Consider the following 56,678-nt stretch of genomic DNA (forward strand, 5'->3'; position numbering starts at 1 on the left):
AAGCGTTGGTTGCCAATACCTATCATGACTGGATCGGAACCCTCAGCCCAGGAACGGAAATCAAGCATACGAGTTCGATTGCCGACGCTGCTTCCTATGTCAGCGAAATCGCTGTCGGGCGCTGGCTCGGGCGGCCTTTTCTTGTGACCGAGTACGAGCATCTGTTCTGGAACCGCTATCGATATGAAGCGGGTTTGGTGTTTCCGGCCTATGCCGCATTGCAGGGCTGGGACGGTATCTGTCGCCATGGGCAGGGGCCGCTAACGCTTGCATTTGATGAGGCAGCACCATTCCGCCAACGTATCGTTCCCTACACTTTTGCCGTCGATCCTGTCGCGCGTGCGGGCGAAACGCTGGCGTCACTCCTGTTTCGTCGAGGCGACATCGAAACTGCAGATTTCAATCTACCGTTCATGATGCAGGGTGAGGCGAGCCTTGGTGAATCGCTTGAGTTTCGAGAATCGGCGCGACTGAAACCGCTGGCACTTGTTGGCGGGATCGGTCTTGCCACGAAAGAACTGACTTGGCCGCAAGGCCTACAAAAAAAAGTCGCAGTCGATTATCGAAATGTATCACTCGATAACGTGTTGCAGCGTCTGAAAATGGCGGGTCTCCTTGCAGATGACAACGCGACCAGTCCCTCGCAAGGCCTGTTTGAAAGCGCCACTGGTCAAATCCGGCTCGACCGTAACAAGCTGCGGATGCAGGTCGTTACGCCTAAGACCGAGGCCATTGCCTTTGCTGAACTGAAAGACCGCCTGACTTTGCGTGAGCTATCCCTCGGCAATGCCGAGGAGAGGGGCTTGTTTGCTGTTTCGGCTATTGATGAGAAGCCATTGAAGGACAGTGAAAAGCTGCTGATAATTTTCGCCAGTGATGCCCGCAATACGGACATGCGCTTCCGCGACAAGGCGGAGAAAATCATAGAGGATTGGGGACGGTTGCCAGTCACTCTGCTGCGTAACCGGGTGGATGTGACACTGGCAGGAAATACTGTTTCATGGACACTCTCGCCAGTCGGTCTTGATGGGAAGATTCATGACAAAATAGCTGTCGGGTCTGGCCCCATTGCCTTCCAGCTGGATAATGGAGCTGGCAAAGCAGGGCCGACGACGTTCTTCTTGCTGGAACGGAAGCTTGCAGCTCAATAGAAATCCGTCGACAGCCTGCTCCAGCTTTCGCCAGCGAGCCCGCCAATAAAGATATCATTACGCTGAACGGCGTTCAGCATATCCGCGTTTGCTGTGGCTACACAAACGTTGGCTTTCAGACGAAAGAACATGATCGACTGTTGTGAGAGCGCATTGAGATAACGCGGATCGACCCGGCCTTGCGCTGCGACATGCCCTTCATCCTGCAGATGGAGCAGCATCGCATCGACGGCATGTTTTTCCATTCCGGCCTTGGCGAGGATGTTCAGAACTTCTGCAATGCCATTGGAGCGGACGTAGTAACAAAAAAAGCCGCTCGGACTGCCGGTGCGGTCGTTGATCGCACAAAAACGCAAGGTACCGGCAGCCTGATTATCGGACGCCATCAGGAACAGCCAGTTGATGTCGCTTTCTGTCCAGGCTGGATGTGCCAAATAGCTTTGCAGGTAACCTGGAACAAGAGATATGGCTTCGTCTTGCGCAATTTCCTTCACATTCGCCCGGGGCTTGGCAGCTCTCGTGATCGCAGGAATCGGAAAAAGCGGGTTGAGCATTCTGCCTACTGAGCTTGTTGCCCATCCGCCGAGGATCGGACGCCGTTCTGCAACGTAACTGGCCACATAGCTGGCAGCCTGGAATATGCGTGTCCATCCGAGCCCATGTGTGCCGAGTGTAATCCCCCCAATTGCTTCGGAATGTTTGAGGCTTACTGGCGCAGCACTGTCGGTGAAGTTGAGTATCTTTTCACTTGGACGCAAAGTGAGTGTCAATTCGGCGGCGCCGCGTGGCGACATTTCCGGTTTCATCATGAAGGCGCAAAGCAATCGCCCCATGATCGATTGACCATTGACCCTATAGGGGATGGGCAGAACCGAGATCGCGCTATCGATCTCACCGTGCTCGTCCTCATGGACCACGCTGCCAATTGCAGGGTCGTAGTAGGGGCTTTCAAAAAAGAACTTCTGAAAATACTGATCGAAAGTCTTGTTGCATGACTTTGAGTGTGGACGAAAAACTCGCTGGAACAGCGTGCGGACGGCAGGAATATCATCAATATGCATCGCGCGAACACGTCGCGACTTGATGTCATTTGCTGGTGTGGAGATGCGCGTCATCTAAGCCCCCGCCTGCTTGAAACCGCCTTTTTTCTCTTCTGCGTCACGACTCCGGCGAACGAGGTAGATAACGCAGCCCCACGATGCCAACACAATACTGATTTCGATTACGTAAATAGCTGCGAAAGTTCCTGTGATTGGCGCATACCAGGTGGCCAGTGCCAGAAGCGGTGCACCAAGAATGTTGCCTGTGTTCAGGACCGCCGTGCGATAGCTGTGCTGGCTGGCTGCACCCAGAAGATCCACCGCTATCGACCATAGAGCAACAAACACCGTGATCCAGCAAAGCGTGCGGCAGAAGGAAACCAGCGTGTCGTATTCGCTGCCGAAGAGATAGGGCAGATAGGGCGCAATGATAAAGACGGCCAGTGATGTGAGTATGCCGATTGCAATCGCGGCGCCGAGCAGGCGCATTGTAATCGGTAGCGCATGATGGATGCCGTTTGCGCTGGCGCGGGCCAGATGCGGGTAGACGAGACGGTTCATCGCCTCAACGGTCAATGTGCTGCTGTCGATGATGCGACGAGTGACGCCGTAGCTGCCAACAATGCTGGGAGTTACCAATGTTCCGAGAAGCAGAAGGTCGGCATTCTGGCGGACCGCCTTGAAGATGAACTGTGATGCGAACATCACTCCGAGCCGCAGTTCATCGCGCACGATTGTGTATTGCGGACGACCTAGTCTGCGCAGGAACAAGGCATAAACCACGGCGACCAGCACATGAACCCCGAACTGCCAATAAGCCCATCCGACAACAGTGGATACGCCAAACACAAGGCAGGCGATTGTCGCGCCAATGGTGCGGGCAATGGCAAATCCGACGACGGAGAGATTGGCCGATACGAAGTCAGTATGCGCAATGTAAATTTGCTCGACCAGCAGGATAAGGCGCACCAACACAATATTGGTGACAAGTAGCAGAAAAAGCCCAAACAGGTTGTTTGTAAATTCTGGAGAGCCACTCAGCCAGAACGGCAATATCACCATTCCGGCAGCGACGAGGACAACGCCTGTTACTGCGATCAAAATGAGATTGTGGCCAAGCATTGCCGGATAGATCGCTCGGTCTTGCGCCACGCGACGTACGAGGCATTCCGCTCCGCCCAGGCCGCAAATGAAGGTGGCGATGCTGGTAACGGCCATCACCGTCACGAACAAACCGAACTCGTGAGAACCAAGATAGCGTGCCAGAATAGCGAATGTAAAAAGCTGTGCGATGTTTGCCGCAAAAAGGCTGCCGCTAGAAGCTGCGTAGGACAGTAATGTCGACCAATGGCGTTTCAAATTTTCATACCGAGTTTTCGGGCCGCTATGGCTCAGCGTGCTTCTGGAGGATCAAAGGCACGCTTGGAACTTCAAGATAAGGTTATGACAGCGAAGAGGCTTCTTTTTCGTAAAGCTTCTGATGATGAGGCATATGCACTGTTTTCTCTTAGTCCCGAAGAACATGAGGTGCCAAGCATGTCGACCGAAATTTATCACAAACTGCAGGACTAAATGACCGTCATTTGCATTTTGGTGACACTCGTGCAGATGATTGCCTTTCATTAACCGAATTTTTTAATCTTTAAGTCTAAGGAAAATAGTAGCGCCATGTTTGCGCTATTGAGTGAACCTTAGGGACGACTAATGTACACCTTGCGCGACCTCGCTTCGAAAGCACGGGTAACAGAGACTGCCAGTGAAAATCTGGCATCCGTCGATGACCGGCTGCGTGCAGTCAGACGCGAGACGTATGTTGTCCGTGAAGAAGAAAAGGTTACTGAAACCATTGCGCCTGCAAACAAGGGACTGATGCTGCCGGAACTCGACCTGTTCGAGGCGCTCGCCTGGATGCGTGCCCGGTGGATTTTGATCGCAGCGCTCGCAATAATAGGTGGTTTGGCGGGTCTCGCCTACGGCATGACGGCAAAGCCTCGTTATACAGCCTATACGGATTTGCTGGTTCCGCCGTCTGGACTCCAGTTGTTGCCCAACGATGTTTATGCCCAGAGCCTGCAGGCTGACAGCCAGATTCTCGACATCGAAAGCAAAATGCGCATCTTGACTTCCGGCAACGTACTCCGACGGGTCGTGACGGACTTGAAGCTGAATGAGGATGAGGAGTTTGTGCCTCCTCCGCCAGCGTTCGATGTTAGGGCTATGCTTGGCCTCAGCAAACCGACGGGTCCGAAAGATGATACACTGACTGCTGTGCGTGCACTGTCGCAGCGGATCAACGTTACGCGTCCTGAACGATCCTATCTGGTTACGATTGCGGTCTGGACGGAAAATCCCGAAAAATCGGTAAAGGTCGCAGATTCTCTGGCGAACGCCTTCCAGGAGGAAGTTGCACAAGCAGATGCCGATGGCGCAGGACGTGCTGCCGCTGCCCTATCCGAACGTCTGTCCTCTCTGCAGAAGGCGGCAACTGAAGCGGAAGAAAAAGTCTCGGCGTTCCGCCGGGCGCACGGCCTGCAAACATCAGGTGGCGAACTCGTCAGCACCCAGTCGATGACGCAGATCAATTCTAAATTGGTCGATGCCCAAGCGCGCGTTGCCGATGCAAGCACCCGCTATCAGGAGCTGACAAAGGATACCGGCAGCGCCGTTAGTCCGGCAAGCACCTTGCAATCGCCCACGATGACGAACCTGCGTGGACAATATGCGTCGCTGAAACAGCGCTACGATGCTCTCGCCATGACCTATGGTCCGCGATATCCGGAACTGATGAATACGGAACGCCAGCTTGCCGGTCTGGAGCAGCAGCTGGCGCAGGAACGGGCGCGTATCCTGCAATCGGCCAAGGTTGACCTCGATCAGGCAAATGCCGTTGTAGCGGCTCTCAACGCACAGGCCGCTTCCGCACGTTCGGCTGTTGCGCTCGACAATGACGCGCAAGTCCAGCTTTCGGACCTCGAACGCGACATGGCCGCCAAGGTCTCTATCTACAATACGTTCCTGACCCGCTCATCGGAGACGAGCCAGCGCAAGCAACTCGATGCGACCAATATCCGGATCATTTCGACTGCCATTCCTCCGATTGGTCGCAGCTGGCCACCCAAGACCGTCGTGCTTGGTGCTGGGGGTGGCATTGCCGGGATGGGCCTTGGTGCGGTTCTCGCGCTCAGTTTGGGCTATCTTGGTGCATGGCGTCGAAACCGTGAGGGTCTGGTCTGACTTGGCTGAACTATCGGTTCATTACCGTGAGGAGATACAACCGCGAGTCTCGTCAGCTATCGGGGCCGCTCTCTTTCTCTGCATGTTCTTATTCATCTGGATAGGTACCAATCCCTATCCGGATCTTGGTGCCGTGACCGGCGTCACAGCCAAAGCTGCAGATTCCAGCTCGCTCAACCAGCTGGTCACCTTGTTTCTGACGGGCAGCTTTCTGGTTTGCGCACTGAGCAGCTCCATGCGCAGTGCCATTCTGCAACCGCGCGTTCTGATTGGCCTGGTTTTCTTTTGGCTCTTTATGACGGCCCTTTTGTCGGCTCACCCGATGATCGCCAGCAAGAAAGTGGTCTTGTCCATCCTGACCGCGTTGAATGCGAGCATCTTTCTCATGTTGCCGCAATCCGAACGCCAGATGGCACGGTTGCTGGCAGTTGGTTCATTGATAACCCTGGCGTTTGCCTATTTCGGCGTAATCTTTATGCCGCAACGGGCTATTCATCAGGGTACTGAAGTTATTGAACCTATGCTGGCCGGTGCATGGCGCGGCCACTATCCACACAAGAATGCCGCCGCCGCCTCTCTGGTGCTGATGAGCTTTTTCGGCCTCTATATCTGGAAAACCGGCTTGCCGAAGACGGGTATGCTTATCGTCGCCCTTTGCGTGTTCTTTGTTCTTAACACGGGCGGCAAGACATCGACGGCCATGTTGCCGTTTATCGTCGTGATGTCGCTGGTGTTTGTGCGACTGAAATGGACACGTGTTTTCATTGCTATCGGCGGGATCGCTGCTTTCAATATTATTGCTGTCGGAGCGGCCGTTTTCGATCCCTTGCGCGAGCTTGTCCAAAGCCTGGGCGTTGACGCCAGCTTTACAAATCGATCTGACATCTGGAAACTCGCATTCGCCGCAATCTCGGCAAAGCCGATTTTCGGCTACGGTCTGGACTCGTTCTGGAAAACGCCGGAAATGGTCTATGCAGGTGGCGGTGGCGCAAGCTGGGCGGTTGCAGCCTTCAATGCACATAATTCTTTTCTGGATATGATGATCAATGCTGGGATTATTGGTTTAATTCTGACGCTTATCTGGATAATGGTCTTACCGCTTCGGTATATTAAGGAAGCGGAAAGCACAGATAACGACCCTATATTAACGCTCCTCTATATTCGCCTTTGGCTTTACGGATTATATATGTCTTGTATGGAGAGCACGTTCTTTCAGAACGGTGGGGCGGTGTGGTTCTGCATTATGGTTGCTGTCTTCGGATTGCGCTTGCAGGCAAAGGCAAAGCTCGTCTGAAACAGCTTTTGGGGGCTGGGGCAATGATGGAAATGGATAGTCTCGACAAGGCGCGCAGCCGCCTGGAATGGTATGCTATACGGCTGAACGACAGCATCAGCCGTCGGTTTCCATTGCGCCCATTCTGCCTGCCGAAGAATGAACGGATCATCACTTTCACATTTGACGATGTGCCTGATACGGCCGAAAGCGCCGGGGCTGCCATTCTCGACAAGCATGGGGTTCATGGCACTTTCTATATTGCAGGCAACCTGGTTGGTACGAAAGAAGCCAAAAGGAACCTGATCACACAGGAAGGCTGCCGGAAACTGGTCGAGCGCGGACATGAATTGGGTTGCCATACCTATGATCATCTCAAGGTTCCTTATGTCGGGGCGCAGAACATAGTGGCCGATTTAGATCGCAACACCGCCTATCTCGATGTGTTCGAGCCTGATCGTGTCGAGGCGCGCAATTTCGCTTATCCCTACTGCGCATCTTCCATGATGTCGCGGCGGCTCTTTGCTGATCGTTTCTCTACATGCCGCGGAGGTGGCAACCGCATCAATCGCGGCATGATCGACCTTGCCTTTCTGCAGGCGGTGGAGATCAGGCAGCCTGACGATGACGCTGCGCGCCAGACTCGCTGGATCGATGATCTGAATGCAAATCCCGGCTGGCTTGTCTTCTATACGCATGATGTCAGCGATACGCCGACCGAGTTCGGGTGCAAGCCTGAAACCTTTGAGCGCCTCGTATCTCATGCGGTGAAAAGTGGGGCGGCTGTTCTTTCTGTCCGCGAAGCATTGGCGCGCCTTGGTGCTCAACGAGGTGCTGCTTGACGCATTTAAATGATAAAGAACATCGCCTGTTGGCGATCAACAATTACTTTTATCGGCGCGGTGGCGCCGAAACTGTTTTTCTCGACCACATCAAACTATTTTCTGAAATCGGCTGGCAAACGGCACCTTTTGCCATGCAGCATCCGGATAATTTCCCATCCGACTGGTCTTCCTATTTCGTCTCGGAAATTGAGTATGGCCGGGAAAGCAGCCCGCTCACAAAGTTCGTGCAAGCGGGCAAGATCATCTATTCATGGGAAGCGCGCGACCGGATCAAGGCGCTGATCGAACGTTTTCGTCCGAATGTCGCGCATGCACATAATATCTATCATCATTTGTCACCGTCGATTTTCCCGGTTCTGAAGGACGCGGGTATCCCGACGGTCATGACAGCCCACGACCTGAAGCTGGCCTGTCCGGCCTATAAAATGCTGTCACACAACCAGATTTGCGAGCGCTGCAAGGGCGGGCGCATTTATAATGTGGCGCTTCATAAATGCATCAAGGATTCCACGGCGCTGAGCGGGCTGGTTTTCGTTGAAACAGCCATTCATCGCATGCTTGGTCTTTACCGCAATACGCTTGACCGCATCGTTGTGCCGAGCCGCTTCTATATTGCCAAGCTTGCCGAATGGGGCTGGCCTGAAGAAAAGCTGGTCTATATTCCCAACTTCGCCCATACGGACGATCTGAAACCTTACGCAGATGAGAGCGATTACTTCGCCTATGTCGGAAGACTGGCGCCGGAAAAGGGGATCGGTACCCTCATTCGTGCAGCGGCGATTGCGAGGCAGAAACTTGTTATTGCAGGCACCGGGCCTGAAGAACAATCACTGAAAGCGATTGCCACTGAGGCGGGCGGCGATGTCACATTCGCAGGCTATGTCTCGGGTGAACGACTGCATAGGCTGATCGGAGAAGCAAAGGCGCTCGTTCTTCCGTCTGAATGGTATGAAAATGCCCCGATCAGTATTCTGGAAGCCTATGCGCTTGGGGTGCCGGTGATTGGCGCAGACATTGGTGGAATTCCCGAAATGATCATCGAAGGTGAGACCGGAATGGTTTCCCGTGCAGGCGATATAGATGATCTCGCCCGGGTTCTTGGCGAGTTTGCGGGATTATCTCCGCAGGCGCGGCGCAAGATGGGGAATGTAGGCCGGGTCTGGGCCGGTAATGAATTCTCGCCACAGGCATACAGAAACCGCACGCTGGAACTTTATGCCGAGTTAGGGGCGCTTTGATGGTCCGAAACGACAAACGACCTCGCGTCATGATGCTGGGTCTACGCGGTGTTCCAAACGTACAAGGCGGAGTGGAAAAACATGTCGAGGAGCTCGCCCGGCTCTATGTGACAAGGGGCTGGGATGTCGATGTCATCGGACGTCGCCCATATCTTGAAAAGAAACAGCCTTATGTATGGGAGGGTGTGCGGGTAACGCCGATCTGGGCGCCGACTTCCATGAAATTCGAGGCGATTGTCCATACGGTTCTGGGCGTGCTGCGGGCAGGGTTCAAACGTCCGGATGTTCTGCACATTCACGCAATCGGTCCGGCTCTGGCTGTTCCGCTGGCGCGTCTGCTGGGGTTACGCACGGTCGTGACGCACCACGGATTTGACTATAATCGTCAGAAGTGGGGGCGTCTTGCGCGCACGATGCTGAAGCTTGGCGAATGGTGCGGGATGCGTTTTGCAAATGCACGTATCGCTGTGTCCAACGACATCGCGCAAACCATGCAACAGCATTTCCATGTGCCGAACACATTTATCCCGAACGGCGTCACGCTGCGTCCTGCCTGCCGAGACAAGACGTGGTTGGAGAAGCACGGCCTGTTACCGGAGCGGTATATCGCTCTTGTGGCACGGATTGTTCCAGAGAAACGTCAACTCGATCTCATCGAGGCTTTTGCAAAACTTTCCGATTCTTCTTTGAAACTGGCTCTGATCGGTTCGGCGGAATATACCGCTGAATATGCCGGAGCCGTCCGCGCAAGGGCTGATGCTGTGCCAGGTGTCGTGCTGACGGGCGCACTTCAGGGAGAAGAGCTGTCAGCCTTGTTCAGTCAGGCGGCATTGTTCGTTCTGCCATCCAGCCACGAGGGCATGCCGATCGCTCTGCTGGAGGCGATGGGGTATGGCTTGAACGTACTCGCAAGCGATATTACTGCCAATGTCGAAGTGGGGCTTTCAGAGGAGAGTTACTTTCCGCTTGGCAATGTCGATGCATTGAAGGATGCGCTGCGGCAGAAGATCGATAGCCCGTTGACCAGCAAGCAGTCGCAAGAAATGATCGACTGGATCGCGCGGGATTACAGCTGGAGCGGGATCGCTGACCGCACGCTGGAAGTTTACAAGTCCACTTTGAAATAGAACGCGCCCCGAAAATTGTGGGGTGGCTTTCGGGACAAGGCGTGTGTGGACCAAAATAAAGGCCCCGGAAGCTTTCGCTTCGGGGCCCGATAATCTCATTCTCGTATTCGTCTTAACGAGCCCGACGGCGTTCCGCAGTCGGCTGGAAAGCCAGACGCGAATGATAGCTGCAATATGGGCTCGATTCACCGGATTCATGGCCGCAGAAATGAAAGTCTTCGTTCAGCGGGTCGCCAATCGGCCACTTGCAGGTACGTTCGCTCAGCTGCAGCAGTGAGAGACGGCGCGAAATAGGCACCACTACATCTGAAGCCGGCTTGACCACTCTTTCCGCAACGACGTCTACGGCGTAGTCCATCTGAAGTGCAGTAGCACCAACCGTCTTGGTGACCGTAGCCGTGCGCATCGTCGTCGTATGCACGCCGGTTGAATGTTGTGCTGCAGGACGTGGCGCTGCGGCAACCGTGTTGACCTTCTTGCTGCGTGGAGCAGCGGTCGTGGTTTTGCCACGGCCCGAAAGCTTCAAACGGTGCACTTTGCCGATCACTGCATTACGGCTCACGCCGCCAAGCTGTGCTGCGATCTGGCTTGCGCTCAAGCCTTCGCTCCACAGTTTCTTCAGTAGTTCGACGCGTTCGTCTGTCCAGTTCATCGCCCTGGGCTCCAATCATTTTCGTTATCCGGAATCCGCCAGTGTTCTCGGATTGCTCCAAGCGCAAACACCATATCTATCCGGGTGACTAGGTCCGCCGCACGAAATGTAGCTTTAATCTCTAAAAAGAAACTACAATATCCAACGACTCCATGACAAGGGATAGCCCTGTCAGGCAGATTCCATTTTTATGGTTTTCCCCAACTTGGGTGCCAAAGACGGTTTTTCTTTGATCCAGCGCCGAAATTTTGCACGCAATTGGTTCTGAACTGAAAACCCGGATTGTTTCAGGATGGAACATCGCGAACTTGCGAAGCGGATATGCCGTCTGGCAGCCTCAGCCGAGGAGAGGCCTTTCTCTATAGAGTGTGGATGCTCGCGTAAAGTCACCTTCGACCGGCGAATGTTACAAGAACGAGAAAATGCATGAACTCATGCCGAAAGATGGCCTGCAAACCTTGCTTGCTTTGATTGACATTTTTTTTGTGAACGCCAATATACGCGCGAGATAAATATGCCGCCCTGAGGGCGGTTTTTTATTTCTGCCGGAAGCTCAGGCGAGGAGCATGAGCTATCTGGGCCATTCCCTCATGTCTCATTATATTTTCGCGGCAGCTGGGATGGAATATTGGGCGCTTTTCGAAAGGTGGGAACCGTTTCGAGTGCCTGAGGACTGTTTATGGGAAACACAGCTTTGCCGGTGCGACCGTGCAAGCTGCAAAAAAGGCTTTGGAGGCCTGACGCTATGACCGACGCTACGACCGTGCAACCGCTTTACGACACCTATAATCGTGCGGCGCTGCGCTTCGAGCGAGGTGAGGGCATCTGGCTGATTACCGAAAGCGGCGAACGTTACCTCGACTTTGCTGCCGGCATTGCTGTGAACTCGCTTGGCCATTCGCATCCACATCTGGTGGAAACGCTGAAGACCCAGGCGGAAAAGCTGTGGCATCTGTCGAATGTCTACGAAATTCCGGCGCAGGAGAAGCTAGGACGGCGTCTTGTCGAGAGCACTTTCGCCGACAAGGTCTTCTTCACCAACTCCGGCGCTGAAGCCCTTGAATGCGCGATCAAGACCGCGCGCCGCTATCAATATGTAAGCGGTCACCCGGAACGCTACCGCATTGTGACCTTTGAAGGCGCCTTCCATGGCCGCACACTGGCCACGATTGCCGCTGGCGGTCAGGCCAAATATCTCGAAGGCTTTGGCCCGAAGGTCGACGGTTTTGATCAGGTTCCGTTCGGTGATGAAGCGGCATTGCGTGCCGCTATCACCGATGAGACTGCAGGGATCCTGCTTGAACCCGTGCAGGGCGAAGGCGGTTTGCGCGGTTTCCCTGAAGAATTCATGCGCATGCTGCGCCAGATCTGTGATGAAAAGGGTCTTCTGCTGATCCTCGACGAAGTGCAGACCGGCGTTGGCCGCACGGGCAAGCTGTTTGCGCATGAGTGGGCTGGTATCAAGCCGGACATCATGGCTGTGGCCAAGGGCATCGGCGGCGGTTTCCCGATGGGTGCTTGTCTCGCGACCGCAGAAGCGGCCAAGGGCATGACGGCTGGTGTTCACGGCACGACCTATGGCGGCAACCCGCTTGCCATGGCCGTCGGCAATGCCGTGCTCGATGTTGTTCTGGCTGACGGTTTCCTCGAAAATGTTCAGGCAACCGCTCTGGTCATGAAACAGGGGCTTGCTTCCATCGTTGACCGCTACCCAAGTGTTGTTTCCGAAATCCGTGGTCGCGGCCTGCTGATCGGTATCAAATGTGTGTTGCCGAATACCAGTCTCATTCAAGCCCTTCGTGACGAGCATTTCCTGAGCGTCGGCGCTGGCGACAATGTCGTTCGTCTGTTGCCACCGCTGGTTACGACGCCGGAAGAAGCACGTGAAGCGCTGAAGCGCATTGAAACGGCGGTCGAACGGCTCGCAACTGCAAATCCGATCAGCAAGACGGCGTGATATCATGGCTAACGATAACGGGATCAAACACTTTATCGACCTCTCTGCTGTTCCGGCATCGGAACTTCGCGCTATCATGGAAGACGCCAAGGCGCGCAAGGCGCGCCTGAAGGCGGGAGAAATCGAACGACCGTTCGCCGGCAAGGTGCTTGCGATGATCTTCGAAAAGCCTTCCACGCGCACGCGTGTGTCGTTCGATGTCGGTATGCGCCAGCTTGGCGGCGAGACGATCATGCTGACCGGTTCGGAAATGCAGCTCGGGCGCAGTGAAACCATCGCCGATACGGCGAAAGTTCTGTCACGCTATGTTGATGCGATCATGATCCGCACCACATCGCATGAACGCATGCTGGAACTTGCCGAATATGCAACTGTTCCGGTTATCAATGCACTGACGGACGATACACACCCTTGTCAAATCATGGCTGACGTTCTTACATATGAGGAACATCGCGGCCCGATCAAAGGCAAGACTTTTGCCTGGATGGGGGACGGTAACAACGTCCTCCACTCGCTGGTTGAAGCTGCGGCGCGTTTTGATTTCAACGTCAATATCGCAACGCCGGAAGGCAGTGAACCCAAGTCGCAATATGTCGATTGGGCGAAAGCGAATGGCGCGAGCATCATGTCTACCATCGATCCGGAAAGAGCGGCGAACGGCGCAGATTGCATCGTGACCGATACGTGGGTTTCGATGGGGCAGGAAGATCATGCCCGCGGCCACAACGTTTTCATGCCCTATCAGGTCAATGCGCGACTGATGGCAAAAGCTGATCCGAAGGCGCTTTTCATGCACTGCCTGCCTGCACATCGCGGCGAGGAAGTGACGGATGAAGTGATCGATGGACCACAATCGGTCGTATTCGATGAAGCGGAAAACAGGCTCCATGCCCAGAAAGCCATTCTGGCCTGGTGTCTGCAAAGCCGCGATCTGGGAGCATAATTTGGCTGACAAGACCAGCAATGAGCATACCGAAGTCGAGAACATCCAGGTCAATCTGGGCGATTTCGACTTCGCAGGCGATGACGCCGTTGTGCCCTTTCAGGTGGAAGGACTCGACGTGCGTGGTCGCGCGGTTCAGCTTGGCGCGAGTATCGACGGCATTCTGAAACGCCATAACTATCCGGAAGAAGTGGCCCGCCTGCTGGCGGAAGCGACGGTGCTGACCGTATTGCTTGGCACGTCGCTCAAATTTGAAGGCAAGTTCATCTTCCAGACGCAGTCCGACGGTCCCGTCGACATGCTGGTGGTCGACTTCCGCACGCCGCGTTCGGTGCGCGCCTATGCACGTTTCGACGAGGAACGGTTAAAGGAGGCGGTTGCCGCCCACAAGACGAAGCCCGAGGAACTGCTTGGACGGGGCACACTCGCCTTCACGGTGGATCAGGGCGCTTATACTCAGCGCTATCAGGGCATTGTTGCGCTTGATGGTTCGACGCTGGAAGAAATCGCCACGACCTATTTCCGTCAGTCGGAACAGATTCCGACTGATCTGAAACTGAGCGTTGCCAAGCTTGTCGAACGCGGTGCTGATGGTAAGCCAGTGGAACAGTGGCGTGCTGGCGGGCTGATCATTCAGTTCCTGCCGGAATCCGAACTGCGTGCACGCATCCCCGACCTGCCAGGCGGTGATGAGGATGAAGCCGAAGTCGCCTTTCATCCCGAAGACGACGCATGGGACGAAGCCCGTTCGCTGGTTGGAACGATCGAAAGTTCTGAACTGACGGACCCGCAGGTCGGCTCCGAGCGGCTGCTTTATCGTCTGTTCCATGAACGCGGCGTGCGCGTCTTCGACTCTGTGCCTGTGCTGGACGAGTGTTCGTGCTCGCGGGACAAAATTTCCGGTGTGCTGTCAGGTTTTACAGCCGAGGAAATTGCAGAGAGTGCGGACAACGGCAAGATTTCCGTGACCTGTGAGTTCTGCTCGAAACGCTATGAGTTCGATCCGGCGGAATTCGCGCCAAAGTCCTAGGCTTTATTACAGCTGAGAAAATGGCTTGTTACCACTGGTGGCGAGCCATTTTTTATGACCAACCTAATTTAAAGTTCGCCTTTGTTCCGGAATATCCAGCGAGAAAGCGGGTATATCGACTTCGAACAAACTGCCGCCGTTGCCCTGCATCTGATAGCGCCCGACCATGACGCCCGATGTAGTGGTCAACGGGCAGCCCGATGAGTATTGAAAAGAGTCGCCTGGTTCGAGTGTTGGTTGTTCGCCGACCACGCCCGGCCCGCGCACTTCCTCGACATACCCGTTCGCATCGGTAATCTGCCAGTAACGCGAACGAAGCTGTACGGTTTCCGTGGAGTTGTTGGCAATCGTTATACGATAGCCCCAGACATAACGGTTTTCTTCGGGCTCGGACTGGTCTTCCAAATAGAAAGGTTCGACCGAAACTTCGATCCCCCGCGTTACCGCTCTGTACATGCGCACCCGCCCTACATTCACATCGGCCTTGGCACCTTGAGATCAGATAAAACCGGATCGCAATGATGCTTTGCATTGAACGGTTTGCCGATTCTGTTCATGGGCACCGTTGTTCGCCCCACCTATCGCTAAAGTTGCGGGGGAGGTCAACAATTCGGCACGTCAAATGAACGGCATTTGCCGAAATGTTCCGGCAAATGCTCAGTTTTAGCCTTTGTTTGCAGCCTAAATGCCACAATATAGCTATGTGTTTGCTTAGCGCGCGGCCTTCAGCGCTTCTTCTACATCCTCGACGAGATCATCCGTATCTTCGAGGCCAACCGAGATACGCAGGAGGCCGTCCGAGATAGCGAGTTCAGCTTTCGCCTCGTCGCTGAGGTTCTTGTGCGTCGTGGTTGCCGGGTGAGTAATCAGGCTTTTTGCGTCACCCAGATTGTTGGAGATGCTGAAAACCTGCAACGCGTTCTGGAACTTGAAGGCTGCTTCCTTGCCGCCGTCAAGTTCCAAAGCAATGAGGGTCGAGCCGCCGGTCATCTGCTTGGCGATGATGTCGGCCTGCGGATGGTCTGCCCGTCCCGGATAGATCACGCGCTTCACGCCCGGTTTGTTTGCGAGGAAGTCGGCAACCGCAGTCGCCGATAGCGTCTGCTGGCGCACGCGCACGGCCAGTGTTTCAAGACCCTTCAGCATGATCCACGCGTTGAATGGGCTGAGCCCCGGACCGGTGTGACGGAAATAATCCTGCAGGGTGTTTTCAATCCATTCGCGGTCGGAGAGGACTACACCACCAAGGCAGCGTCCCTGACCGTCGATATGCTTGGTCGCAGAGTAAACGACGATATGCGCGCCCAGCTCCAGAGGCTTCTGGAAAAGTGGTGTGGCAAAAACGTTGTCGACGATCAGTTTGGCGCCCGCTTCATTGGCGACCTGTGCAACGGCAGCAATGTCGATGATTTCGAGCGTCGGATTGGACGGGCTTTCAAGGAACATGACCTTGGTGTTCGGGCGAACAGCCGCTTTCCAGTTTTCAATATCGGAGCCGTCGATAATCGAGATTTCGACGCCATATTTCGGCAAGATAGTCTCTACGATGTAGCGACAGGAGCCGAAAACGGCGCGGGCAGAAATCACGTGATCGCCCGCCTGCACCTGACACAGGATCGCAGCTGCGACCGCCGCCATGCCGGATGCGGTTGCACGGGCTTCTTCGGCGCCTTCCAGCGCGCACATGCGTTTTTCGAACATGTCGGTGGTCGGGTTGGCATAACGCGAATAGATGAAACCCGGATCCTCGCCCTTGAAGCGCGCTTCGGCGGCTTCGGCATTCGGATAGAGGAAGCCCTGTGTCAGGAACATTGCTTCTGACATTTCGGCAAATCCGGAACGCAACGATCCGGCATGCACGAGCTCAGTTGCAGGGCGAAACTTGCGGGTATTCTCAGTCGTCATTTTTCCAACCTGTCGAAAGCTGGTCGGCCGGGGCAGGATAGTCGAGCCTCGGCGGCCAATAAAAAACCGGCCTTGCGAACACGCAAAAGGCCGGTAACGAACCGCGGCCTTTTTTAGCGAATTCTTTAACGTGGCTGCAAGCCGGCCGGCCAAATCACCACGGAACACATTTTCATTATGCCTGTTGAGTAGAGCCGTCAATGCCGAAACCGCCCTTTTTCGGGAAAAGCGCATCCCGCATGCCGTGATAATGCTTGGATTCCTGCGGAAAACCCGGTTTCTAGCTGCTGGAAGGGTTGGCATTGACGCCGCGAGCAGTCAATGGTCTTTGTCAAGCAATGCTTACAGCATGTCTCCCGAAAGTGGGAACCGGTTTCGGGATAAAGACATGCGTGAAAACAAGAGATTAAAGCATGTCGCTTGAACACGATAAAGCACGACGTGCTTTAGGCTACGGAGTATCGGGTTAATGATGCAGAAAGATGCTGGAATTCTGGCGGATGCGGATATTTCCGCGCTGTTTGAAAGCGGTTTGCTGGCGTCTCCACGCCCTCTTGATCCCGATCAGATACAGCCTGCAAGCCTCGATCTGAGGCTTGGCGCAAAGGCCTATCGTGTCCGCGCCTCCTTCATGCCGGGGCCAGGCACACCGGTCCTGGAAAAGCTGGAACGACTGAAACTGCACGAGATCGACCTGACCGCAGGGGCAGTTCTTGAGACCGGCTGCGTTTATATCGTTCCGCTCCTCGAAGGGCTGGCGCTGTCGGCGGACCTGTCGGCATCGGCAAACCCGAAAAGTTCAACGGGACGCCTCGATATCTTCACCCGCGTTATCGCGGACGGAGCGCAGGAATTCGACAAGGTGCCTGCGGGATATAATGGCCCGCTTTATCTGGAAGTCAGCCCACGCACATTCCCGATCGTCGTGCGCACGGGATCGCGCCTGTCGCAGATACGCTTCCGCAAGGGGCGGGCCCAGCTCGACGAAGCTGAACTCGCCGCACTGCATCATGCCGAAACACTGGTTGCTGCGGAAATGCCGAATATCTCCGGCGGCGGCATCGCCCTTTCGGTCGATCTTTCGGGCGGTCCTGACCGGCTGATCGGCTATCGCGGCAAGCACCATACGGCTGTGGTCGATGTGGACAAGCGCGCAGCGCACGACGTTCTCGACTTTTGGGAACCGATCTATGATCGCGGCGCGCGCGAACTCGTGTTGGATCCGGATGAATTCTATATTCTCGTCTCACGCGAGGCCGTGCATGTTCCCCCGCTTTATGCAGCGGAAATGACGCCGTTTGATCCGCTGGTTGGCGAATTCCGAGTTCACTATGCAGGCTTCTTCGATCCGGGTTTCGGGCACAGCGCTGCGGGTGGAACCGGCAGCCGCGCCGTTCTGGAAGTTCGCAGCCATGAGGTTCCGTTCATTCTGGAGCACGGGCAGATCGTCGGGCGTCTGGTTTACGAACACATGCTGCACCGCCCATCTGCGCTTTACGGTGTCGACCTCGGCTCCAACTATCAGGCGCAGCAGTTGAAGCTTTCCAAGCATTTTCGTTGACTGTATTAGCCTCCTCCGAGCAGATATAGTTCTGGGTGGAGGAGACCGACCTAAGTGACAACTGGAATCGAACGGGATCAGGACGGGAAGCTTCAAGCGACAACGGATGCCCCGCAGCGCAGGCTATCGGTCGGCATTGTTGCGCTACCGGGCTTTACGCTGAGTGCGCTCAGCCTTTTCCTCGATCCTTTTCGCCTTGCTGCCGATGATCGCGACAAGAGCCGTCAGATACGCTGCGCATGGAAAATCTGCACGCTATCAGGAGACCCCGTAACCTCCAGCTCCGGCATGGTGATCGAGCCGACGGCCCCCATGGGAGAACTCGACGATTGTGATTATGTTGCCGTTGTCGGCGGGCTGCTTGCACAGTATCGGCCGAGGCAGCAGGCACTGATCGATATCATCAAGCGTGCGGACCGGCGCGGCAAGACCGTAGTCGGTCTTTGTACTGCCGCCTTTCTGCTGGCGGAGGCCGATCTTCTGCCGGACCGCAATTGCTGCGTCAGCTGGTTCCATCGTGACGATTTTCTGGAGCTTTTCGACGGTTATACAGCCGATACGACCAGCCTGTTTCACCGCAGCGGAAGACATTTCACCTGTGCTGGCGGGCTTGGTACGGCGTCGCTGGCGCTTTCAATCATACAGAACGAGATTTCCGAGGAATTGGCGCGCAAGAGCGCATCCATCCTCATGATCCCTTATGAGCTTGTACGTTCCGAACAACCCGCTCTGAGTTTCAACGGTGTACGCTCGCCGATGATCCGCAAGGCGATCCGTATTTTTGAGGAAACGCTGGAAGACCCGGTGCCGATGATCGATGTCGCGCGACGATTGGGAATTTCTGTCCGCCAGATGGAGCGTGGTTTCAAACTTGCCCTTGAGCGAACGGCATTCGAGGTTCGCGAAGAACTTCGGGTTAAAAAGGCCAAGGAACTTTTATCCGAAACAGGTCTGTCCCTGCTGGAAGTGGCCGTTGCAAGCGGTTTCACCGATACGCGCAGCATGAACCGTTCATTTTCGCGGCAAAAACAGAAAGCTCCGCGAGATTACCGCAAACAGCGATAAACGAGTGTGGAACTTGCGAAGGCTGCACGGACAGCCTATTTCTTGCGCGATGAATCTGTCGCTTTGACCAATAACCACTCAGGAGATTTGCATGTCGGATGGTGTGAACCGTTTTCTTGGCGATACCCCCGCCCGTGTCCTGATCAAGCTGGTGCTGATCTCGCTGGTCGTCGGCGTGGTCATGAGCGCGTTTCACTGGACGCCTTATGATATTTTCTATGGCATTCGCGATTTCTTCCTGCGCCTGTGGAATATGGGCTTTTCGGCAATCTCAGGTTTTGTCGATTATCTGATCCTTGGGGCGGCTGTCGTCATTCCTGCCTTTATTTTGCTCCGTATCCTCAGCTACCGGAAATGAACTCAATTCGGTAATTGGATAGCTCAGACAGGCAATGCAGCAAAAACAAGGATTAACACTTAACCGGCGCGGCTTTCTGGTCCTCGCCGGTGGGGCGCTGGCGGTGTCGGTCGTGCCATTGAACATGGCGCTGGCTGCCGGAGACAATGATCCCACCCCGATTTTCAACGCTATTCGCAAGGCAAATGGTCTGCCTTTGATGGCGACCGATTCCAAGCTCGAGCAAGCCGCGCTTTATCAAGCAAGGCGTATGGCGAGTTACGGAAAGATCGGCCACAGCGTCGGTTGGGGCAATGGCTTCGTCGCGCGACTGCGCCAGGCGGGTATCCGCGGACCAGCCGCCGAAAACGTGGCCTCGGGACAGCGTGATACCCAAGCCGTCTTCGACGCATGGATGAAATCGCCGGGCCATCGCAAGAACATGCTCGATCCGACATTCGAGCATTATGGCCTTGCCTGGGCTACGCCTGAAAACAAACCCACTTACATATATTGGGCCATGATGTTGGGTCTTTAACATTGCTGTTTCTCCTGACAGTTCGCTGTCAGGAACTGCGACAATGCGGTGGCCGAATTATCTGTAGTTTCGATTGATTCCAGAGTAGATGATCTTCATCAGAGGGAATGCATTCGGGACAAGCATTATGGATCAGTCGCTGCAACGTGTTGGTGGCGTAACAAGGCCGTTCGACGTAACGCACCGGATGGTGATGCTGATCGCCATTCCCATGACGCTTGCTGCAATCACGACGCCGCTTCTCGGACTTGTGGACATGGGCGTTGTCGGCCAGATGGGACAGGCCGAGCTGATCGGCGGTCTGGCGATCGGCGCGCTGGTATTTGACTTCCTGCTATCGATGTTCAACTTCCTCCGCTCCGGCACGACTGGACTTGTGGCGCAGGCCGTGGGTGCGGAAGATGCAGTGGAAGAACAGGCGATCTTCTGGCGCGCAATCATTATCGCGGTGGTAGCCGGCAGTCTGATGATCCTGTGCCTGCCGATCATCATCGCTGTCTCGTCCACTTTCATGCATCCAACTTCCGCCACGCAGGAAGCCATGGCGACCTATGTGTCGATCCGCATGTTGTCGGCACCGGTTGCGCTGATCAATTATTCGATCCTCGGGCTGGTTCTTGGCCGCGGACAGGGCCTTGTCGGTCTCGGTCTTCAAGTGCTGCTCAATGGCATCAATATAGTGCTCTGCATCATCCTCGGTCTTGAAATGGGCTGGGGCGTCACGGGGGTTGCCTGGGCGACAGTGACTGGTGAAACGGTTGCCGCTCTCGTCGGCATGTTCATCGTGCTGAGGCATTTCCGCAAGGATGCATCCCTGCGTCCGAACCGGGCACGCATCTTTCAGAAGCAAGGAATTTTGCGCATGTTCGCGGTCAATCGCGACATCATGATCCGTTCGTTCCTGCTTCTGACTGCCTTCGCGTTTTTTACGCGGGCGGGATCCGACCTTGGGACGGTCACGCTTGCGGCCAATGCCGTCTTGTTGAACTTCTTTCTCGTTGCCGGTTTCTTTCTGGACGGCATGGCGGCGGCTGCCGAACAGATTGTCGGCCGGTCGATCGGAGCGCGTTACAGCCCGGCCTTTGTGCGGGGTGCCAAGCTCACTTTCGTGTGGGGGCTGGTCATGGCGAGCATCATCGCCTTTTTCCTGCTGGTGTTCGGCGATGCCATCATTGGGCTTCTGTCCAAGGCGGAAGACGTTCATGCCGAGGCTTTGAAATATCTGCCATGGGCGGCGCTGACAGGCATTACGGGGCTGCTGGCCTTCCATATGGACGGGGTCTATATCGGCGCCACATGGTCGCGCGACATGCGCAACATGATGTTTCTGTCGCTCGCACTCTTTATGGTTGTTCTTTATGCGGCAAAGCCCGTGATGGGCAATCACGGGCTTTGGCTGGCTCTCAATCTGTTTCTGTCTATCCGCGGCGTTACGCTTCTGGCGATTCTTCCGCGACGCTATCGTACAGAATTCATCGCTTGATCATGCAGACAGTTCGCGCCGGGCCCAGTCTTTGGTGTCCCGGTCGCGCAGTGCGGCGATGTTGGTAACGCCCTCACGTTTTACAGCGGCGGACAGGCCGCGCACGATTTCAGCAGGCAGGTTCGGGCCGCGATAGATCAGGCCCGTATAAAGCTGGACGAGATCGGCGCCTGCCTTGATCTTCGTCAGCGCTGTCTCGGCGCTATCCACGCCGCCGACACCGATCAGCGGCATGTCAGGACCGACGCGCTCGCGCATCCGGGCAAGGACGATGGTGGAACGGTCGAAAAGTGGGGCACCGGAAAGCCCACCTGTTTCATCACGATTTTCTGCGCTTTTCAGTCCGGCGCGTGAAAGTGTCGTATTGGATATGATGATGCCGTCCAGCTTCTGTTCGGTTGCCTCGGCGGCTATATCGTCCAGTTCTTCATTGGTCAGATCGGGCGCGATCTTGAGGAAAACCGGACGCTTCAGCGTGCACATCTTGCCTTCTTCGTTTCGGGCTTCCAGTACCCGGCTCAACAATTCACGCAGGCTGTCGCGAGCCTGAAGATTGCGCAGACCCGGAGTGTTGGGCGAAGAGATGTTGACCGTGAAATAACGTGCCAGCTGATAGAAGCGGCGAATACCGGCAACATAATCGGCGATGCGGTCTTCGGCATCCTTGTTGGCGCCGATATTGACGCCCACGATACCGCTCTTGCCTGCACGTTGCGACAGGCGCTTAAACGCCGCATCATGGCCTTCATTGTTGAAGCCAAGACGATTGATAACCGCTCTATCTTCAACGAGGCGGAAAATGCGCGGGCGTGGATTGCCGCTTTGGGGGCGCGGTGTGATGGTGCCGATTTCGGTGAAGCCGAAGCCCAGTTTCAGCAATGCATCCGGGACTTCGGCGTTCTTGTCATAACCCGCCGCCATGCCGAGCGGATTTGGAAACTGCAGGCCGGCAACCTTGACGGAAAGAGCCGGATCGTTTGGCGCGCCGCAGGTGACAAGACCTGTCTTCAGGCCAGCGATGGAAAGGCCGTGTGCCTGTTCCGCATCAAAGGCAAAGAGGGCACGTCGCCCGAGAGTTTCAAAAAGCCCGCTCATTAATCTTCCAGCTCCGGAAAAATGTGAAGACCATCATCGCCCAGTGGCAAGGGTTCAACCTTCAAAACAGCTGCAAGCGGCAGCTCGCCGTAAAGATGAGGAAACAGGGCTCCGCCGCGTGAAACTTCAAATTTCAATGCTGCTCCAAGCGCGGAAGCGTTCACACTGATCAGAAGCAAATCCTGTTGGCCCGCAAAATGCTTGGCTGCCGTTTCCCGCACCTGTGTTGCAGTAGAGAAATGGATATAGCCGTCGGCAATATCAACCGGAGCCCCGGTAAAACTACCAGCCTGTTCTGCTTGTGCCCAAAGGTCGCGCGGAGCGATCTTATAGATGATCTCATTGGTCATAGCTGCTCTCTAGACCGAAATTCTTCGGAAATCAAAGTCCCGCATGTTCGATTTTCGTCGTAAACGTCCCATATGATGGGGACATCTCAAAGAGAAGCTGAAGGGAATTGCATTATGTTGAACAGAAAGACACTGATGGTTCGTAATCTGGCTGCTGTTGCTCTTCTCGGTTCAGCGCTTGCTCCAAGTGTTGCATTTGCGCAGGAAAACGGGCGTTATCGGCTGGAAGGCACGGAAACCGGTTATGTCCGCCTGGATACACGAACCGGGGCGCTCTCGACCTGCACGGAGCAGCAGGGACAACTCGTCTGCAAGATGGCGACCGAAGATCGCGAAGCTTATGAGAACGACATTGCCGACTTGCAGGATCGTCTAGAGAAGCTTGAAGACAAGGTGTCCGCTCTTGAGGGGAAGGGCGGAAGTGCCGCTTCTGGCCTGCCGACCGAGCAGGAATTCGAGCAGTCCATGAGCTATATGGAACGCTTCATGCGTCGCTTCATGGATATTGCGAAAAGTTTCGACAGCGAGCCGGAAAGCCCGAACAAAGAAACTGCGCCGGGCGGTCGGACCTGACGATAAAGAAAAAAGGCGCCATGCGGCGCCTTTTCATTAGAGCATTTCCAACAAAAGTACGAAGCGGTTTTGCGTAGGATAATGCGTAAAAACAAACAGATAGAGCGGAAGCGCGAACGAATGTGAATGCTTTCCGCTCTATTGAGCGAAACGCTTTGTCGCTTCGATCAGTTCATGGGTGATGCCGGGCTCTGTGACGGCGTGCCCTGCATCCTCGACGGTTCTGAGATCGGCTTCGGGCCACATCTTCTTCAACTGCCAGGCATTGATAAACGGCGTGCAGACATCATAGCGGCCATGCACGATCACACCAGGAATATGCCGGATGCGATCGACATTGCGCAGAAGCTGGTCATCGGAATCGAGGAAGCCGCGATTCTGGAAATAGTGGCATTCGATACGCGCAAAGGCGATCGCGTACTGATCTTCGCCAAAGGCGTCGACGCGGGCCGGGTCGGGCAGAAGCGAAATGACCGAGCCTTCCCAGCGCGCCCAACGTCGCGCTGCTTCAAGCTGCACCTGCGGGTCACGATCAGTCAGGCGCTTGTAATAAGCGGCGATCATATCGCTGCGCTCGGCTTCCGGGATATGCTCCTGATAAGCCTCGAAATGGTCCGGAAATAGAATGCTTGCGCCGTTGGAATACATCCAGTCGACTTCAAAACGACGGATCATGAAGATGCCGCGCAGAACAAGCTCGGCCACGCGATCCGGATGGGATTGCGCATAGGCAAGGCCAAGGGTCGATCCCCAGGAGCCGCCGAAGACCTGCCACTTCTCGATGCCGAGATGCGCGCGAATATGTTCCATATCCGCCACAAGGTCCCATGTCGTGTTTTCACGCAGTTCCGCATGCGGGGTCGAACGACCGCATCCGCGCTGGTCGAACAGGATGATGCGATAGCGCTCCGGGTCGTGCAGACGGCGCATGGTCGGTGTGATGCCGCCGCCGGGGCCGCCATGGATCATGATGACCGGCTTGCCGTCCGGGTTGCCGCATTGCTCGACATGGATTCGATGCAGCGGAGAAACCTGAAGCATCTCTTCCTTGAACGGTTGGATTTCTGGATAAAGCGTATTGCGCGTCATGAAATGCCTTTTTGGTTCCCTTCCATTAGGCTGGTCGGGCCGCTCTTATGTTATTTTCGACACCAGCCTAACATACAATGCGGCCAGATGGCGGCAATGCGTATTGTGAAAACGGGTTAGCAACGTGAATTTTGGTTGCCCAAGCCAAAAAACGGCATAAAACGGAGTGGTTGGCTGATTGGCCTGCACCGCGAGGGGAGGAGACCTGAAACAATGGCGCGCGAGGCACATGCATTTCATCATTGCTGACGATCACCCGCTTTTCCGGGGCGCACTCAGGCAGGTCCTTTCGGGAAAGTCGCAGAGTGTTGAAATCATCGAAGTCGGCGATTTTGACGCCGTCAAGAAACTGGTCGGCGAACGAGAAGATATCGATCTTCTACTGTTGGATTTGACGATGCCGGGAGGAACCGGGCTTTCCGGTCTGGTGACGTTGAAGGCCTTGCAACCGGCGCTTCCGGTTATCATCGTCTCGGCGACTGACGATGCCGCCACAATCCGTCATGCTGTCGAGCTCGGCGCTTCCGGTTTCATCTCGAAATCCGCCAGCATGGAGACCATTGGCGAGGCCGTGCGTGCCGTTCTGGCTGGCGATATTTGGACACCTGCCGATATTGAGCTGGATCATCCGCACGACCCTGAAATTGAGGCTCTCATTGCGCGACTGCGTACATTGACGCCGCAGCAGACGCGTGTGTTGACCATGCTTGCCGAGGGTCTGCTGAACAAGCAGATTGCCTATGAGCTTGGCGTGTCGGAAGCCACGGTCAAGGCGCATGTTTCGGCGGTGCTGCAGAAACTTGGGGTCGACAGCCGCACGCAGGCGGTCATTCTTCTGTCACGCATCGGCAATGATGCCCTGAGCACGGATTGAATGACGGTCAACTACTGAGCGGCGTTCTGCGCTGACCTATTATCCTGCCTCGCATGATAAAAATGCGATAGAAGGGAACGCAATGCGGCGGGCCGAAGTGGCTTGTGCAAAACTGTGACGTTCTCGTCTTCAGCGCGCTGGCGGACTTCCTTGGAACGATCGGCTGTCAGCAGGACGGCGGGTATTTCCACCTGAAACGTCTCGCGTGCAAAGCCGATCATATCGAGGCCGTTTTCGTGTAGAAGATGATAATCTGCGACGATCACATCGGGCGGTGTGGAGTGGTCGGCACAATAGTTCTTCAACGCTGCTCCACTGCGCAACGTCGTTACATGGCATCCCCACCCGCGAAGCAGCGTTTCCATTCCGGACAGGATGCTGGCGTCATTATCGATGCAGAGAACATCGAGCCCGGTCAGTTCCAGCGCTTTCTGCAGGCCGCGGCGGCTCTTCACGTCATCGGCGGGCACTTTTTCCTGTGAAACAGGAATGCGCAGGGTGAACATGGTTCCCTTATCGGGCGTCGAAGTCAGGGACAGCGGCAGCAGCCTTGCGATGCGGTCGACAATGGAAAGGCCGAGGCCAAGCCCTTCCGCTTCCCGCATCCCCTCATCCAGTCGCGTGAACTCCCGGAAGACAAGTTTCAGCTTTTGCGATGGAATGCCGATGCCGGTATCGAACACCTGCAACTCCACAAAGGAACCACGACGCCGAACGCCGAGCAGAATACCACCCTTGCGGCTATATTTGATCGAGTTGGAAACAAGGTTCTGGATCAGGCGGCGAAGCATATTGCGGTCCGTTTTGACAACGATGCTCGACGGCACAACGCGCAACTTCAGCCCTTTGGCGGCTGCAAGAGGCGTAAAATCGGTAGCAATCTGGCTCATCAGCTTGTCGAGGTGAAACACCGAGAGGTCAGGCTTGAGTGACCCGGTGTCCAGTCGGGAAATATCCAGCACCATACCCAGAATGGCTTCCACGGCCTCCAGCGAGGAATCGATATTACGTGCGAATTCGCTCGTTTCGGAGCGTCCGAGTTTTTCGGCAAGCGCCGTACTATACAATCGCGCTGCGTTGAGAGGTTGCAGAATGTCATGACCGGCTGCTGCCAGAAAGCGTGTCTTTCCCTGATTGGCCTCTTCTGCTGCCGTCTGGGCCTTGGCGAGCTGCTGGTTGACGCGGGTCAGTTCTGCCGTGCGATCCGCCACGCGCTGCTCCAGCATTTCCGCTGCCTTCTGGCGCGTGACGTCGGCTTCGACTGCTGCCGTGATATCGGTATATGTCGCGACAATTCCGCCATCCGGCATCGGGTTGGATTGAATTTCCAGCACCTTGCCCGTCGATTTCATGTCGATGCGCCATGGCTGGCGCACAGCTGCGAGCGAGCGGATGACCCCGTTCTGCGCGTTGAACGATATATCGCCGCGGCTGTGCAGCTGTTCCACGATTTCCGAAACGGGTATCCCGACCTGCATCACTTCATCTGGGAGATCGAAAAGCTTGCGGAACTGCCGGTTCCAGAAAGTCAGCCTCAGATCCTTGTCTAAAACGGTAATTCCCTGTTCCATCTGATCGAGGGCCGTTTGCAGCAGATTGCGGTTTTGCTGCAAGGCGGTCGAAGCATCGTCAAGGAGCTGTCGCGCGTCACGTCCTGATGCATCGCTCTTCTGCAAAAGCAGTGACAGTACAAGGCGCGCCGATGCCGAGCCGACGGCTGTGCCGAGCAGCTGCTCCGCATGACGGATGAGCGGTGTGTCGACAGTCATGCCCGGATCAAGCCGCCTCTGTTCCCTTCCTTCAAAGCGCAGAAAGGCGCGCTCGACACGTTCCGCACCGAGATAGCGCGCCATGGTGGCTTTCAGTTCGGCAACAGTGACGGTTGTGCGGAAGCGCTTGAGCGTCGGCGTGCCGATGAAATAACGCGGCAGGAAGATGCTTGCCTGAATGCGTTCGAGCGGTGTCGAGGTTCGTGAAAGGGAACCAAGGATGTAGAAGAGCGTATTGGCTGCAAGGCTCCACATCACGCCATTGGTCAGCGGGAGAGCGTTGGTTCCGAAAAGCGCTTCGGGACGTAGCGCCGTAAAGCCAAGGAAGCCGTCGCGCAGAATGGCAGCATTTTCCGGCGCCATCGTTGGCAGCAGCAATGTGTAGGCCCAGACTAGAAATCCCGCTGACAGACCCAGCATGGCACCGCGCCCATTCGCATTGCGCCAGAACAATCCGCCGATGAAAGCCGGAACAAACTGGGCAATTGCAGCAAAGGAAACGAAGCCGATCGAAGCAAGATGGATGTTGTTGGAGGTAAACCGATAATAGGCGAATGCGAATGCCAGAATGCCGATAATGGTGAGGCGACGTGTGTTCAGAATGACTTTGGTCAGGTCTCGCTGTTCGGCGGCATGTTGCTTCGCGAGACGCCGGATGAAGAGCGGCAACACCAGATGGTTTGAGATCATGATCGAAAGCGCAACGCAGGCGACGATGACCATCGCCGTTGCCGCTGACAATCCGCCGAGAAAAGCCACCAGTGCGAGCCAATGAGCGCCTGCCGCCAGCGGCAAAGCCAGAACGTACAAATCTCCGCTGACATTGCCTCCGAGCGTCATCACGCCAATCAGCGCGATGGGAAAGACGAAGATATTGATGAGGACCAGATAAAGCGGGAAGAGCCAGGAGGCTGTTCGCAGTTCCTTTTCACTCCGGCTTTCCACCACGGTCACATGGAATTGTCGCGGCAGCATGATGATGGCGGCGGCACTAAGTGCGCTTTGTACGATCCATGTGCCGATGGATGTCTGATAGTGGAACGCTTCCAGCGCTTCTGGTGATTGGGATATCTGATTGATCAGTTGCGATGGGGCGCCGAACAGAAAGAAGGTGCAGGCAAAGCCAACGGTCAGGAAGGCGCAAAGCTTGATGACGGATTCCAGAGCCACAGCCAAAATAAGGCCGTTCTGATGTTCCGTGGCGTCGGTATGGCGGGTGCCGAAGAGGATCGCAAAGACAGCGAGCACAGCGGCAACGGGGAGGGAGATGTCACCGAATATGAATACCGACGGATCGACGGCTGATCCGTAATGCTCCATGACAAGACCGACACTGCCAGAAACGGCTTTGAGCTGCAGCGCGATATAGGGGATCGAGCCGACGGCTGCGATGCAGGTCGCAAGAGAGGCTACACCGAAGCTCTTGCCGTAGCGGGCAGCGAGAAAATCAGCAATTGACGTGATGTGCTCGGATTTCGCCAGTCGCACGATATGCCGCAGCAGCCGGTTGCCGAGCGTAAAGACGAGAATGGGGCCGATATAGATTCCAAGGAACTCAAGACCGCGCTGAGCCGATAAGCCGACAGAGCCGAAGAAGGTCCAGGAGGTGCAGTAAACGGCCAGACTGAGCGCATAGATGTAGGGGCGCGGAGCACTGTTCCAGCGCGACGTGCGCCGGTCGCCGATGCTGGCAACTGCAAAAAGCAGCAGCAAATATAGAAAGGCGGCGCCAATAATACCCCAGCCCTGCATAGTCGGCCTGTTCCCTCACTCCTCGATCATGATTTGACGCAAGCACTTTCGGTGCATTCGTGCAAGATTATTGATGAAAAACAGTGTGTTTTAGCGGTTTCATCTTTTCTTTGGTAATTTTCGCCTACACACTAGGAGTGTGATCCCGAAGAAGTGCACGTCATTTTTCAGGATAGCATTTGAAATGGCAGGGCGCCTTTCAGTTTCGCTTCTGAGATGGGCCCTGCCATCCACTGCCAGTTTATCTGGTGCCCAGGTTGATTTGGCGAACGCCACCGCGGCAGGACGGCCCCAACGGTCCGCGTTCGTGAGGGAGACAGGTAATGCTAAAGGAATTCAAGGAATTCGCCCTGAAGGGCAATATGGTCGATCTGGCCATCGGTGTCATTATTGGCGGGGCGTTCGGCGGCCTCGTCAATTCCATCGTCAACGATATCATCATGCCGATCATCGGTCTGATCACTGGCGGTATCGATTTTTCGAATATGTTCATACAGCTGGCAGGTGAACCCAGGGCCACACTGGCAGCTGCCCGTGAAGCCGGTGCGACTATTGCCTACGGCAATTTCGTCACGCTTCTCATCAACTTCCTGATCATCGCATGGGTATTGTTCCTTGTGGTGAAGGGAATGAACCGCATGAAGAAGAAGGAAGAGGCAAAGCCGGAACCGGAAGCACCGCGCGAGGAGGTCCTGCTGACCGAAATTCGCGATCTTCTGGCAAAGCAGAAAGCCTGATTGATTCAGAACTGGCGAACGAATGCGGGGCCTTGTGGCCCCGTTTTCTTTTGATCCATAAATACGCTTGATCGGACCATCACAAAAAGCCGCGTGATTTCGCTAACGGGCCTTGATAAGCACGAAATCAAAATCGAAGTTCAACGCGGGGAAATCATGACGCTCATAGCCAATCTTCGTCGGGAAGCAGCTCAATCACCCGAAAGCGGGATTGTGGCGGTCGCCAATCACGGACGCGGGCGCGAGGGGCTCATCCCGCTTTGGGTAGGCGAGGGAGATCTTTCGACGCCCGATTTCATCCGCGCCGCGGCCCAAAAAGGTATCTCTGAAGGCGAGACCTTCTATACCTGGCAGGCTGGCATCCCGGAACTGCGGGAGGCGCTGGCTCGCTATCACGCGCGTCATTTCCCGCTGCCCCTGAAACCGGAGAACTTCTATGTCACCGGCTCCGGTATGCACGCCATCGAAATGGCGCTGACAGCAACTGTTGGGGCGGGCGAAGAGGCGATTTATCTTTCCCCGGCCTGGCCAAATTTTGTTGGCGCAGCTGGTCTGGCAGGCGCTGTTCCGGTTCCGGTCGAGCTGGAATTCGGTGCCAATGGCTGGATGCTCGATCCAGAAAAGATCGCAGCCGCCATCACGCCGCGCACGAAAGCACTCTTCATCAATACGCCATCCAATCCCACCGGCTGGACAGCGGACCGTGAGACATTGCAATTCATTCTCGATCTTGCCCGCAAGCATGGTCTCTGGATCATCGCCGACGAGATTTATACCCATTTCTATTATGGTGGCGGTCGCGCTCCATCCTTCATGGATATTATGGAGCCGGATGATCGCATCATCTTCGTCAACTCGTTCTCCAAGAACTGGGCGATGACGGGCTGGCGTGTCGGCTGGATGACGGTGCACCCGTCACTGGGGCCGATCATTGAAAATCTGATCCAATATTCGAATTCGGGTGTTGCCCAATTCATGCAACGTGGTGCCGTTACGGCTCTCGATGAAGGCGATGCCTTTATTTCGATGCAGGTTGAACGGGCGCGTTCGACGCGCGATAGCCTGTGCGCAGCGCTGTTATCGACCGGCAAAGTTCGCCTGACGCCGCCTCAAGGGGCATTTTATCTTTTCTTCGGCGTGGATGGTGTCGGGGATTCGGTCAAGGCGGCCATCGATATGGTGGACAATGCCAATGTCGGTCTGGCACCTGGCAGCGCTTTTGGCCTCGGCGGCGAAGGTTTTTTCCGTCTCTGTTTCTGCCGCGATCCGGAACAGGTGGACGAAGCCGCACGGCGGCTCGTGCGCTGGATCGAAAAGCTCTGACAAAAAAGGCCGCTCGAAGCGGCCTTTTTATTGGAGAATTCCAGAAATTGTCAGCCGCCAGCCTTGGAGACCATCAGCGGAATGATCCGCTCGGAACTGGCTGGCTGCGAAACAGTGGGCTCTGCATAAGGAATGCCGAGTGCATTCCAGACTTCCAGCAAGGCATCCTTGAGGCCGTCGATCAGGGCGTCGTCATGCAGAGGCGACGGCGTGATACGCAGTCTTTCGGTTCCGCGTGGCACGGTCGGATAGTTGATCGGCTGGATATAGATGCCGTGCACTTCCAGCAAACGGTCGCTGGCTTTCTTGCAAAGTTCAGGATCGCCGACCAGAATAGGCACGATATGCGTTTCGGACGGCATCACGGGGAAACCTGCGGCCGAAAGCACGTCCTTTGCGCGCTGCGCCTGACGTTGCTGACCGTTACGCTCCACCTGCGAATTCTTCAAATGCCGGATGGCGGCCGTCGCAGATGCGGCAACTGCTGGTGGCAAAGAGGTCGTAAAGATGAAGCCCGGTGCATAGGAGCGTACGGCGTCAACAATCGCGCGCGAACCGGTAATATAACCGCCGAGAGCGCCAAAAGCCTTGGCAAGCGTGCCCTCGATAATATCGATGCGATGTGCCAGACCGTCGCGTTCGGTAATGCCGCCGCCGCGCGCGCCGTACATGCCAACAGCATGAACTTCGTCGATATAGGTCATGGCATTATATTTGTCGGCGAGGTCGGCGATCTTCTCGATCGGCGCGATATCGCCATCCATCGAATAGACGGATTCGAACACGATCAGCTTGGCGCGCGCCGGATCGGCGGCCTTCAAAAGCTGTTCCAGATGCTCGACGTCATTGTGACGGAAAATCTTCTTTTCCGCGCCTGAACGACGCACGCCTTCGATCATCGAGGCATGGTTCAGTTCGTCGGAGAGGATGAGGCAGTTCGGCAGCAGCCGTGCAATCGTGGAAATCGAAGCTTCATTGGAAACGAAGCCCGACGTGAAAACGAGACCAGCTTCCTTGCCATGCAAATCGGCGAGTTCGGTTTCGAGTTCAACGAGCGGATGGTTATTGCCGGAAATATTGCGCGTGCCGCCGGAACCTGAGCCAGCATTGTCAGCTGTATCGCACATTGCCTTGATTACGTCGGCGTGGTGTCCCATGCCAAGATAATCATTGGAACACCAGACGGTGATTTCACGGGCAGTGCCATTGTTGCGCCAGATAGCTCGGGGGAAACGTCCGACAATACGTTCAAGATCGGCAAAAACGCGGTAACGCTTCTCGGCGTGCAACTGGTCGATCGCTTCTTCGAAAAAACGGCGATAGTCCATAATGCGCTCCTTAGTCTGTGCACTAACTAGCGCTTTTGGCACTTGCCGTCCATGGCGCATTGATGGGCAATTTGCCACGTTTGTGTGAAGCAGCATTGATTGAAATCAAGCAAATCAGCTCGACGATCAAAATACCGGCGACGAAGTTTTCATCACGAAGCGTGTCGGAGGCTGTTACAGAGTGATCGGCTTCAACAAAGAGTTGCTTGAATGAAACGCAACAAAATACCAGCTTTTTGTGACCTTCATTGAAAACCTGGCACCTTTATGAAACCAACGCGAACGGTGATGAACTATCCAGCCTCGGCGACCGGCGACTGGACTGCCTATTGGCGCGCCTCACCGATGCGACATCTGCGCTTGCGTTGGAGGCACGTGCAGCTTTCGGTTCCGCATCGAAAAAAATCGGCAAATCTGATTGCTGCATCCGGAAGCTTCGAGGCTTTACGGCCAGGCGATCTGCCGCTTGTTTGCGTGGTTCGCAATGCTGCGCCCTATATGAAGTCGTTTCTGCGCTATTATCGCGAGATGGGTGTTACGCGTTTCATCGTTGTAGATGACCGATCGGACGACGGAACGACTGAAATCTTGTCCAGTGCTCCTGATGTGGATTTGTTCACCTCGGACGTTGGCTACGCACAGGCTGACCGCGGACGTGCCTGGCGCGATGCCCTGTTCAATCTCTACGGACGCGGGCGCTGGTATTTGTCGGTTGATGCTGACGAGTTCTTCGTATTTCCGAGAATGGAGCAACGGGATATCCGCTCTTTTATCGAGGAGCTGGAGGGGAATGGAATTCGTCGGTGTCTGGCACCGATGATCGACATGTATCCCGGCGGTCTGCTGCGTGAAGGAGTCTTCGTCGATGACGGGACGAAATATCCGTTCGAGGTTTCATCGCATTTCGACGGCGACGGCTACACGGCGACATGGGAGAAGTTCGGGGTAGCGGTGCGTGGTGGACCGCGTTTGCGCCTGTTCGGACGCAGCATGCGACTTTCAAAATTTCCGCTGATTTGGGTCGATGAAAAGACGGATTATCGCCGGGGCAGCATTCATGGGCCGGGTCCATGTTTCCGGAATTTTCTTCCGGCAACCGGAGCTCTTCTCCATTACCGCTTTTCGTCGCTTTCAGTCGGCGAGTTCAAACGTATTGCCTCCGAAAAGAGCCATGCTGGCGGTGCGGAGCACTACCGCGCAATCGTCGAGAACGAGCGTTTTTCAGACGATCTTTCGCTCGTCTATGAAGGTTCGGTCCAGTACACAGGCCCGGATTGTCTTGTTAAGCGCGGCTTCATGGCTGATTTGCACGACATAGAGCGTGGAACCAGGGCGAAGAGCCAGCTTAGCGCGTGAACGTTTTCCGCAGGAATTGCAGCAATATATCATTGCGCCTGATTGTAAGACGCGGAATGCCGAACGGATCATCATTTGACCGTGCGCGGCGTTTTTCTGTCGTCGTCGCGTTTGTATAGCCTGCCGCTTCGACGATCTTGCGTGTCACTGCGTTTTCTCCGCCGTAAGGATAGGCGAAAGACGTGACCTCACGACCGAGCAGGTCTTCAATCTTCATGCGTGATTGCTGGATTTGCGTGATGGCTTCCTGTTCGCTTATTTCCGGCAGGAGGACATGGTCGAGCGTATGGGAACCGACTTCATGACCAAGATCTGCCCATTCGCGCAATTCGGAAACGCTCATACAGTTGGCGCGCGCAACGCCGATCTTCTGGTCCCAGAGATTGAAGCCGCCGATCTGGTTGGCCACGAAATAGTTCGTGGCGGTGAAGCCAAACTCCTGCAGCACGGGCAGGGCATTACGGAACACATTCTCGAAACCGTCGTCAAACGTGATGACGGCGACTTTGCCCTGTTTCCCGCCGTAAATGTAAGGAATTGCGTCCCTCACCGACAGGCCGCGATAACCCAGCCGTTTCAGCCAGGCCATCTGCTGGCGAAAGCGATCCGGGTGCACGATCATACTGCGATAGGGCGTGCGGTGTTGCGGTGGCAAGTCAATCTGATGATACAGGAAAATCGGAACAGGCACGGGAAACCTCAGATAGCTGCGCGCGAGCGCGATTTTATCTTCCAGCGATAAAGCGGGCGCAAGATTTCACGCTTCAGCTTGTCGGGCAAGGAACGCGATTTCTGGATCGTGCTGCCGCCAAGCTGTACCGAGATTTCCTTCACTCCGCCCGGAAGGACGGATAGCGGTTTGAGTCCCGTAACCCAGTTCATTTGTGCCGTGGTATCGACCGGGCGGTCGAACACTTCGGTTGCAGAGAGCAAGCGCTGTGCGGCTTCCCGCCCGACAAGCTGCGCCACCATGCCAAGGCCGACCGGTACAGGTTCGATGATCCGCAGCGTTTCGGTGTTCAGTACCACGCGCCCGCTTTCACGCTCGCGAAACGGAAAGCGGATGAAGCTATCGGCCTTGAGAATCTGGCACGCAGCGGAATAGGCAGCGGCAAATTCCGGTGTCAGCTCCACATCGTCTTCCAGCACGAGACCTGCATCCAGTTCCTGATCGACAATCGCCTGCCAGGCCTTCCGGTGCGAAAGAAAGCAGGCAATTTCGTTTGTGCTGAGCTGAAATGGATAGCGGGGCTTGTGCGCCGATCGCCGATAAACGCGGCTGATTGTTTGCGCATCGAGCGTACGCCCGTCGACGGCGTTCACTACGTCCGTCTCTACAGACAGCCTACGAACAAGTTCTTCGACTTGCGGCTGCCGGTCGGTGGCGCGCTCCAGATGGATGATGAAAGCCTTGACGGCCCTTTGAGGGCCATCATTCGCAGTGATGTCAGGACGCGTTTCGTTCATGGTCCTTATCTACCTTGCAGCATACAGAAAGCTCAAGGTATTTTGCAGATCAGACCGGCTTCCAGCCCGGCTCGACACTATCGGCTTCCGCTCGCCACAAATCGGCGTAGTCGACATTCTGCCAATCCTTGAACCACGGGCCGCCGCGTGTGTAATGCACCACTTTCGGCAGGCCGGTTTCCGGCTTCTCGTTCCAGCCTTCCAGCCAGTTATAATCCGTCGGCAGAGCGCCAATTTCATCATCGGCAGCCCATTGCATGCGGTGCAGGTAGGCGCCAGTTTCGCTGTTGATCAGCTCCGGCGTCAACTGGCGTGTCGAGGGATGCTCGCAGTTGAACAGCATACAGGACGACCAGTTCTTGCGTGGATAGCTGGTCTGCACCTTGCCATCCATCTTCACACTATCCTTGGGCTGATAATCGTGCTGAACGCAATAAACGGCTTTTGAAGGATCATTGTAAGCTTGGAGGCCAGCAATATCGCCCAGAAAAAGAAAGTCGCAATCGCAGAAAAGCGCCCACCCCTTGTAGCCCGCAAGCCATGGCGTGAAAAACCGCGAATAGGTAAACTCTGTCGATGCCAGTGGATCGACTTCCCGCGTGTAGACCCCTCGATCGACCAGGTCCTGCAACTTGATCGGCACGATCTCCAGCGGGATAGAGGAATGCTTCAATGCGGATGCTTTGGCGACTTCATATGCGATGGGCTCGCGAGAATCCCATCCGATGAAAATGCGTAACGGTTCACTCATTCATAGGCTCCTCTAAAGAGATTGTGTCGTGATCGTTCCCCACGTTTTCCGCCGGAAATTAAAGTTAGAGCGCGTTTCCATCTGATCGACGCCCTAATTTCTGCTTCAAGCATAATCTTATCGATCCTCGTTTCACTCCGGTCGGATTATGCTCTATGGCGCTGGGTCACTGGATGAGGCTGATGCGTCCGGATTTGACCTTCTGCTCAACCCAACTGCGCTCATCTCCCCAGGTGTGGCGTTTCCAGCCTTCCCAGGTGAAGCCGCAGATTTTAACGTCCCAGCTTTCCTCCGGACATTTTCCGAGCATGTACCAGATGCCAAAAAAGCCGGTGCTTGGAAAGGCTTTGCTTATATTCTCGTCGGTTACACCCAGCTCTTTGCATCCGGCCAGATAGAATTGGGGCGGCATGATCCGGATTTCCTTACCCGCAGAGCCGACAACTTCGATGGTCTGCATGGTCCAGTCGCCACGCCTTCCCTTGAGACGGGAGAGGAAATTCGGACCAGGGTGATATTTGCGGATGATGCTTGGATGATAGGCAAGCATCACTTCCTTGGCCGCCTTGAAAGTCGGCGTCTGCACGAAGCCCGGATCGCGTAGCCGCCGCTGCATCGGCTTGCTTGAGGTTGCCAGCATCAGGAGATCTGTCCGGGTGCCGCTCATGCCGATGGACTTTTTTGGCTCATTGAAACGGACCACAAAATCGGCAGCATCCACTTCGGCAGAAAGATCGCGCGGCAAAGGCGCATTGCCGACGATGATCAATGTCTTTTTCATGCACTCCAACTCTAATTAGAATGAACCGGTGCCTGTGTCGAAACAGTAGGTATATCTAAATTAGAATTACATAATGATTACAACAATAGGAGGCAATTTCCTTTGTTGTTGGGAAATCCGGGTGAAATGCTAGGATTTCGCTGCAATCACAGCAGCCATGCAGGATATGCACTTCTCAAAAGACAGAGAAAGGCGGAAGCTCACTATCGGGAGGAAGATAAAAAAAGGGGATACCACCATGAATCTTCGCACCCATTTCCATCGCTGGATGCAGTATCGCGAAAATATTCGCGAACTTAGTGGCTGCACGGACCGCGAGCTTTCCGATCTCGGCCTTTCACGCACCGATATTCATCGCGTCGCCCGCGAAGCCGCTTTTGCTTGAACCAGCGGACCAAGGCCGTTTCCCTGTTTCGGGAACCGGCCTGTTTCGATCCGCAAAATCTTCCAAAACCTACACGTCACCCGGCTTCTTGAAGCGAATGTGAATGTTGTCGCCTGCGAGGTCGAAGCCTGCATAATTGCGCTGAAAGGCAATGAGCGCGTCGTTGACGCCCTTTGAATAATCGTCTTCCTGCACATCGATATGGTGCCGGTAGAGAATCCTGTCGTCCTTATAGAATATAACCTGACCTTCCATCATAGCCTCCTTCTGATGAAGCGCTGAGCAGAAATCCGTCGGCGGTTTCAGGCGTCGCGCGCTTTGAAACGGGTGGGTAGAGCAATGTTCTACACACGGGCCTATGGCTGAAGAGGTGCCGGGGGCACTTATCCAGTCGGTATATCTATTTGAGATAGGCGATATGGCGGGCGTTTCAAGATGATGCGGCGCCGGTTCCGGCCTTGCTCAGCTCGAGCCAGGCACGAGCGGCATGAGACAGGAATGCGCCTTTTCGCCAGATCAGTGCCAGATTCCAGTTCACATCGGCACCTTTGATCCTGTGGATGCGCACGTCGGGATGATGCCGCTGTTCCGCGATCATTTTTGGTAGAAAGCCGATGCCCATGCCTGCCGCTACGAGCTCGACGATGAAGTCAATCTGACTGGAGCGGACCGCAACGTTTGGAGAGAATCCATGCGAACGACATGCATCAAGGATAATGTGGTTGAGGGCAAAGCCGCTCTCGAAAAGAATGAACGGCAGGCTGGCAATGTCCTGCAGCGAAACGCCGTCACCGCGTGCAAGCGCATGATCGGTCGGGAGAAGCGCCACAACCGGTTCGCACCGCACATCCTGCCACTCGAAGCTGTCTTCAACCGGCAGAAGCGAAGCCGCAAGTTCCACATCTCCGGCAAGCAGCAATTCCTCCAGCCTCCGGCTGCCGTGCTCGACCAGCTGAATGTCGATTTCCGGATAAAGCTTCGTATAAGCCGCAAAGACGGGAGCGAAAAGCACGCTGGACCCGATGGGCGGCAGGCCGAGTTTCAGCAGGCCGCGCTTGAGGCCGCGGAGCTCACCCAGCTCGGCCAGCATGTCGTCTTTTTCCGCCAGCATGGCGACCGCGCGACGAAAGACAATCTCACCTGCTGTCGTGAGGCGGGAGGGAGAGATTTCACGATCCAGCAGAACCAGCCCCAATTCGTCTTCAAGCTGTCTGACCGCCTTGCTGACGGTCGACTGGGTCGCATTGATGGTTTTTGCGGCGGCGGAAAAACCGCCTTGCCGCACCACTTCGACAAAGGCCTGGAAGCTGCGCAAGTTCATGAGCCATTCTATTACGGAATAGCTGCAATGAAATCAATTCATTTCTAGAATATCGCCAGAAGGCCTATATTCACTCATGAAAATGCATCAGTCCCCATTGGAAAAGCACATGAACGCCCACAGCCTTTTGATCCGGTTTCGTTACGCACTGCATCACAGCCGTCTGATGCAGATTGCGACGCTGGTCGGTTTCTGGCTGGCGGGTGAGCTTTTCGTCCGCCTCGTCGGTCTGCCTCTGCCGGGTGGCATTGTCGGTATGGCGCTGGTGCTGGCGCTGCTCCTGAGCGGTCGTGTTAGCCTGTTCAGCATGAAGCGCGGCGCAGAATGGTTTCTAGCAGAAATGTTGCTCTTCTTCGTTCCCGCAGTGCTTGCAATTCTCGAGCATAAGGAACTGCTCGGTCTGCTCGGTCTGAAAATCATGGCTGTGATTTTGCTCGGCACGTTGACGGTCATGAGTGTCACCGCACTGACGGTTGATCTCTGCTACCGCTGGAGCCTGCGTTATGTCGCTAAGTAATCCGCTTGTTGCGACGCTTTTCTGGTCTGCCGCGACGATCCTGCTTTATCTAGCTGCCAAGCGCGTCTATCGCCGCTTTCCGATGTGGTGGTTGACGCCGCTCGTTGTTACGCCATTGTTGCTGATAGCGCTGGTCATTGGGCTCAATCAGAACTATCGCGGCTATTTCGGTGCTACCCACTGGCTGGTTGCGCTGCTTGGACCTGCAACGGTTGCTTTTGCGGTCCCGATTTACCAGCAGCGCGCAACGATCCGCCGCTATTGGCCGGTGCTTCTGGCCGGTGTGGTCGTCGGAAGTTCGTCTGCCATGGCTTCCGCATGGGGTCTGGCGCATCTGCTGGGCCTCAACGAAGCAATCAGCCTCAGCCTGATGCCACGTTCAATGAGCACACCGTTTGCGATGACCGTCTCTGGCGACATTGGTGGAACGCCTGACCTGACAGCAATCTTCGTGGTGCTGACAGGTGTGTTCGGTGCAGCTCTCGGTGAAGTCATGCTCAACTGGCTGCCGATCCGCTCCGCGCTGGCACGCGGAGCCCTTTTCGGTATGGGTGCGCACGGAGCCGGTGTGGCCAAGGCCCACCAGATCGGCAGCGAAGAAGGTTCGATTGCCGGGCTGGTCATGGTGCTTGTTGGCCTCGTGAATGTGCTTGCTGCTCCCCTGATTGCCCACTTTTTGTAAGAGCCTAGTTTTACAGACAATTCTTTAAAAACGCCCGGTTTCCGGGCGTTTTCTGTATTAGCGAATCTGCCTTTTTCTTGAGCATCAACGTCTTTGCATAACTGATATGCATTAATGACCGTTGCTGCAGGGAAGGGGGGCGGGTAAATATCTCTTCATCGAGTTCACTCCTCCTCCCAGAACTCGATAAGGAATGCGGCACTCCTCCTCCCAAGCCGTATTCAAGATCAGGCCGCGCATCCTCCTCCCGCGCGGCCTTTTTCTTTTTTAGCTCCCCTGCATCCTGCTTCGCTTTCAACTCCGTGCGTTGACAATGCGTAACTGCATAGCCCCATAGGCAAGCTGCAGCATCTGCTCTATCTCTGATTCAAGTTTTGAATCGGGGAGACAGTGTCCATGACAAGCGGCATCCACCACATCACCCTCATCACCCGAAAAGTGCAGGCGAATGTCGATTTCTATGCCGGCTTTCTGGGGCTGCGTATCGTCAAGCAAACAGGCGGGTTCGAGGATGCCGAGCAGCTGCATCTGTTCTATGGCGACCGCTCGGGCACGCCCGGATCGTTGATTACGTTTCTGGTCTGGGAAGATGGTGCCAAGGGGCGTGTTGGCCACGGTCAGGTCAGCGAAATCGCGCTTGCCATCGATCGCACGGCCATCGGTTTCTGGCTCGAACGCGCCTTGCGTTATCATGTGCCTTCCGAAGGACCGGTTCAGGAGTTTGGCGAACCTGTTCTGCGCCTGCGCGATCCCGACGGTGTGATCGTCAAGCTTGTCGGCTGCGATCTTGCCGCCAATGATGCGTGGGAAAGCGAAGGCATTCCGCCAGCTTTCGCCGTCAGGCGTTTGCGTGCCGCGACTATTCTGTCCGAAGCGCCGGAACAGACGGCAGGTTTCATCGAACGTTATTTCGGTTTCAGGCCTTCGGCGAAAGAAGGCACGATAGATCGTCTTCTGTCGGATTCCGGCGACGCCATCGATGTGCGTGACGCCGGCGGCTTCTGGCCGGGCATCCCCGGCACGGGCATTGCCGATCATGTCGCTTTTCGTGCTGCCGATACTGGCGACGTGGAAAAGGCGGAGAAGGAGCTTTCCAAGCTCAATTCCAGCGCTGTCAATGTGCACGACCGCAAATATTTCACGTCGCTCTATGTTCGCGAACCGGGCGGAACGCTGTTCGAATTTGCAACTGATGCACCGGGCTTTGCAATAGACGAGCCGGTCGAGAAACTGGGTCAGTTCCTGTTTGTGCCGCCCGGTAATGAAGAAAAGGCCGATGCCATTCGGGCACGAATGCCGCAATTCGCTCTGCCGGGCGAAGAGCGCGTCATCTATCGTGATCTGCCTTTCGTTCATCGGATACACCAGCCGGAAGACCCGGATGGCAGTACACTGGTGCTTTTGCATGGCACTGGTGGAAACGAAAACGACCTGATGCCGTTCGCCCGCAAGGCTGCGCCGCGCGCAACCCTTCTGGGGGTACGGGGACGCAGCACGGAAGAGGGTATCCAGCGCTGGTTCCGCCGCTTCGATCTGAAAAAATTCGATCAGGCCGATATTCAGTTTGAAGCGCAGGCATTCGAGGCTTTCGTTGAAGGTGCCGCCGCCGCTTATGGTATCGATTTGAATCGGACAGCCTTTATCGGGAACTCCAACGGCGCAAATTTGCTGGCGGCTTTCATACGCCTGCATCCGCATGTGGTTCGCACGGCGGTTCTTCTACGCGGTCAGGAGGTTCTGGAGGAGCAGCCCGATGACGCGGATTTGTCGGACGCTTCAGTGCTTTTGATGAATGGTGCTTCCGATCCGTTCGGCGATGAGACCGGAACGCTGGAAAAAGTCCTGAGAGACGACGGGGCGGCGCTTACCATCAGCACGGTCGAAGCAGGGCATGCACTCATCGATGAAGATATCCTCATTGTAAGCGACTGGCTTCGGGACAAGATATAAATAAAAGGGCTGCGGAGAATTCCGCAGCCCTTTTACTATATTAATCGAGGGACTTCAGGTTACGCTCGATGGCTTCCCGCTTTCCTTCGAGGAAAGGTGGAAGCGACAGGCTTTCGCCAAGACTTTCAAGTGGTTCATCAACAGCGAAACCCGGACCATCGGTAGCGATTTCGAACAGGATGCCGTTCGGCTCGCGGAAGTAGAGCGAGCGGAAGTAGTAACGTTCCACTTCGCCGCTTGACGGCATGCGCACGGACCTCAGACGGTCGACCCATTCCTGCATGCTTTCCTGATCTGGCGTGCGGAAGGCCACATGGTGCACGGCGCCCGCACCCTGCCATGCGGTTGGCAGGTTCGGCTGTACCGCGACATGCAGTTCGGCGGCAGCACCGCCCGGCCCCATGGAGAAGACATGGACATGGCCATCGCCGTCAGGCGAAGCGTAATCGCCGGTCTGGCGCATGTTCATGACCTTTTCCAGAATGATCTGGGTCGGTGCCAGTTCGGGAACGCTAAGCGTAATCGGTCCGAGACCTCTGATCTGCCTTTCCGCAGGCACGGGACTCCGGTCCCAGCTATGTGCCTCACCCGCGCCGCCATCATCGGTCAGGCGCAAGCGCTGCCCTTCCGGGTCTTCGAAGTCGAGAACAGCCCGTCCCGCGACCTCGAAAATATCGCCCGTCTGGACGCTTTTATCGTTCAGGTGCTTTCGCCACCAATCGAGACTTTCGACACCGTTCACACGCAAACCAGTGCGGGCGACGCTGTTGGTGCCGCGCTGTTCGCGCTGTACCGGCCAGTCGAAAAAGGTGATGTCCGTGCCGGGCGAAGCCAGCCCGTCTGCGTAGAACAGATGGTAGGCGCTGGTGTCGTCCTGATTGACGGTTTTCTTGACGAGCCGAAGCCCGAGCGTGTCGGTATAGAAGCGCCGGTTGCCGGGCGCATCGGCGGTAATGGCTGTCAGATGGTGCAGCCCTGTCAGTTCCAATGCCATAATGTGCCTCCTTCAGAAACGGAGTTGCTGTTGGGGGATATATCGGTCTGGGCTGATCGTGAGGAAAGTATCACCTGTTGAACAGTGTGTAACCCATAAGCCGCAATCGCCTTGCGTTCCGACAACGGTGGATAATTGGGGCTTGGCAGAAGGTTTCAGTTAAAGAATATATTAACCCTCAAAGTTCGGGTGTAATACCAAAACTAGATGAGTTTGACCCATCGAGTTTTGGTTAAGCCTGTGCGGCGATTGAGCATTTTCAGGGCGTGATGCGTCAGCATCTCAGCGCCCTCGTATAAGAGACCTGCTGGCGTGGCGTTGAGGGAGTTTGGTTTTGCGGCGCGTTTTTTCTCGGACTGCCCCTGCGTTGCTTGTTCTTCTGTCTGTGCTTGCCGGTTGCGCCAGCCGGCCTGAAGGCGTGCTTATCCCGGTCGGCGATGTCGCTTCGCCCGGTACGACGAAGGTGAATCTTGTCGTTGCCACCACGCGCCGTCCGTCTGATAATCCCGGCATTCTTTTCTCCGGCGAACGCGACAAGCTCGTGTCGCTCAACGAGATCGTTGTGTCCATTCCGCCGGAAAAGAACCGCAAGGCGGGTGAAGTGCAGTGGCCCAAGAAGCTGCCGCCCAATCCGCAGAAGGATTTCACCACCGTCAGCGTGACACCGGTCAAGACCGATGTGGAAATGGCAGGCTGGGTCCGCCCGCATCTGACTAAAAGTCGCCGCGTAATGGTGTTCGTGCACGGCTTCAACAATACGTTCGAGGATTCCGTCTATCGCTTTGCGCAGATCGTGCACGATTCCGGTGCCGATGTTGCACCGGTGATCTTTACCTGGCCATCGCGCGCCAGTGTTTTCGACTACAACTACGACAAGGAAAGTACCAATTATTCCCGCGATGCGCTGGAACAGATCTTGCGCGCCATCGCACGCGAGCCAGAGGTCAAGGATATCACTGTCATGGCCCATTCGATGGGCAGCTGGCTGACGGTCGAGGCTCTGCGGCAGATGGCGATCCGCGACGGTCGCGTCAATGCCAAGATCACGGATGTCATTCTGGCATCGCCCGATCTCGACGTCGATGTGTTCTCGAAGCAGTTCCTTGCCATGGGCAAGCAGCATCCGCGCTTCACGTTGTTCACGTCGCGGGATGACAAGGCGCTTGCATTGTCACGGCGCATTTCGGGCAATATCGACCGCCTCGGCCAGATCGATCCGTCAATCGAGCCTTATCGCTCCGAGCTGGAAAAAGCAGGCATCACCGTTATCGACCTGACACAGTTGAAGGCGGGTGACCGTCTCAACCATGGCAAGTTTGCTGCAAGTCCGGAAGTCGTGCAGTTGATCGGTCAGCGCCTTGTCGCAGGCCAGACCATCACGGATTCGCAGGTTGGCCTCGGTGATCGTCTGGGGGCGGTGGCGATGGGCACGGCACAGGGTGTCGGCACGGCTGCCTCGCTGGTGGTGACGGCGCCGATTGCCGTGTTCGATCCGAACACGCGCAAAACCTATGACGAGCAGATTGACCGTTTCGGTCGCGCTGTCGGCAATACGGTTGGCGCGGTAACTACCCCCACGCAGTAAAGTATGCCGACAGCGTTCTTTCCTCTGCAGTTGTCATATTTGAGCTGACGCTGTAGGACTCGCGGCCAACAAATTCGGGCCGCGAGGAGGACCTCATGCAGATCATCCGCACCATTGAGGAATTGCGTCAGGTTTTGGCACCAGCAAGGCGGGCGGGAAAACGCATCGGCTTCGTGCCGACCATGGGCTACCTCCATAAAGGCCATCTTGAACTGGTTCACCGCTCCAGAGCGGAAAATGACGTGACTGTCGTGTCCATCTTCGTCAATCCGTTGCAATTCGGCGCGAATGAAGACCTCGACAAATATCCGCGCGATCTGGAACGGGATGCGGCTCTGTTGCACAGAGCGGATGTCGATTATCTTTTCGCGCCGGCGGTCAGCGACATGTATCCGCAGCCGATGCAGACGGTGGTGGATGTGCCAACCCTCGGCAACCAGATGGAAGGCGAGGCACGTCCCGGTCATTTCGCCGGTGTCGCAACGGTGGTGAACAAGCTTTTCAACATCGTCGGCGCGGACGCCGCCTATTTCGGCGAAAAGGATTTTCAGCAACTCGTCATCATCCGCCGCATGGTGGAGGACATGGCTATTCCGGTGCGCGTTGTCGGTGTTGAAACGGTGCGCGAGGAAGACGGGCTCGCCTGTTCGTCCCGCAATGTCTATCTGTCGCCGGAGCAGCGCGCCGCCGCCATCATCGTACCGAAGGCACTCGATGAGGCCGAGCGACTTTATCGGTCCGGCGTGGATGATCCCGATGCGCTGGAAGCGGCAATTCGCACTTTCATTGCCACGGAACCGCTGGCGACGCCGGAAGTGGTGGCGCTGCGTGACCCCGAAACGTTGGAACGCCTGACGGCAGTGCAGGGGCGTCCGGTGCTCGTCGCGCTGTTCGTGCGGCTCGGCACGACGCGGCTCCTCGATAATCGCGTGATCGCGCATGTCGCGCAGGAACAGGCGGCCTGAGATGAGCGCATCCGTTAAACAGAAGCGACTGACGCCGAAGGCCATTTCGGCTCTCAAGGGCGAGCGCCCGATTGTCAGCCTCACCGCCTATACGACACCGATTGCGCGTCTGCTCGATCCGCATTGCGACCTGCTGCTGGTGGGGGATTCACTCGGCATGGTGCTTTACGGCATGGATTCCACCCTTGCTGTCACGCTCGACATGATGATCGCCCATGGGCAGGCGGTGATGCGCGGGGCCGAGACGGCCTGCGTCATCGTCGACATGCCGTTCGGTTCCTATCAGGAATCAAAGGAACAGGCGTTCCGCAATGCGGCTCGTGTGATGCAGGAAACCGGCTGCGACGGCGTCAAGCTCGAAGGCGGCGAGGAAATGGCCGAAACGGTCGCATTCCTCGTCAAGCGGGGCATTCCGATATTCGGTCATGTCGGGCTGATGCCACAACAGGTTAACACGGTCGGCGGCTTCCGCTCGCTCGGACGCGGCGACGAGGAAGCCGACCGGATTCGCCGCGATGCACATGCCATTGCCGATGCCGGTGCTTTCGCGCTGGTTATTGAGGGCACCGTGGAACCGCTGGCGCGCGAGATCACCGCATCGCTCGCCATTCCGACGGTTGGCATTGGGGCTTCGGCTGCCTGTGATGGGCAAATACTGGTTTCAGACGACATGCTGGGGCTGTTTCAGGATTTCACGCCGCGTTTCGTGAAGCGTTTTGCGCAATTGGCGCCGCAGATTTCCGATGCAGCCAAAGCCTATGCCGAAGAGGTGCAGGCGCGTGCATTTCCGGGGCCGGAGCATGTTTTCGGCGCGAAACCCAAGGGCTGAATAGCAAAACCTGTGCCGTATGGCGGTAGCGCCTTGTATTTATTCGTCAATCGCGTTCAATGTCGGAACTGTTTTCCGGAGTTGCCGTGACCGACGATATTGCCCATACCGAACTGATTGCCGTGCTGACGGCTGTGACCAGTGAACAGCCGCGCGTCATGACTGTGCGGCAGGGACAAGCTTTACCGTCGGGTCCGTTCGAAAGCGAGCATCGTTCTCTGCAATCGGGTCTGCGCGCCTGGGTGCAGTCGGAAACCGCACATCCGGTCGGTTATCTGGAGCAGCTCTACACTTTTGCCGACCGTGACCGTCACGCACAGGGCGAACGCATCATCTCGATCAGCTATCTCGGCCTCGTGCGCGAAAGCGATGCGGCGGCAGGGCAGGCGGGCTGGCGCGGCTGGTATGATTATCTGCCGTGGGAAGATCACCGTCAGGGCGAACCGGCTATCATGGAGCATCTCAACAATGCGCTGCTTGTCTGGGCCTATCGGGCCGAAACGCCGGAGCTGACAGCGCAGCGCATGCGGCGCATCGCTTTCACCTTCGGCTTTGAGAGCGGAGAGTGGAGCGGGCGCTGGAACGAAGACCTTGTACTGCAACGTTATGAGCTGCTGTTCGAGGCTGGTCTGGTGGCCGAGGCCGGAATGAAGGAAGACGAGAACGGCCGCTCCATGTTTGCCGATCATCGCCGTATCCTTGCCACGGCAATTGCGCGACTGCGTGCCAAGATCAAATACCGCCCGGTGGTGTTCGAGTTGATGCCTGACGGTTTCACCCTGCTGCAGTTGCAACGCACCGTCGAAGCGTTGGCCGGCTTGCGCCTGCACAAGCAGAATTTCCGCCGCCTGATCGAACAGCAGGATCTCGTCGAGGAAACCGGCGAAAGCGACAGCGAAACCGGCGGTCGCCCGGCAAAACTGTTCCGTTTCCGCTACTCGATTGTCGAGGAACGCGCCCTTTCCGAGCGCCATCTGGCTGGTGCCAAGCTGCCAATCTCTCGCGATTGACAATATACTCGAATCGAGTATAACTTCGCAGACATAAAATACTCAAGTTGAGTATAATTGATGCACTCGGGAGATCACCCATGAACGATCATGTTTCCGTCTCGCAACTCTATGATCGCGTGGCCAAAGTCCTGCCGAAGGCGGAGTGGCTGGGCTTCGAGGACGACGTTGCGGCGATCCTCGAACTGAAGAAAAAGCGCAATGCAGTCATCCTTGCGCATAATTACCAGACGCCGGAAATCTTCCACTGCGTGGCCGATATTGTCGGCGACAGTCTGGCGCTGGCGCGCAAGGCTGCGGAGGTCGATGCCGATGTGATCGTGCTGGCGGGCGTGCATTTCATGGCCGAAACGGCCAAGCTGCTCAATCCAGGCAAAACGGTACTGATCCCCGATATGGCTGCAGGTTGTTCGCTGGCCGACAGCATCACGCCGGAAGATGTGGCGTTGCTGCGTGAAGCGCATCCCGGCGTGCCGATCATTACTTATGTCAACACATCCGCTGCCGTGAAGGCGGCATCCGATATTTGCTGCACCTCCGGCAATGCCAAAAAGGTGGTGGAGTCGCTCGGCGCGCCGCGCGTGCTGATGATCCCCGACGAGTTTCTGGCGCAGAATGTGGCGCGCGAAACCGATGTCGAAATTCTCGCCTGGCATGGCCATTGCGAGGTACATGAACGCTTCACCCCCGACGATATTCGCGAATTGCGCGAGAGCCACCCCGGTGTGGTGGTTCTGGCCCATCCTGAATGCCCGCCGGACGTGGTGGAAGCTGCCGATTTCGCCGGGTCCACGGCGGTCATGTCGGATTATGTCGGCGAGAAAAAGCCGCAGCGTGTCGTGCTTTTGACCGAATGCTCGATGAGCGACAATGTCGCTGTCGATCACCCCGATGTCGAGTTCATCCGCCCGTGCAATCTCTGCCCGCATATGAAGCGGATCACGCTTGCCAACATTCGCGATGCGCTGGAAAACAATCGCCATGAAGTGACCGTCGAGGCAGCACTGATGGAGCCTGCCCGGCGCGCCGTCGAACGGATGTTGGCGGTATGAACACGGCCCCGCTCCCGGTTCTCGTCATCGGCAGCGGTCTTGCCGGTCTGATGACGGCGCTGACGCTATCTCCGCAGCCGGTGTTGCTGGTGACAGCGGGAAGCCTCGGCCTGTCCGGTTCGAGCACGCTTGCGCAAGGCGGTATTGCTGCAAGTGTTGGTGCTGATGACAGCGCGGCGCTGCATCTGGCCGATACGATTGCGGCTGGCGACGGCCTGTGTGACCGGGGCGTGGCTGCGGAGATTGTGGCGGCAGGCGCGGAAGTCGTTGCTGCGCTGGAAGCGCATGGCGTGCACTTCGACCGCAAGTTGGACGGAGCATTTTCACTCGGTCTGGAGGCAGCCCATAGCCGCTATCGCATTGTGCATGTGGATGGCGACGCGACGGGGGCGGGCATCATGCGCGCTTTAACCGCAAAGGTTCTGGCAACGCCTTCGATCACAGTTCTGGAAAACACCCGCGCCCTGCGTTTGATCAAGCAGGATGGTCGTGTCGTCGGTGCCTGTCTTGAAAATCTCGGACCGGTTGCAGCAACCGCCGTGGTGCTGGCGACGGGCGGGATCGGCGGACTTTATAACGCAACAACCACGCCGCTCGGTAATCTCGGCCAAGGTGCCGCTCTGGCAGGCCGCGCTGGCGCTGTGCTTGCCGATATGGAATTCGTGCAGTTCCACCCGACCGCGCTTGGCGTGTCTGCGCCGCGTCTGCCACTGGTCAGCGAAGCGGTGCGCGGGGAGGGTGCGCATCTGGTCAATGATCGCGGTGAACGCTTCATGGCCGATATTCCGGGTCGCGAACTTGCGCCCCGTGATGTGGTCGCACGCGCTATCGGCAGCGAGATTGCACAAGGGCGCAAGGTCTATCTGGATGCGCGCGCGGCTCTGGGTGGGCGTTTTGCAACCCGGTTTCCCGGTATCGATGCGCTTTGCAAACAGCATGGCATTGATCCGTCCGGTGATCTGATCCCGGTCAGACCGGCCACGCATTACCATATGGGCGGGATCAGGACCGACGCCGACGGGCGCAGCAGTCTGCCGGGTCTGTGGGCTGTGGGCGAAGCGGCCTGCACCGGCCTGCACGGCGCCAACCGGCTGGCCAGCAATTCGCTGCTTGAAGCTGCCGCCATGGGGCTGCGCGCCGCCCGCGCCCTCTCAAATGAAGACGCCGTCGACGCGCGGCATCCCGTGCCGTTCAGCCTGCCACAGAGTGCCGATCCCGAACCGGTGCGGCGCATCGTTTCCAGCCATCTTGGCCTGCTGCGCGATGAAGAAGGTGTGCGTTTTGCAATCACGACCCTTCTCCCTCTCGCGGAGACCGACGATGCCGCAGCCGTGGCGCTTGCTGTTGCGGTTGCAGCATTTGAACGATGCGAGTCACGCGGTGGCCATACCCGGACGGACCATCCGCACAAAGATGCGGTGGCCAAACGCCGCTTCCACACATTCAAGACGGCGTTCGCGCTTGCTCGTGAAATAGTTGAAACAAACCGAATCTCCAGGATAGCCTCATGAACCTGCCGCGCTTGTCTCCGCTCGTCGTCGAACCGCTGGTGCGCGCCGCACTTCTGGAAGATCTGGGGCTTGCTGGTGATATTACCAGCAATGCGGTGGTGCCGGAGGATCACCGCTCGGCCATGCTGTTCAGCCTGCGTCAGCCGGGTGTCATCGCCGGGCTGGACGTGGCCGAAATGGCATTTCGTCTGGTCGACCCGGATGTTACATTCGAACGCATGGCGCGCGACGGTCAGTCTCTTGAGAAGGGGGCGGATGTTGCCCGCGTTTCCGGCTCCTCCCGCTCTATACTCGCAGGAGAACGGACGGCGCTGAATTTCCTTGGCCATCTGTCCGGCATCGCCACGGCGACGACTAATCTGGTCAAGGCTGTGGCTGGCACAAAGGCCTCCATCGTCTGCACCCGCAAGACGACGCCCGGTCTGCGCGCCTTGCAGAAATATGCAGTCCGGGCAGGCGGCGGCATGAACCACCGTTTCGCGCTCTATGATGCGGTGCTCATCAAGGACAATCATATCGCCGTTGCGGGCGGTGTGCGCGAGGCTATCGAACGCGCCAAGGCCGGTGCTGGTCACATGGTCAAGATCGAGGTCGAGGTCGATACGCTGCAACAGCTCGAGGAGGCGATGGCCATTGGTGTGGACGCTGTATTGCTCGACAATATGTCGCCTGCGCAATTGCGCGAGGCGGTCTCGATTATCGACGGTCGCGCCATTTCCGAAGCCTCGGGCGGCATCACGCCGGAAACGGTGGCGGCGGTTGCTGCCAGCGGGGTTGATCTGATTTCGGTCGGCTGGACCACGCACAGCGCGCCAAATCTCGATATCGGGCTCGATTTTGAACTGAATAGATGAGGCTTTACGTCTTGTGTGGACACAGGGGCAATATCTCCCACATAGGCAATGTCCAAACGTGTTTCGCTGTGAAACCTAGTCCACCGCTAAGGGTTAGGTCTCGCTCATTCATGGCGTAAACTGCATCCATACTCGTGCAAGAATCCTACATGCAAAAACATGATTGAATAATTCATGTTTTTATGTCACACGATGACTGACTGATAGTCAGTCATGAGTCGTGCGGTGGTTCTGCAACTTGCTTGTGTGCGTGCCGGCTGCCGGATCGCCGTCACGGCTCAAAGCGGCATTGCCGCAGAAAGTTTGATGGATATCGAGCAGGAGGGAAGCGTGATGCTTCACCATACGGAAAATTGGCCTTACGTGGTCACCTTGTCGAAGGGCGCATCGACCTTGGAAGAAACGCGTGAATTCTTTGATGCCTGGAATCGGTGGCTTGACGAGGGAAAGCCCTTCATCACGATCCGCCGTTTTCTGGACGAGGACGCACTTGCGCATCCCGAAGGTTCGGCACGGGAAGTGAAACAATGGTTGCAGCAGAATGCGCAGCGTATTCGCGAACAGGTGCTGGGCATGGTGAACATCGTTCCGGAATCTGTTTATGAACAGGCAAGCCGCATGGATGCAGAAAAGCTGTTTCGCGTCCCCGCGGGCACATTCTCCAATGTCGATGCGGCGCTGCATTGGCTGGAAGATCGGGTCATTCGACCAAATCAGCTTGATTTTGACAGGGCGGCGATCCGGGATAAATTGGCAGCGACCTGAAGTTTTGGAGATTGATTTGCCTTCCACTGCCATCAAGCCCAAGCCCCGCACCAAACCAGCGGAAATACGTCGCGACGAGCTGATGGCTGCAGCCGAAGCCCTCTTCCTCGAAAAGGGCTTCGCGGCGACAAGCGTGGATGAAATCGTGCGTCTGGCGGATGTTGCCAAAGGTACGTTCTATCTGCATTTTCGCAGCAAGGACGACATCCTGCTTGCCTTGCGGGAGCGATTTGTCGATGGGTTCTGCGAGCGATTGGAGCGCCAACTCGGTCTACTTCCCGCCGACGACTGGCAGGGAAAACTGGCTGCATGGGCCGAGACCGGAATTGCCGGCTATCTCGACAACTACAAACTCCACGACATGGTGTTCCATGATTTTCACCCGCCCATGCGTCGCATGAAGCAGGAAAATCCGGCAATCGTCCGGCTCGATGCATTGTTGACCGACGGTAATGCTGCAGGCGTATGGAAAATCGCCGATACGCGTTTGACGGCTGTACTTCTGTTCAATGCGCTGCACGGTGCGGTCGATGAGATTATCTCCAACCCGGATATGATGGATCGTGCCGAGATGGTCGCCGGTGTGAAGACGTTTTTCCTGCAGGCGGTGCGATCTCAATAAGTACAGTTAAAGAAAAAGGGAGGCCGACGCCTCCCTCTATTCATTTTTCAGCGCTTGTGGCAGGGGTTACTTTTCAACAAAAGCCTTTTCGATGACGTAATGTCCGGCTTCGCTCTGGCTGCCTTCCTTGAAGCCGCGTTCTTCCAGAATCTGCTTGGTTTCGGCCAGCATTTCCGGGCTGCCGCAGAGCATCATGCGGTCGTCATCGTGGTTGAATTCCGGCAGACCAATATCGGCAAAGAGCTGACCCGAACGAATGAGGTCGGTCAGGCGGCCACGATTCTTGTAAGGCTCACGTGTGACAGTCGGATAGTAGATGAGCTGGTTCTTGACCATTTCGCCGAGGAATTCATCCTGCGGTAATTCATTGGCGATGAAGTCCGTATAGGCAAGCTCAGCCACCTGACGTACGCCATGAACGAGAATAATCTTCTCGAAACGTTCATAGGCCTCCAGATCGCGGATGATCGACAGGAATGGCGCGAGACCGGTGCCGGTCGAAAGCAACCAGAGATTTTTTCCGGGCTTCAGATTGTCATAGAGCAGCGTGCCGACCGGCTTCTTGGACAGGATGATCTGGTCACCAACCTTCAGGTGCTGGAGCTTTGAGGTCAATGGACCGTTCGGCACCTTGATCGAGAAGAATTCCAGACCGTCTTCGTAAAGGCTCGAGGCAATCGAATAGGCGCGTGTGAGCGGCTTGCCGTTCACTTCCAGGCCCATCATGATGAACTGGCCGCTCTGGAAGCGAAAACCGGGGTCGCGCGTCGTGCGGAAGGAAAACAGCGTGTCGGTCCAGTGATGGATGTCGGTGACGGTTTCCTGATTGAAGTTGCTGCTCATTTTCGGAACTGTCTCTGTCTTGCTCCAGCACCGCTTGGGAGGACGGCGCCTATGGAATGGATTGGTCGGTTCGGTTTCTATCGGTCATTGCTGCATTTTGCCCGCAGTCGTGCAGCTCCGTGGAGACTGCATCCGCTGCGGGCAAAACGCCTTGATCACAATCAATGTAAGCGCGTCATGCTGCCTTCAGGGTGGCTTCCGCGAATTCGTAGTTGGCCAGCTTGTCGAGGAAATTCGTTACATAGTCAGGCCGACGATTACGGAAATCGAGATAATAGCTATGCTCCCAGACATCAAGCCCTAATAGTGCCTTGCCTTCGCCTGTTGCCAGCGGGTTGGAGCCATTTGGCGTCTTGGTGACCTTCAGCTTGCCGTCATTGGCCAGAACCAGCCATGCCCAGCCCGAGCCGAACTGCCCGACGGCCGCAGCCTTGAAGGCTTCCTTGAACTGGTCGACGCTACCGAAATCCTCGACGATCTTCTTTTCCAGAGCGCCAGGCAGGCGACCACCGGTTGCCGACAGGTTCTGCCAGAACAGATCGTGGTTCCAATGCTGGCCGGCATTGTTGAACACGGGAGCTAGATCAGCCTTATCCTTGGCGAAGAGGACGATTTCTTCGAGCGACTTGCCCTTGAGCGCGTCATTTTTCTCCACGAAACCGTTGAGTGCCGTCACATAGGCCTGATGGTGCTTGCCGTGGTGCAGCTCAAGCGTTTCCGTGCCCATTCCGACGCCTTCAAGTGCGTTGGTTGCAAAGGGAAGTGGTGGCAAAGTGAAGCTCATTTTAAAACTCCTGATCGCTTGAGCATAATCACCGTTCAGCATCCTGAGGATCTATCCCGGTGTGGACTCTGGCTTTGACGAAAGCCGGTTTGAGTTTGAATATTGAAAATTCAGAATTATCTTGCTTCGACAGGCCTGATCACCTATTTAACAAGATAATCCTTCTTTAAATAGAAAATGGCACATATGTCAAGGAATGACTTTCTAAATACCGATGAATTGGGAGCACGTTCTCCCGCGGAGAGGATCATGCTCTCGCTCAAGATGCGGGGAGCGCAAACCGCCGCGACCATCGGGGAACATTTGGGAACCACAGGTGAGGCCGTTCGCCAACAGCTCGTGCGTCTGGCAGAGGAAGGGCTTGTTTCCTCACATTCCGTGTCCCAAGGCGTTGGCCGCCCTTCGTTGTTCTGGGATCTGACCGAAGCCGGTAACAAACGTTTCCCCGATACGCATGCTGATCTGACAGTTCAGCTTCTTCATTCGGTGCGTACCATTCTTGGTGACGATGCGCTGGACACGCTGATCGCCCATCGCGAGACCGAGACGCGCCGTCAATATCAGACGCGGCTGAAGGATTTGTCGCTCGACCAGCGAGTGAAGGAACTTGCCGACATTCGTTCCGCCGAAGGCTACATGGCTGATGCCGAAAAGCGGGACGATGGTTCCTGGCTGCTCATCGAAAATCATTGTCCTATCTGCGCCGCTGCAGATGCCTGTCAGGGCTTCTGCAGATCAGAGCTTCAGGTATTCAGGGCCGTGCTTGGCCCTGATGTTTCTGTAAACCGCACCGAGCATATTCTGGCCGGTGCGCGGCGCTGTGCTTACGTTATTGCGCCGACCGCCTAACCATCCTTTTTTAGCACTATGCCGGTTGCGGCTGTCTCGCGCTGCGGACCAGAGCGAGTGCCGACACGAATGCCAGTGCAGACAGAATGGCAAAGCCGGAGAAGAGCCAAAGTGCGGCATGTGCAGTGCCGGTAAAGCCGCCGGGATTGGTGAGGCCAGCCATATTGGCAACCATTCCTGCAAGTGCTGCGCCAAGGGCGGTCGTGAAAAGCTGCACCATGGTCACGGATGCGGAAGCCAGATTCTGATCCTCTGCGTCGGCACGCTTGAAAATGCGGGTCAGCAGGTGCGGCCATGTCAGGCCAACGCCAAAACCGATGACGGCCAGCGCGATACAGATCGGCAGCAGATCGTACCAATGTCCTTCGCTGCCAGCGGGAATGAGAACGGCCAGCGTAACCATGCCCGCCACGCCCATGACGGGGGCGGCCAGAATGACACGGTCGGTACGCCCGGCGGCAACCCCTGACGATCCGATGGATCCAAGTGTCCAGCTGCCGCCCATGATGGCTGCCAGATAGCCCGCAACAAGCGGTGACTGGTTGTGCAGCACCTGAAAGAACAGCGGTACGAAGACTTCGGAACTGGTGACGGATGCGCTGAGGAAGGCGAGGGTCAGATAAAGCGCGCCGAGTTTCTGGATGCTGAACGAGCCTTTCGGCAGAATGCGCCTGCTGGCTTTCTTTTCGACGGCTGCGAGGAGAAGCAGCAGAATAATGGCAAGCGCGACACCTCCGGCATTGAACGCCAGTTCGGATGAAATACTTCCAGCAGAAACGGCGAGGACTGCAGCGGTCAAAAGGATGAGCTGTGGCCAGGCAAGCCGGTCATTGCTGGCGGCGGAGCCGGATTCACGCGGCAGCACCGTCATAGCCATGATGGTGAACACAGCAATCACCGGCGCGAGCGACCAGAAGGCGGCGCGCCAGATGCCAAGCTCCGCAAAAACGCCGCCGATGGCAGGGCCGACAAGTGTGGCCACGCCCCACATACCGGAAACGAGGCCAATGGCGCGTGGCCACAATGCTTCGTCGAAAACGATGCGGATCATGGAATAGGAAAGGGCGAGCATCATGCCGCCGCCAAGACCCTGTATGGCTCGCCCCGCCAGCATGACAGGCATAGATGGAGCCAGACCACAGGTCAGGGTTCCGGCAGCGAAGATTACCGCCGCAATCAGATAAGCGCTGCGCGGGCCTGCCTGAGAAAGCAGGCGCGGCACGAGAGCCGAGCCGAGAATGGATGCAGTCACGAACAGCGCCGTGTTCCACGCATAATAGTCCATGCCGCCAATGTCGGCGACGACCGTTGGCAGAATGGTTGTAGCGATGAACACGTTGATGGCATGAAGCGCGACACCGCCGACAAGCGTCAGCGAGACGATAGCGTTTCTGCCTGCGAACAGGTCTCCCCAACCGGCGGTCGGCTTCTGATCCTGCATTTCATTTTCCTTTGACTGTCATCGTGCGGGCGAAAGTCTGAATGAGGTCGCCCCGAACATGGAGAAAATGGCTACGCCCGGGGCTGTAATTTGTCAAGCAAATGCTTGTTTAATTAATTTGATGATACTTCTGGGATTGTAGCGAGCCCTATCGGCCGGCAGAAGCCATTTGTCCGGGCAAAGACTTTCAATGAAAACGGCAGGGCAAGGGGTAGCGCATGTCTCCCGAAAGCGGGAACCAGTTTCGGGATAAAGACATGCGTAAAAACAAACAGATAGAGCGGTTCCAACGACTTCTTATCAACCGGAACCGCTCTAGAAGAGGGAAGGGGTTCAAATTCCTGCAGAAAGCTCTATATGAAGCTCACCTGCTGAAGGTCGGGAAGTAATCCGCGATAGCTTGTGGGGAAATTTTTTCCCGATAATGCTGTGGCGGATTTGTGTTTCTGTCACAAGCTTCCTATAAGCCTTCGAATAATTTGGGAAACCACCTGTGTGTTTCCTCAACTTGGCAAACCAGCCTTGCTGGCGAGGCCAGATTTCCCCTTTGGACGACCCGGAACTCTCATGATCCAGACGCCTTACTACCTGATCGACAAGACCAAGCTGAAGCGCAACATGGAAAAGGTTGCCTATGTGCGCGAAAAGTCCGGCGCCAAGGCTCTGCTGGCGCTGAAATGCTTTGCCACGTGGTCGGTGTTTGATCTGATGAGCGAATATATGGACGGCACCACGTCGTCATCGCTCAATGAAGTGCGTCTCGGCCATGAAAGATTTGGCGGCGAAACCCATGCCTATAGCGTGGCCTATGCTGATAACGAGATCGACGAAGTTATCAGCCACGCCGACAAGATCATCTTCAATTCGATCGGTCAGCTGGAGCGTTTTGCCGACAAGGCAGCGCATATCAAGCGCGGCTTGCGTCTGAACCCAGGCGTTTCGTCTTCGACCTTTGATCTGGCTGACCCGGCGCGTCCGTTCAGCCGTCTTGGCGAATGGGATGTTGCGAAGGTCGAAAAGGTCATGGACCGCGTGACCGGCTTTATGATCCATAACAATTGCGAAAATTCCGATTTCGGTCTTTTCGACAAGATG

At 56.2% G+C, this 56,678-nt stretch carries 54 protein-coding genes and 1 riboswitch (2 of these 55 running past the window's edge); of the genes, 34 read left to right on the top strand and 20 right to left on the bottom strand.

Annotated elements, in window-relative coordinates; translation table 11 throughout:
* Window positions 1-1,151 carry the 3' portion of a glycoside hydrolase gene (locus tag ABDF71_RS03215; protein ID WP_151662716.1) on the top strand. Its footprint begins 1,042 nt before the window's first position, so 1,151 of the gene's 2,193 nt are visible here — the last part of the coding sequence; the start codon falls outside the window, past its left edge; the stop codon is at window positions 1,149-1,151.
* Here ABDF71_RS03215 and ABDF71_RS03220 read toward each other — a convergent pair.
* Both ABDF71_RS03220 and ABDF71_RS03225 read right to left on the bottom strand, forming a co-directional pair.
* Window positions 1,145-2,266, bottom strand: a complete 1,122-nt coding sequence (locus ABDF71_RS03220) for a hypothetical protein (protein ID WP_040129923.1) — start codon at window positions 2,264-2,266, stop codon at window positions 1,145-1,147. The genes ABDF71_RS03215 and ABDF71_RS03220 overlap by 7 nt on opposite strands.
* Window positions 2,267-3,550: a lipopolysaccharide biosynthesis protein gene (locus ABDF71_RS03225; RefSeq protein ID WP_040129921.1), complete on the bottom strand. Its 1,284-nt coding sequence runs from the start codon at window positions 3,548-3,550 to the stop codon at window positions 2,267-2,269.
* Between the two features lie 345 nt (window positions 3,551-3,895).
* Here ABDF71_RS03225 and ABDF71_RS03230 point away from each other — a divergent pair, with 345 nt between their 5' ends.
* From ABDF71_RS03230 to ABDF71_RS03250, 5 genes are read left to right on the top strand one after another with little or no spacing between them, the layout of a single operon-like run.
* Window positions 3,896-5,425 carry a GumC family protein gene (locus ABDF71_RS03230; protein ID WP_500061035.1) on the top strand — a complete coding sequence of 510 codons (1,530 nt, stop codon included), beginning with the start codon at window positions 3,896-3,898 and terminating at the stop codon, window positions 5,423-5,425.
* Window positions 5,391-6,719 carry an O-antigen ligase family protein gene (locus ABDF71_RS03235; protein ID WP_433761582.1) on the top strand — a complete coding sequence of 443 codons (1,329 nt, stop codon included), beginning with the start codon at window positions 5,391-5,393 and terminating at the stop codon, window positions 6,717-6,719. Before ABDF71_RS03230 ends, ABDF71_RS03235 begins: the two co-directional genes overlap by 35 nt.
* Window positions 6,720-6,742: 23 nt before the next feature.
* Window positions 6,743-7,540, top strand: coding sequence for a polysaccharide deacetylase family protein (locus tag ABDF71_RS03240; RefSeq protein WP_010658211.1), 798 nt, complete (start codon window positions 6,743-6,745; stop codon window positions 7,538-7,540).
* Window positions 7,537-8,781 (top strand): glycosyltransferase family 4 protein, encoded by a 1,245-nt coding sequence (locus tag ABDF71_RS03245; protein ID WP_012090701.1) that lies wholly within the window; start codon window positions 7,537-7,539, stop codon window positions 8,779-8,781. The genes ABDF71_RS03240 and ABDF71_RS03245 overlap by 4 nt, the downstream gene beginning before the upstream one ends.
* The gene (locus ABDF71_RS03250; protein WP_500061038.1) at window positions 8,781-9,908 is read left to right on the top strand and encodes a glycosyltransferase family 4 protein; all 1,128 of its coding nucleotides are present in this window, start codon (window positions 8,781-8,783) and stop codon (window positions 9,906-9,908) included. Before ABDF71_RS03245 ends, ABDF71_RS03250 begins: the two co-directional genes overlap by 1 nt.
* A 112-nt stretch (window positions 9,909-10,020) precedes the next feature.
* Here ABDF71_RS03250 and ABDF71_RS03255 read toward each other — a convergent pair whose 3' ends face one another.
* Window positions 10,021-10,560 (bottom strand): GcrA family cell cycle regulator, encoded by a 540-nt coding sequence (locus ABDF71_RS03255; RefSeq protein ID WP_010658214.1) that lies wholly within the window; start codon window positions 10,558-10,560, stop codon window positions 10,021-10,023.
* 745 nt (window positions 10,561-11,305) lie between these two features.
* Between ABDF71_RS03255 and ABDF71_RS03260 the strand changes: the two genes are divergently transcribed.
* Genes ABDF71_RS03260 through ABDF71_RS03270 form a run of 3 tightly spaced genes read left to right on the top strand, consistent with a single transcriptional unit; the run spans window position 11,306 to window position 14,490 of the window.
* Window positions 11,306-12,517: an aspartate aminotransferase family protein gene (locus tag ABDF71_RS03260; RefSeq protein ID WP_151662720.1), complete on the top strand. Its 1,212-nt coding sequence runs from the start codon at window positions 11,306-11,308 to the stop codon at window positions 12,515-12,517.
* 4 nt (window positions 12,518-12,521) lie between these two features.
* Window positions 12,522-13,460 (top strand): ornithine carbamoyltransferase, encoded by a 939-nt coding sequence (gene argF / locus ABDF71_RS03265; RefSeq protein WP_151662721.1) that lies wholly within the window; start codon window positions 12,522-12,524, stop codon window positions 13,458-13,460.
* Between the two features lies 1 nt (window position 13,461).
* On the top strand, window positions 13,462-14,490 hold the full coding sequence (locus ABDF71_RS03270; RefSeq protein ID WP_010658217.1) for an Hsp33 family molecular chaperone: 1,029 nt from the start codon (window positions 13,462-13,464) through the stop codon (window positions 14,488-14,490).
* A gap of 63 nt (window positions 14,491-14,553) precedes the next feature.
* Here ABDF71_RS03270 and apaG read toward each other — a convergent pair whose 3' ends face one another.
* Complete coding sequence (gene apaG, locus ABDF71_RS03275; RefSeq protein WP_010658218.1) at window positions 14,554-14,946, bottom strand: Co2+/Mg2+ efflux facilitator ApaG/CorD; 393 nt, start codon at window positions 14,944-14,946, stop codon at window positions 14,554-14,556.
* A gap of 255 nt (window positions 14,947-15,201) precedes the next feature.
* A complete protein-coding gene (locus ABDF71_RS03280) occupies window positions 15,202-16,395 on the bottom strand; it encodes an O-succinylhomoserine sulfhydrylase (RefSeq protein WP_010658219.1) in 1,194 nt (397 codons plus the stop codon).
* A 91-nt stretch (window positions 16,396-16,486) separates the two neighbouring features.
* Window positions 16,487-16,566: riboswitch (SAM riboswitch) on the bottom strand.
* Between the two features lie 298 nt (window positions 16,567-16,864).
* Here ABDF71_RS03280 and ABDF71_RS03285 point away from each other — a divergent pair.
* The 5 genes from ABDF71_RS03285 to ABDF71_RS03305 all read left to right on the top strand — a co-directional run bounded on the left by ABDF71_RS03285 (window position 16,865) and on the right by ABDF71_RS03305 (window position 21,379).
* Window positions 16,865-17,956 carry a 2'-deoxycytidine 5'-triphosphate deaminase gene (locus ABDF71_RS03285; protein ID WP_010658220.1) on the top strand — a complete coding sequence of 364 codons (1,092 nt, stop codon included), beginning with the start codon at window positions 16,865-16,867 and terminating at the stop codon, window positions 17,954-17,956.
* Between the two features lie 54 nt (window positions 17,957-18,010).
* Window positions 18,011-19,021, top strand: a complete 1,011-nt coding sequence (locus ABDF71_RS03290; RefSeq protein WP_012090703.1) for a GlxA family transcriptional regulator — start codon at window positions 18,011-18,013, stop codon at window positions 19,019-19,021.
* Window positions 19,022-19,112: 91 nt separating this feature from the next.
* A complete protein-coding gene (locus ABDF71_RS03295) occupies window positions 19,113-19,379 on the top strand; it encodes a DUF6460 domain-containing protein (protein ID WP_010658222.1) in 267 nt (88 codons plus the stop codon).
* Between the two features lie 34 nt (window positions 19,380-19,413).
* Window positions 19,414-19,896, top strand: coding sequence for a CAP domain-containing protein (locus ABDF71_RS03300; protein WP_010658223.1), 483 nt, complete (start codon window positions 19,414-19,416; stop codon window positions 19,894-19,896).
* 127 nt (window positions 19,897-20,023) lie between these two features.
* Window positions 20,024-21,379, top strand: coding sequence for an MATE family efflux transporter (locus tag ABDF71_RS03305; protein WP_010658224.1), 1,356 nt, complete (start codon window positions 20,024-20,026; stop codon window positions 21,377-21,379).
* Here ABDF71_RS03305 and ABDF71_RS03310 read toward each other — a convergent pair whose 3' ends face one another.
* On the bottom strand, window positions 21,380-22,474 hold the full coding sequence (locus ABDF71_RS03310) for a quinone-dependent dihydroorotate dehydrogenase (RefSeq protein WP_010658225.1): 1,095 nt from the start codon (window positions 22,472-22,474) through the stop codon (window positions 21,380-21,382).
* Window positions 22,474-22,824, bottom strand: coding sequence for a DUF952 domain-containing protein (locus ABDF71_RS03315; RefSeq protein ID WP_010658226.1), 351 nt, complete (start codon window positions 22,822-22,824; stop codon window positions 22,474-22,476). Before ABDF71_RS03315 ends, ABDF71_RS03310 begins: the two co-directional genes overlap by 1 nt.
* Before the next feature lie 114 nt (window positions 22,825-22,938).
* On the opposite strand from ABDF71_RS03315, the gene ABDF71_RS03320 reads away from it, so the two are divergent.
* Window positions 22,939-23,397: a hypothetical protein gene (locus tag ABDF71_RS03320; protein ID WP_012090705.1), complete on the top strand. Its 459-nt coding sequence runs from the start codon at window positions 22,939-22,941 to the stop codon at window positions 23,395-23,397.
* Window positions 23,398-23,535: 138 nt separating this feature from the next.
* Here ABDF71_RS03320 and pip read toward each other — a convergent pair whose 3' ends face one another.
* On the bottom strand, window positions 23,536-24,486 hold the full coding sequence (gene pip / locus ABDF71_RS03325) for a prolyl aminopeptidase (protein WP_010658228.1): 951 nt from the start codon (window positions 24,484-24,486) through the stop codon (window positions 23,536-23,538).
* 229 nt (window positions 24,487-24,715) lie between these two features.
* Here pip and ABDF71_RS03330 point away from each other — a divergent pair, with 229 nt between their 5' ends.
* Entirely contained in the window at window positions 24,716-25,360 is a 645-nt protein-coding gene (locus ABDF71_RS03330) for a response regulator (RefSeq protein ID WP_500061045.1), read from the top strand.
* A gap of 11 nt (window positions 25,361-25,371) precedes the next feature.
* Here ABDF71_RS03330 and ABDF71_RS03335 read toward each other — a convergent pair whose 3' ends face one another.
* Window positions 25,372-28,881, bottom strand: a complete 3,510-nt coding sequence (locus ABDF71_RS03335; RefSeq protein WP_500061047.1) for a PAS domain-containing hybrid sensor histidine kinase/response regulator — start codon at window positions 28,879-28,881, stop codon at window positions 25,372-25,374.
* Window positions 28,882-29,204: 323 nt separating this feature from the next.
* On the opposite strand from ABDF71_RS03335, the gene mscL reads away from it, so the two are divergent.
* Window positions 29,205-29,618 (top strand): large conductance mechanosensitive channel protein MscL, encoded by a 414-nt coding sequence (mscL, locus tag ABDF71_RS03340; RefSeq protein WP_010658231.1) that lies wholly within the window; start codon window positions 29,205-29,207, stop codon window positions 29,616-29,618.
* 156 nt (window positions 29,619-29,774) lie between these two features.
* Window positions 29,775-30,941 (top strand): pyridoxal phosphate-dependent aminotransferase, encoded by a 1,167-nt coding sequence (locus ABDF71_RS03345; protein WP_010658232.1) that lies wholly within the window; start codon window positions 29,775-29,777, stop codon window positions 30,939-30,941.
* A 50-nt stretch (window positions 30,942-30,991) separates the two neighbouring features.
* Here the strand turns inward: ABDF71_RS03345 and hemA are convergent, their stop codons facing one another.
* Window positions 30,992-32,269, bottom strand: coding sequence for a 5-aminolevulinate synthase (hemA, locus tag ABDF71_RS03350; protein WP_010658233.1), 1,278 nt, complete (start codon window positions 32,267-32,269; stop codon window positions 30,992-30,994).
* Between the two features lie 288 nt (window positions 32,270-32,557).
* Between hemA and ABDF71_RS03355 the strand changes: the two genes are divergently transcribed.
* Window positions 32,558-33,625: a glycosyltransferase family 2 protein gene (locus tag ABDF71_RS03355; RefSeq protein ID WP_235915127.1), complete on the top strand. Its 1,068-nt coding sequence runs from the start codon at window positions 32,558-32,560 to the stop codon at window positions 33,623-33,625.
* Here the strand turns inward: ABDF71_RS03355 and ABDF71_RS03360 are convergent.
* From ABDF71_RS03360 to ABDF71_RS03375, 4 genes are all read right to left on the bottom strand, one after another.
* On the bottom strand, window positions 33,615-34,316 hold the full coding sequence (locus ABDF71_RS03360; protein WP_151615009.1) for a polysaccharide deacetylase family protein: 702 nt from the start codon (window positions 34,314-34,316) through the stop codon (window positions 33,615-33,617). The genes ABDF71_RS03355 and ABDF71_RS03360 overlap by 11 nt on opposite strands.
* Window positions 34,317-34,324: 8 nt before the next feature.
* Window positions 34,325-35,092 carry a glycosyltransferase family 25 protein gene (locus ABDF71_RS03365; RefSeq protein ID WP_151615010.1) on the bottom strand — a complete coding sequence of 256 codons (768 nt, stop codon included), beginning with the start codon at window positions 35,090-35,092 and terminating at the stop codon, window positions 34,325-34,327.
* A 49-nt stretch (window positions 35,093-35,141) separates the two neighbouring features.
* Window positions 35,142-35,843, bottom strand: coding sequence for a hypothetical protein (locus ABDF71_RS03370; RefSeq protein WP_010658237.1), 702 nt, complete (start codon window positions 35,841-35,843; stop codon window positions 35,142-35,144).
* Window positions 35,844-36,009: 166 nt separating this feature from the next.
* Window positions 36,010-36,624, bottom strand: a complete 615-nt coding sequence (locus tag ABDF71_RS03375) for a glycosyltransferase family 29 protein (RefSeq protein ID WP_010658238.1) — start codon at window positions 36,622-36,624, stop codon at window positions 36,010-36,012.
* 238 nt (window positions 36,625-36,862) lie between these two features.
* Here ABDF71_RS03375 and ABDF71_RS03380 point away from each other — a divergent pair, with 238 nt between their 5' ends.
* Window positions 36,863-37,009: a DUF1127 domain-containing protein gene (locus ABDF71_RS03380; RefSeq protein ID WP_010658239.1), complete on the top strand. Its 147-nt coding sequence runs from the start codon at window positions 36,863-36,865 to the stop codon at window positions 37,007-37,009.
* Between the two features lie 69 nt (window positions 37,010-37,078).
* Here ABDF71_RS03380 and ABDF71_RS03385 read toward each other — a convergent pair whose 3' ends face one another.
* Window positions 37,079-37,264: a hypothetical protein gene (locus tag ABDF71_RS03385; RefSeq protein ID WP_010658240.1), complete on the bottom strand. Its 186-nt coding sequence runs from the start codon at window positions 37,262-37,264 to the stop codon at window positions 37,079-37,081.
* A 175-nt stretch (window positions 37,265-37,439) separates the two neighbouring features.
* On the bottom strand, window positions 37,440-38,330 hold the full coding sequence (locus ABDF71_RS03390) for a LysR family transcriptional regulator (protein ID WP_151615011.1): 891 nt from the start codon (window positions 38,328-38,330) through the stop codon (window positions 37,440-37,442).
* Window positions 38,331-38,439: 109 nt separating this feature from the next.
* Between ABDF71_RS03390 and ABDF71_RS03395 the strand changes: the two genes are divergently transcribed.
* The 3 genes from ABDF71_RS03395 to ABDF71_RS03405 all read left to right on the top strand — a co-directional run bounded on the left by ABDF71_RS03395 (window position 38,440) and on the right by ABDF71_RS03405 (window position 41,479).
* Window positions 38,440-38,847, top strand: a complete 408-nt coding sequence (locus tag ABDF71_RS03395; protein ID WP_010658242.1) for a CidA/LrgA family protein — start codon at window positions 38,440-38,442, stop codon at window positions 38,845-38,847.
* Window positions 38,834-39,529: an LrgB family protein gene (locus ABDF71_RS03400; protein ID WP_010658243.1), complete on the top strand. Its 696-nt coding sequence runs from the start codon at window positions 38,834-38,836 to the stop codon at window positions 39,527-39,529. Before ABDF71_RS03395 ends, ABDF71_RS03400 begins: the two co-directional genes overlap by 14 nt.
* Before the next feature lie 396 nt (window positions 39,530-39,925).
* A complete protein-coding gene (locus ABDF71_RS03405) occupies window positions 39,926-41,479 on the top strand; it encodes a VOC family protein (protein WP_151615012.1) in 1,554 nt (517 codons plus the stop codon).
* Between the two features lie 40 nt (window positions 41,480-41,519).
* On the opposite strand, the gene ABDF71_RS03410 is transcribed toward ABDF71_RS03405, so the two are convergent.
* On the bottom strand, window positions 41,520-42,473 hold the full coding sequence (locus tag ABDF71_RS03410) for a ring-cleaving dioxygenase (protein ID WP_125333724.1): 954 nt from the start codon (window positions 42,471-42,473) through the stop codon (window positions 41,520-41,522).
* A gap of 328 nt (window positions 42,474-42,801) precedes the next feature.
* Here ABDF71_RS03410 and ABDF71_RS03415 point away from each other — a divergent pair, with 328 nt between their 5' ends.
* The 9 genes from ABDF71_RS03415 to ABDF71_RS03455 all read left to right on the top strand — a co-directional run bounded on the left by ABDF71_RS03415 (window position 42,802) and on the right by ABDF71_RS03455 (window position 51,666).
* Window positions 42,802-44,058 (top strand): alpha/beta hydrolase, encoded by a 1,257-nt coding sequence (locus ABDF71_RS03415; protein ID WP_041544929.1) that lies wholly within the window; start codon window positions 42,802-42,804, stop codon window positions 44,056-44,058.
* A gap of 95 nt (window positions 44,059-44,153) precedes the next feature.
* The gene (gene panC / locus ABDF71_RS03420; RefSeq protein WP_094514795.1) at window positions 44,154-45,023 is read left to right on the top strand and encodes a pantoate--beta-alanine ligase; all 870 of its coding nucleotides are present in this window, start codon (window positions 44,154-44,156) and stop codon (window positions 45,021-45,023) included.
* A gap of 1 nt (window position 45,024) precedes the next feature.
* On the top strand, window positions 45,025-45,852 hold the full coding sequence (panB, locus tag ABDF71_RS03425) for a 3-methyl-2-oxobutanoate hydroxymethyltransferase (RefSeq protein ID WP_151615013.1): 828 nt from the start codon (window positions 45,025-45,027) through the stop codon (window positions 45,850-45,852).
* Window positions 45,853-45,911: 59 nt separating this feature from the next.
* The gene (locus tag ABDF71_RS03430) at window positions 45,912-46,862 is read left to right on the top strand and encodes an NUDIX hydrolase (protein ID WP_151615014.1); all 951 of its coding nucleotides are present in this window, start codon (window positions 45,912-45,914) and stop codon (window positions 46,860-46,862) included.
* 80 nt (window positions 46,863-46,942) lie between these two features.
* Window positions 46,943-47,914 carry a quinolinate synthase NadA gene (gene nadA, locus ABDF71_RS03435; RefSeq protein WP_151615015.1) on the top strand — a complete coding sequence of 324 codons (972 nt, stop codon included), beginning with the start codon at window positions 46,943-46,945 and terminating at the stop codon, window positions 47,912-47,914.
* Window positions 47,911-49,425: an L-aspartate oxidase gene (locus tag ABDF71_RS03440; protein ID WP_151615016.1), complete on the top strand. Its 1,515-nt coding sequence runs from the start codon at window positions 47,911-47,913 to the stop codon at window positions 49,423-49,425. The genes nadA and ABDF71_RS03440 overlap by 4 nt, the downstream gene beginning before the upstream one ends.
* The gene (gene nadC / locus ABDF71_RS03445; RefSeq protein ID WP_125333726.1) at window positions 49,422-50,279 is read left to right on the top strand and encodes a carboxylating nicotinate-nucleotide diphosphorylase; all 858 of its coding nucleotides are present in this window, start codon (window positions 49,422-49,424) and stop codon (window positions 50,277-50,279) included. Before ABDF71_RS03440 ends, nadC begins: the two co-directional genes overlap by 4 nt.
* A 213-nt stretch (window positions 50,280-50,492) precedes the next feature.
* Window positions 50,493-51,044 (top strand): hypothetical protein, encoded by a 552-nt coding sequence (locus ABDF71_RS03450; protein ID WP_231771318.1) that lies wholly within the window; start codon window positions 50,493-50,495, stop codon window positions 51,042-51,044.
* 16 nt (window positions 51,045-51,060) lie between these two features.
* Window positions 51,061-51,666, top strand: a complete 606-nt coding sequence (locus tag ABDF71_RS03455; protein WP_235824242.1) for a TetR/AcrR family transcriptional regulator — start codon at window positions 51,061-51,063, stop codon at window positions 51,664-51,666.
* Between the two features lie 66 nt (window positions 51,667-51,732).
* Here the strand turns inward: ABDF71_RS03455 and ABDF71_RS03460 are convergent, their stop codons facing one another.
* Both ABDF71_RS03460 and ABDF71_RS03465 read right to left on the bottom strand, forming a co-directional pair.
* Window positions 51,733-52,509 (bottom strand): ferredoxin--NADP reductase, encoded by a 777-nt coding sequence (locus ABDF71_RS03460; RefSeq protein ID WP_010658256.1) that lies wholly within the window; start codon window positions 52,507-52,509, stop codon window positions 51,733-51,735.
* Window positions 52,510-52,684: 175 nt separating this feature from the next.
* On the bottom strand, window positions 52,685-53,293 hold the full coding sequence (locus ABDF71_RS03465; protein WP_029925699.1) for a superoxide dismutase: 609 nt from the start codon (window positions 53,291-53,293) through the stop codon (window positions 52,685-52,687).
* A 249-nt stretch (window positions 53,294-53,542) separates the two neighbouring features.
* On the opposite strand from ABDF71_RS03465, the gene ABDF71_RS03470 reads away from it, so the two are divergent.
* Window positions 53,543-54,142, top strand: coding sequence for a helix-turn-helix transcriptional regulator (locus ABDF71_RS03470; RefSeq protein ID WP_012090727.1), 600 nt, complete (start codon window positions 53,543-53,545; stop codon window positions 54,140-54,142).
* 16 nt (window positions 54,143-54,158) lie between these two features.
* Here the strand turns inward: ABDF71_RS03470 and ABDF71_RS03475 are convergent, their stop codons facing one another.
* Complete coding sequence (locus tag ABDF71_RS03475) at window positions 54,159-55,583, bottom strand: MFS transporter (protein ID WP_094514801.1); 1,425 nt, start codon at window positions 55,581-55,583, stop codon at window positions 54,159-54,161.
* Window positions 55,584-56,150: 567 nt separating this feature from the next.
* Here ABDF71_RS03475 and nspC point away from each other — a divergent pair.
* On the top strand, window positions 56,151-56,678 hold the 5' portion of the coding sequence (gene nspC, locus ABDF71_RS03480; RefSeq protein WP_010658260.1) for a carboxynorspermidine decarboxylase. It continues 570 nt past the right edge of the window; 528 of the gene's 1,098 nt are visible here — the first part of the coding sequence; its start codon is at window positions 56,151-56,153; its stop codon lies off the right edge, out of view.

The organism is Ochrobactrum sp. WV_118_8 (assembly GCF_039631535.1).
Lineage (GTDB): Bacteria > Pseudomonadota > Alphaproteobacteria > Rhizobiales > Rhizobiaceae > Brucella > Brucella anthropi.

Bases quoted from the DNA above. Each gene is read 5' to 3' on its own strand.
- ABDF71_RS03220 (WP_040129923.1), bottom strand. From the start codon at position 2,266: ATGACGCGCATCTCCACACCAGCAAATGACATCAAGTCGCGACGTGTT.
- ABDF71_RS03230 (WP_500061035.1), top strand. From the start codon at position 3,896: ATGTACACCTTGCGCGACCTCGCTTCGAAAGCACGGGTAACAGAGACT.
- ABDF71_RS03240 (WP_010658211.1), top strand. From the start codon at position 6,743: ATGATGGAAATGGATAGTCTCGACAAGGCGCGCAGCCGCCTGGAATGG.
- ABDF71_RS03250 (WP_500061038.1), top strand. From the start codon at position 8,781: ATGGTCCGAAACGACAAACGACCTCGCGTCATGATGCTGGGTCTACGC.
- ABDF71_RS03255 (WP_010658214.1), bottom strand. From the start codon at position 10,560: ATGAACTGGACAGACGAACGCGTCGAACTACTGAAGAAACTGTGGAGC.
- ABDF71_RS03260 (WP_151662720.1), top strand. From the start codon at position 11,306: ATGACCGACGCTACGACCGTGCAACCGCTTTACGACACCTATAATCGT.
- argF (WP_151662721.1), top strand. From the start codon at position 12,522: ATGGCTAACGATAACGGGATCAAACACTTTATCGACCTCTCTGCTGTT.
- apaG (WP_010658218.1), bottom strand. From the start codon at position 14,946: ATGTACAGAGCGGTAACGCGGGGGATCGAAGTTTCGGTCGAACCTTTC.
- ABDF71_RS03280 (WP_010658219.1), bottom strand. From the start codon at position 16,395: ATGACGACTGAGAATACCCGCAAGTTTCGCCCTGCAACTGAGCTCGTG.
- ABDF71_RS03285 (WP_010658220.1), top strand. From the start codon at position 16,865: ATGATGCAGAAAGATGCTGGAATTCTGGCGGATGCGGATATTTCCGCG.
- ABDF71_RS03295 (WP_010658222.1), top strand. From the start codon at position 19,113: ATGTCGGATGGTGTGAACCGTTTTCTTGGCGATACCCCCGCCCGTGTC.
- ABDF71_RS03300 (WP_010658223.1), top strand. From the start codon at position 19,414: ATGCAGCAAAAACAAGGATTAACACTTAACCGGCGCGGCTTTCTGGTC.
- ABDF71_RS03305 (WP_010658224.1), top strand. From the start codon at position 20,024: ATGGATCAGTCGCTGCAACGTGTTGGTGGCGTAACAAGGCCGTTCGAC.
- ABDF71_RS03310 (WP_010658225.1), bottom strand. From the start codon at position 22,474: ATGAGCGGGCTTTTTGAAACTCTCGGGCGACGTGCCCTCTTTGCCTTT.
- ABDF71_RS03315 (WP_010658226.1), bottom strand. From the start codon at position 22,824: ATGACCAATGAGATCATCTATAAGATCGCTCCGCGCGACCTTTGGGCA.
- ABDF71_RS03320 (WP_012090705.1), top strand. From the start codon at position 22,939: ATGTTGAACAGAAAGACACTGATGGTTCGTAATCTGGCTGCTGTTGCT.
- pip (WP_010658228.1), bottom strand. From the start codon at position 24,486: ATGACGCGCAATACGCTTTATCCAGAAATCCAACCGTTCAAGGAAGAG.
- ABDF71_RS03330 (WP_500061045.1), top strand. From the start codon at position 24,716: ATGCATTTCATCATTGCTGACGATCACCCGCTTTTCCGGGGCGCACTC.
- ABDF71_RS03335 (WP_500061047.1), bottom strand. From the start codon at position 28,881: ATGCAGGGCTGGGGTATTATTGGCGCCGCCTTTCTATATTTGCTGCTG.
- mscL (WP_010658231.1), top strand. From the start codon at position 29,205: ATGCTAAAGGAATTCAAGGAATTCGCCCTGAAGGGCAATATGGTCGAT.
- ABDF71_RS03345 (WP_010658232.1), top strand. From the start codon at position 29,775: ATGACGCTCATAGCCAATCTTCGTCGGGAAGCAGCTCAATCACCCGAA.
- hemA (WP_010658233.1), bottom strand. From the start codon at position 32,269: ATGGACTATCGCCGTTTTTTCGAAGAAGCGATCGACCAGTTGCACGCC.
- ABDF71_RS03355 (WP_235915127.1), top strand. From the start codon at position 32,558: ATGAACTATCCAGCCTCGGCGACCGGCGACTGGACTGCCTATTGGCGC.
- ABDF71_RS03365 (WP_151615010.1), bottom strand. From the start codon at position 35,092: ATGAACGAAACGCGTCCTGACATCACTGCGAATGATGGCCCTCAAAGG.
- ABDF71_RS03370 (WP_010658237.1), bottom strand. From the start codon at position 35,843: ATGAGTGAACCGTTACGCATTTTCATCGGATGGGATTCTCGCGAGCCC.
- ABDF71_RS03375 (WP_010658238.1), bottom strand. From the start codon at position 36,624: ATGAAAAAGACATTGATCATCGTCGGCAATGCGCCTTTGCCGCGCGAT.
- ABDF71_RS03380 (WP_010658239.1), top strand. From the start codon at position 36,863: ATGAATCTTCGCACCCATTTCCATCGCTGGATGCAGTATCGCGAAAAT.
- ABDF71_RS03385 (WP_010658240.1), bottom strand. From the start codon at position 37,264: ATGGAAGGTCAGGTTATATTCTATAAGGACGACAGGATTCTCTACCGG.
- ABDF71_RS03390 (WP_151615011.1), bottom strand. From the start codon at position 38,330: ATGAACTTGCGCAGCTTCCAGGCCTTTGTCGAAGTGGTGCGGCAAGGC.
- ABDF71_RS03395 (WP_010658242.1), top strand. From the start codon at position 38,440: ATGAACGCCCACAGCCTTTTGATCCGGTTTCGTTACGCACTGCATCAC.
- ABDF71_RS03400 (WP_010658243.1), top strand. From the start codon at position 38,834: ATGTCGCTAAGTAATCCGCTTGTTGCGACGCTTTTCTGGTCTGCCGCG.
- ABDF71_RS03405 (WP_151615012.1), top strand. From the start codon at position 39,926: ATGACAAGCGGCATCCACCACATCACCCTCATCACCCGAAAAGTGCAG.
- ABDF71_RS03410 (WP_125333724.1), bottom strand. From the start codon at position 42,473: ATGGCATTGGAACTGACAGGGCTGCACCATCTGACAGCCATTACCGCC.
- panC (WP_094514795.1), top strand. From the start codon at position 44,154: ATGCAGATCATCCGCACCATTGAGGAATTGCGTCAGGTTTTGGCACCA.
- panB (WP_151615013.1), top strand. From the start codon at position 45,025: ATGAGCGCATCCGTTAAACAGAAGCGACTGACGCCGAAGGCCATTTCG.
- ABDF71_RS03430 (WP_151615014.1), top strand. From the start codon at position 45,912: ATGTCGGAACTGTTTTCCGGAGTTGCCGTGACCGACGATATTGCCCAT.
- nadA (WP_151615015.1), top strand. From the start codon at position 46,943: ATGAACGATCATGTTTCCGTCTCGCAACTCTATGATCGCGTGGCCAAA.
- ABDF71_RS03440 (WP_151615016.1), top strand. From the start codon at position 47,911: ATGAACACGGCCCCGCTCCCGGTTCTCGTCATCGGCAGCGGTCTTGCC.
- nadC (WP_125333726.1), top strand. From the start codon at position 49,422: ATGAACCTGCCGCGCTTGTCTCCGCTCGTCGTCGAACCGCTGGTGCGC.
- ABDF71_RS03450 (WP_231771318.1), top strand. From the start codon at position 50,493: ATGAGTCGTGCGGTGGTTCTGCAACTTGCTTGTGTGCGTGCCGGCTGC.
- ABDF71_RS03460 (WP_010658256.1), bottom strand. From the start codon at position 52,509: ATGAGCAGCAACTTCAATCAGGAAACCGTCACCGACATCCATCACTGG.
- ABDF71_RS03465 (WP_029925699.1), bottom strand. From the start codon at position 53,293: ATGAGCTTCACTTTGCCACCACTTCCCTTTGCAACCAACGCACTTGAA.
- ABDF71_RS03470 (WP_012090727.1), top strand. From the start codon at position 53,543: ATGCTCTCGCTCAAGATGCGGGGAGCGCAAACCGCCGCGACCATCGGG.
- ABDF71_RS03475 (WP_094514801.1), bottom strand. From the start codon at position 55,583: ATGCAGGATCAGAAGCCGACCGCCGGTTGGGGAGACCTGTTCGCAGGC.